Genomic DNA, 54,942 nt, shown 5'->3' on the forward strand with positions numbered 1-54,942 from the left:
TCTTCACATCTACGCCAGCACCGTAGCCCGATCCGTCCTCGCCCGGTAGCTTAGCGCCTCCGCGATATGGATTCGCCCCACATCCGCCTCGCCGTCGAGATCGGCGAGGGTGCGCGAGACGCGGAGCACGCGATGGAAGCCGCGGGCGGACAGGCGCATAGCTTCCGAGGCGTCGCGCAGCAGCTTCGTGGCGGCGACATCCGGCTTGGCGACCTCCTCGACGATCGAAACCGGCACGCTGGCATTGGTGGAGGCCTCGGAAAGGCCCAGGCGGTGATAGCGCTCGCCCGCCCGCTGGCGCGCCTCGGCAACGCGGGCTGCGACCTCGGCCGAGCCCTCGCTGGGCGGCGGCAGGATGAGGTCGGCGGCCGAAACGGCCGGCACCTCGATGACGATGTCGATGCGGTCCAGCAGCGGGCCGGAGATGCGAGCCTGGTAGTCGGCGGCGCAGCGCTCCACCGGTCCGCGCCGGCAGGCAAAGCCGGGATCGTTGGCCTTGCCGCATCGGCACGGGTTCATCGCCGCCACGAGCTGGATGCGCGCCGGATAGGTGACGCGGGCATTGGCCCTGGCGATCACCGCCTCGCCCGATTCCAGCGGCTGCCGGAGGGCGTCGAGCGTCGATGGCGTGAACTCCGGCATCTCATCGAGGAAGAGCACGCCATTATGCGCGAGCGAAACCTCGCCGGGCCGGGCGGCGCTGCCGCCGCCGATCAGCGCCGGCATCGAGGCGGAGTGGTGCGGAGCGCGGAAGGGCCGACGGCCGGTCAATTCACCACCGGCGAGCTGGCCCGCCACGGAATGGATGATCGAGACCTCCAGGAGTTCAGGCATTAGGTAGCAAACTCACCTAAGATCATATCGGCCTATCCTGCCTTCCTAGCTAGAATCTCCGCTTCCAATGAGCGGAGAGGCGACATGAACGAGTTCGTAATTAGCGGCCTGACAAAGCGCCGTGCCGAGCTAGCAGGGGCCGTAGAGCGCCTACATGAGGAATTGAGGAAGACAGTGAACGACCTTGAAGTACTGGACCAGACCATTCGCCAGTTCGTTCCCGACTATCAGGTAGAGACGATCAAGCCCAAGGCCTTTCGGCCTCCGTCCGACTGGTCGCGCCGTGGCGAGATGAGCCGCATTATCATGAGCATCTTGAGGCAGTCCTCAGAGCCCATGACGACGCGGGACATTGCCTTGCAGCTTCTTATTGAAAGAGCTCTGGACAAGAGCGACGTGCGCTTGCTTCGGCTTATGACGAAGCGGGTGGCTGTATCCCTCCGCGACTACCGAGACAAGGGCGTTGTGCGGGCTGCGGAAGGGCCGGGGCAGTACAATCTATGGGAAATCGCCCGTTAATCACATGTTATCCCTGTTCTCAATTTTTATTGTTAAGTAACAATCGCTAAATATCGCATCGAATAACCTCTTACCAGGAGAGAGTAGCGATGAACAAGCTCTATTTCGGCGACAACATTATTGTTTTGAGAGAACACATTAAGGATGAATCTGTTGACCTGATTTATCTCGATCCTCCTTTCAATTCGAATGCCACTTATAATGTTTTGTTCCGAGAGCATGGTACGATTTCTGAGGCGCAAGTGGAACCATTCAGAGATACATGGCAATGGTTTGAGGCTGCCTCTATTGCTATGGATGAGGTTATAAGGGATGGGAATAAAGAGATAAGAATTCTCATGCCTGCGCTATATTCATGGCTAGGTCGCTCTCCCATGATGGCATATCTGGTAATGATGGCAGCGCGCCTTATAGAGCTTCGGGCCAAGCTCAAAAATACGGGGTCTCTGTATCTCCACTGCGATCCGACGGCCAGTCATTACCTTAAGCTTATCCTAGACGCCATATTTGGTCAGAATAATTTTGTCGCAGAAATCATTTGGAAGAGAACTAATTCTCGTGGAACAAAGGGGAGGTGGCCGAGGATTCATGATGTAATACTTTGTTACTCCTCAAGTGAATCCTTCAAGTTTAATTCCTTAAAAATAAAGGCGGATAAATCCAAGCTTCCGCACACATTAATAACAGGCTCAGATGGGGAAAAATATCAGACATATGAATTGACTGGGCCGGGTATTACCAAAGATGGGGAAAGCGGACAGTCATGGCGCGGCCATAGCCCGTCCGCCATGGGGCGGCATTGGGCCAATAATTTAGCAGATCGCGAAGCTTGGGATTCCGCCGGACTAATCCATTGGCCAAAGAACAATGGTTTCCCGCGCCGCCGAGACAGCGTTCCATTTCAAGCAGAAGCTCGCGAAGTCGTGGTCGGGGACGTATGGACAGATATTGATCGCTTGAATCAGACTGCCAAAGAACGTTTGGGATATCCAACTCAAAAGCCGGTTGCTCTTTTAGAGCGGATTATCTTGGCATCTTCCCCCGAGGGAGGAGTAATGTTGGATCCCTTTTGTGGTTGCGGGACAAGCGTGGAAGCGGCAGAACGCTTGGGGCGTCAGTGGATTGGGATCGATGTCACCCATTACGCCGTCACTCTCATAGAAAAACGCCTAAGGGCTGCGCATCCGTCGGCGCGATATCTGGTCCATGGAAGACCGACGACGCTCGATGGAGCATATGCTCTCGCGAGGAGAGATAAACATCAGTTTCAATGGTGGGCATCATGGCTTTTGGGCGCGCAGCGTTACAGAGAAGCCCCAAAGGGTGCTGATGGCGGTGTTGACGCCGATCTCTTTTTCCGTAACGGCCCATATGGCTTTGGCCGAATAATCGTTTCGGTGAAGGGGGGCGAAAAGGTTCCCTCCACGGCCGTAAGAGAGCTTGCCGGCACTGTGGAACATGAAAAAGCAAATTTGGGTGTGCTTATCACCTTGGCAGAACCGACTAGCGTTATGCGATCAACGGCAGCAGGCTACGGAGCTGCCAGCCCATCGGCACATGGGCGCTTGCCAAAAATTCAAATTGTTACGGTGGGAGAACTCTTAGAGGGACGTATGCCCAAACTGCCGCCGCTTCCCCAGCCAAGCGTGGATGTTGCGGTCCCGCGCCGAAAGAAGGCCTCTTCGGATCAGCTAGAGTTGCTCCTTCCATTCACGACGGATGTTGTAGAGCCGGAGGTCGGGGTAATTGTTGATCCTCGCTTCCTCCAAATGCGGGGATAGTGATTAGTGACCTGCAACTCGTTGCCAATATCCCTTCCATTGCCGCGAAACGGGATGCTTGAGGGCAGCGTCAGCAGCCATGAGATATTGCTCGCCGTTCGACACGCGGCGGTTATCTTCGCGCCACGCCATCTCACGGGCATAGGCTGAGAGGTATGGCCCGGCGATATGGTGGTGCATGCCGATCTCGGCGCGACGCAGGCGAGAGAAATAGCTTTCGGCCATGTTCGTGCAGGCCTCGTCAGTCGAATAGGCCTCTTGGTGATTGATGCGCTTCGTCAGGTAACGAGCATGCAGGACATCCCACGCAGTTGATTCATCGGCGTAGATGATGCTGCCGGGCTGCACAGTGGCGGCGATCTTGGGAACGGACTGAGACTCGCTCTTGAACACGAAGGGGAGCGTCACACCGTTGCGCTCGCGCATGATGACAACAACTTGGCGCTTGCCGGTTTGGTTTTGGGCGAGGCGACGATCCCGACGATTTTCCTTCTCATTGGCAGGCTTCACGTAGCCGCCGAAATAGGCGCCGTCGATCTCGACTTCGCCGGCAACGGTGTCTGTATCAACTGGAGAGCCGATAGCTTCGCGTAGTTTGTGGCTCAGGACGAACGCCGTCTTGTACTGGACATCGAGGTCGCGGGAGAGCTGCAAGGCGCTATGGCCCTTCGCACCATTCACGAAGATGGCGATGGCGAGCAGGTAATCACGGATTGGCAGCTTGCGGCTGGCGAAGATCGTGCCAGAGGTGACGCTGAACTGGTGGCTGCAAGCTTTGCACTTGTAGAGCTTGCGACTGGTGAAGCTGTAGACGGCACCGCACTGGCAACGAGGACAAACAGGAGCGCCGTCAGTGGTGGACCAGCGGATGAGGCGGAAGGCGGTATGAGCCTCTTCGTCCGACATGCGTGCAACCTTCGCTAAACTTAGCGAGCGGGCTGCCGCAGAAAGGAGGAAGTGCTGTGCCATTCGGACGCCAACGATTTTCGTTGACGTCATTGATAAGTGTTAGAATTAGTGATGTCAACGGATTTCGTTGGCGTTGACAATTTTTATCGTCACCGCTATCTGTAAGCGATGACGCCTGAACAATCTCGTGCTGCTCGTGGATTTCTGGATTGGTCGCAAACCGATCTTGCCAGCGCTGCCAACGTTTCCCTTTCGACGATCCGGGATTTCGAGAAGGGACGGCGCGTTCCGATTGCGAATAATCTAGCGGCAGTCGAAGCTGCGCTGCGCGCGCAAGGGATTGGGTTTTCCTCTGAAAACGGCGCACAAGCGGTGACCTTCGCTAAGCTTGAGGCTTAATCGAACTGGACGAATATATCAGATTCCACTACGGTGCAGGTGGAGGCGGAGGGAGTTGAACCCTAGGGGGAGACGCTGCAAATCGTTCCCTAGCACCGGCTAATAACCGCCCCCACTGCTAAGCCGAGCATAAAGCCCGGCCTAGCGTCCGTGATGTTGGTGTTACGCTAATATCATGTGCCACCGCCCGGGACCGGCTTCACGGCCCTGCTCTGGGTTGTTGGGAAATGAGGCCTCAGACTGTTCCTTGGTCGGATCGGTGTCTGAGGCTTCATTATTTTCGGAGCTATCCGAAGTCATCCGGATCACTCGCATCTGGGATCGCTTGGCGGCGCGTCGGAAAAGTGTAGTTGCCATCACCATCTTTCACGACCTTGCCAGCGGTTGTTATATTCATGAGGGTCGCATGCAACTTTCGACCCGCGCTCTCGTCATCATCGAAATAACCTGCTGCCTCCGCCTTCTCACGAAGGTCGTCCTTATTCAGAGGTCCATCTGTGAAGATGGCCGTGATCAAAAATTCTCCCAAAGGCAGGCGGAAGCCTGTCGGGGGCGGTAGGGGTGGGAAAGGCAATTCAGTCTCGCCCCCTCCCCTAATGCTCTCGATATCAATGATCGCCAAAAGAGCGTTCCGTTCACGCTCGAAACTGGCTCGTTGTTGTTGAAACTCTATTTCGAGTTTCTGACGCTCGCGATTGTAGGTTTCCTCGTACCGACGGTATTTGGATTCCGCTACCTCCAGCCTTTCCTGCAAGTCCCTGCGAATGTCGCGCATGCCGATCTCCGTCATGGCGATATATGGCTGAGTCGTTCTCATTGGCAATTCCATTGGTGTTTCCCATTGGCTCCAATGGTGGAGAGCCTGTGGATAACTTTTCATTGGTGAGTTTGCTACCTAATGCCGAGGAGTTCGCTGGCCACCAGCGGCGGCAGGATCGAGGGCAGGCGCGCTGCCAGCATGGACTTGCCGGAGCCGGCCGGCCCGATCATCAGGAGATTGTGCCCGCCGGCGGCGGCGACCTCCAGCGCGCGCTTGGCGGTCTCCTGGCCCTTGATGTCCTTGAGGTCGGGCATGGCCTGCGGCGCCGCCGCGATGCGCGGTTGCGGGCGGGAGAGGAGCTGCGTGCCCTTGAAATGATTGACCAGCTGGATCAGCGAACGCGGCGCCAGGATCTCCATCTCGGCGGCGGCCCAGGCGGCCTCCGGCCCGCAGCCGGCGGGGCAAATCAAGCCAAGACTCCTGCCATTGGCCGCGACGGCGGCCGGCAGCACGCCCGCTACGGCAGTGATGGTGCCATCCAGCGCCAGTTCGCCGAGCACGCAATAGCCTTCCAGCGCATCATGAGGGATGGCGCCGATCGCCGCCATCACCCCGAGGGCGATTGGAAGATCGAAATGCGCACCTTCCTTTGGAAGGTCGGCCGGCGCCAGATTGACCGTGATGCGCTTGCCCGGGAGCGCCAGGCCCGAGGCCACCAGCGCCGATCGCACCCGCTCACGCGCCTCCGACACCGCCTTGTCAGGCAGGCCGACGATGGTGAAGGCGACCGAACCCTGCATGAGCTGCACCTGCACGTCGACCTTGCGGGCCTCCACGCCTTCGAACGCTACCGTAGAGACACGCGACACCATTGGCCTTCCCCTTGCACATGACGCAACGATAGCGAGGATGTGACGTGACGCCAAGGGGAGGAGAACAGAACGTGATTTTAGGGAGCGCGACTCGCCTCCCCCACGAAGCTGGGGGAGGTGGGCCGGCGAAGCCGGCTCGGAGGGGGTGTGGTCAGGAGGAAGCGCGGGAAGCGCAACATGAGCTAACGGTTCAGGTGCCTCACTCCGCCCACACCCCCTCCGTCATTGCTCCGCAATGACACCTCCCCCAGCTTCGTGGGGGAGGCTTTCACGTCGCGACTTCCAGGCTCGCTCCCCCTCTCTTCAAAGCCGGTCCATCGTAGTGTGCTCTTGGCCGGATGAGACCGCCGCGCTCCGTCTGCTCCAGCATATGGGCAATCCAGCCCACGGAGCGGGCGATGGCAAACAAGGCGAGTGGGGCGTTCGCGGGCAGGCGGCAGGCATCGGCCAGGGCGGCGAGGGCGAAGTCGACATTGGGCTCCTCGTCGCTGAGGGCGACCACCGCCTCTCGCAACTCGGCGAAGGCGGCGGGCAGTTCGAACTGCGCCAGCAGGGCCCGCGCCCGCGCGTCACCTTCCGGATAGAGCGGGTGACCGAAGGCGGGGAGGCGATGGCCGCGCGAGAGCCAGTCATGCACGGCGCGACGGGCGCCGATGCGGCGTGTGGTGTCGGCGAGGGCCTGCACGCCGAGCGCGGCGCCGCCATGGAGGGGTCCCGCTAGGGTAGAGAGCCCAGCCAGCAGGCCGGCGGCGAGGGGCGCGCCGGTGGATGCAGCGGTGCGCGCGGCAAAGGTGGAGGCGTTGAGCTCATGATCGGCGAGCAGCACCAGCACGCGGCGGACCAGGTCCGAGGCGCCGGGCGCCTGCCAGGCCTGCGCGGCGCGCTCATGGAGCGGCAAGCCAGCGTGGGCGGTGCCACCGAGCATGGCGGTGGCAAGCGTGCTGACGAGACCGGCCGCCTCGCGGCGGAGCATCGTGCGGGAGCGCCCTCCGGTCGGAAAATCATGACTGGCCCGCCGGGCCAGAGCAAGCAGACCCGCCTCGAAGGGATTGGAGGGGACCGGCGTGCCCCGGGCGGTGGGTGGCGCCTCGAAAGTGACCCGCCCGGCCTGCCAGAGCAAAGCGGCGACCGTTTCCAGCGTCGCTTCCTCGGCCATCTCGGCCGCATCCTCGCCGCGATACCAAAGGCGGCCCTCGGCGATGGTCGAGATACCGGACGCGAGCACCGGTTCGCCGAAGGAGATGGTGTGGGTCGCTACCTCGGCGACGCTGCGCCTGCCGGCATTGCGGCCCGCCAGGGCCTTGACGTCGTCGCCATGATAGAGGCTGCGACGCGTGTCCTCAGGGCTCGGCCGCGTACGGATCTTGCCGCGGCTGACATTGGCGTAGAGCGTCTGCGGCTGGACTTTCAGGATGGCGAGCGCCTGTTCGGAGGTGATCCAGCTCATGGCGATATATTGACGATTTCAATCAAGATTGACGTCAATATATCCCGGGAGAATGCTCCGGGCAATCTCACTTGGAGTTATTGCGATGAACAATGGATTGGATGATGTCGTTGCCACCGAAACCGTGATGTCCGATGTGGATGGCCTGGCCGGACGGCTGGTTATCCGCGGGCACTCCCTCGACGATCTCGCCGGACGCCATCGTTATGACGAGGTCGTCGCGCTTCTGCTCGCCGGCTTCTTCGAGGACCTGCCGGGGGAACAGGAACTCGCTCCGCGCCTCGGTGCTGCCCGAGCCGAAGTCTTCGATGCCCTGGTGCCTGCAAGTGCGGGGCTTGGCCAGCTCCCTGTTACCGAGGCCCTGCGCGCCGCGATGGCACCGCTCGCGGACGGCGAGGATCTTGCCACCGCCCTTCGCCTCATCGCGGCGCCGGCCGTGCTGGTGCCCGCCCTCATCCGCCAGCGCCGAGGACAGCAGCCCGTGGCGCCGGAGGCCGGCGCCGGCCATGCAGCCGACATCCTGCGCATGCTGCACGGCAAGGCCGCAGCGCACGAAGCAGCGGCGGCACTCGACACCTATCTGGTGACGGTCAGCGACCACGGCCTCAACGCCTCGACCTTCACGGCCCGCGTCGTCGCCTCCACCCATGCCGGGCTGGTATCTGCCATTCTCGCGGCGCTCAGTGCCCTCAAGGGCCCGCTGCATGGCGGCGCGCCCGGTCCGGTGCTCGACATGCTCGACGGCATCGGCGCGCCGGAGGAGGCGGAAGCCTGGCTGGAGGCGAGCCTCGACAAGGGCGAGCGGCTCATGGGCTTCGGCCATCGCATCTACCGCGTGCGCGACCCGAGAGCGGAAGCGCTGAAACGCTCGGTGCGCGCCCTCGTGGCCGGCGGCGAGCAGACCGAAGGCCGCCTCGCCTTGGCCGAGGCCGTGGAGGCCGCCGCCACTCGCATCCTCGCCCGCCGCAAGCCGGACCGGCCGCTGCAGATCAATGTCGAGTTCTACACCGCCCTGCTGCTGGAGGCCCTCGGCTTTCCGCGCGAGAGCTTTACCGGCGTCTTCGCCATGGGCCGGGTCGCAGGCTGGATCGGCCATGCCCGCGAGCAGACGCTCTATGGTCGCCTGATCCGCCCGCAATCGCGCTATGTCGGCCCGAGGCCGGAGCAGGCGGCGTAGGGACGTCCGCGCTCCCGGCGTTACACCGCCACCACCGCGGTCTGCTTCCGCACGCCCGCCAGGATGATCAGCGTCGCCACCAGAAGAACGATGCCAGCGGCCGCATAGACGCCTCGGGCCCCGCTGACGTCGAAGAAGACCCCGCCCGCCGAGGCGCCGATCGAGATGGCAAGCTGCACGGCGGCGACGATCAGGCCGCCGCCGCTCTCGGCTTCGTCCGGCACGGCGCGGGTGAGCCAGGTCGACCAGGCCACCGGCACGGCGCCGAAGGCGAGGCCCCAGAGCGCGATCATCACCGCATCGGCTAAAGGTGCGCTGCCGAGGGCGGCGAGCACCAGGCCGAGGACGCCCATCACCAGTGGCATCACGGTCAAGGTGAGGCGCATATCGCGCTCCAGCAGGAAGCCGCCGAGCAGCGTGCCGAGGAAATTGGCGATGCCGAAGCCGAGCAGGATGGCCGACATGCCGCCGACGCCCACCCCCGTCACTGTCTCCAGGAAGGGCCTGATATAGGTGAAGAGCGCGAAATGGCCGGTGAACACCAAGGTGACGGCGATCATGCCGAGACCTATCTGGGGCCGAGCCAGCACGTCGATCAAGGTGCGCAGGCGGGCATGGCCTTGCGGCGCCATGCTCGGCAGCGTGGCGAACTGTACGACGAGGGCGAGGGCACCGAGGCCGGCCGCCAGCAGGAATACCGTGCGCCAGCCCGCGATCTCGCCGACGAAGCTGCCGAAGGGCGCGGCGAAGATGGTGGCGGCGGAAACGCCGGTGAAAATGATCGAAAGGGCGCGCGGCACCTGCGCCTCCGGCACCAGCCGCATCGCGGTGGCAGCCGCCATGGTCCAGAAGCCGCCCAACCCGACGCCGAGCGCCACGCGCCCGAGCACCAGGGCTGTGAGGCTCGTGGCGCTCGCCACCAGCAGGTTGGAGGCGATCAGCAGCACGGAAAAGCCGAGCAGGAGATGGCGCCGGTCGACGCTGCGGCTCAGGCTCGCCACGAGCAGGCTGGTGATCAGGGCGACGCTGGCGGTCGCCGTCACCGCCTGCCCGGCCAGGCCTTCGGTGACGCGGAGGTCGCGGGCGATCGGCGTCAGCAGGCTGGCCGGCAGGAATTCCGCCGTCACCAGCCCGAAGACGCCGAGCAGCATCGAGATTACCGCGCCCCAGGCGGCTGTCTGGCGCGCCGGCGCCGGGGAGGCCCCCGAAGTTGAGTTGCTCATGTCATGCACCTTAGTGGTTTTGCAGTGCAGCAAACATAAGGTGGACATGTCGGACGATCTATGTCATGAAATCCAAAATGCTTGATCATTCGTCCAAATCTCTTGGGGCTCCTCGCCACACGTCCAGCGCGTCGGATCTGGTGAGCGAACTGCTGCTCGGCATGCGCCTTACGGGGGTGCAGTATCGGCGCATGGAGATGACGGCACCCTTCGGCATCCGCTTCGGCACCGTGGCCGGGCGGGCGCAATTCCATTTCGTGGCCGCCGGCACGGTGTTCCTGCGGGGGCTGGGGGAGACGGTGCATCGGCTGGAGGCGGGCGATGCCGTGCTGCTGCCGCGTGGCGGAGCACACGACCTCGTCTCGGCGCCGGATTTGCCGAGCCGCGACGTCGACAGCTTCGAGACCACCGAGCTCTGTCACTGCGTCTGCGCCATCGAGGCCTGCGCGGAGGCAAGCTGCCGCAGCAAGGATGCGTTGGTGTTCAGCGGCTGCATGGAATTCGACCTCGGCGGCATGCATCCCCTCATCGGCCTGATGCCGGAGGTGATGCTGGTCGGCACGCTATTGGCCCGCCAGCCCGAGATCGCGCCGATGCTCCAGGCCATGGAACGCGAGGTGCGCACGGAACGCGCTGGTTCTGCTGGCATATTGGCGCGGCTGGCGGATGTCGTGTCCGCTTCGATCGTGCGCGGCTGGGTGGAATGCGGCTGCGACGACGTTCGCGGCTGGCTCGAAGCGCTGCGCGACCCCAGACTTAGCCGCGCCATCGGCGCCCTGCACCGCGATCCTGGCCGCAACTGGACGGTGGAGGAACTCGCTAGCGAGACCGGCAGCTCCCGTTCGGCCTTCGCCGAACGCTTCCTCGCCGTGACCGGCCAGACGCCGCTGCGCTACGTGACGGAACTGCGCATGCGCCTCGCCGCCGAATGGATTGGCCGCGACCGCATGCCCATCGAAACCGCCGCCGAACGCCTGGGCTATGGCTCGCAAGCGGCGTTCAGCCGGGCCTTCAAGCGGGTGATGGGCCATCCGCCCGGTGCGGCGAGGTTTGTCAACGCCCCTCCTCCAGCATCTCCTTGAGATCCTCCAGCTCGCTGTGGTGGAGCAGCAGCACCCCCAGTTTTCGGGCCAGTTGTTCGGCGGCCTTGGTGAAGTCGCGGTTCGAAACCACTACGGCATAGTCGGAGTCGCTGAAGCCGGCGGCGGCGTGGGCCTCCTGGACGGCCTTGTTGCCGACGGGATTGCCGAAATAGAGCTTGCATTGCAGGGCGACGACCATGTCGTCCCTGCGCGCCAGGATGTCGACCCCCTGGTCGCCGGACTGGCCGGTAACCTCGGCCTCCCAGCCCGCCTTGCGCAGGAGGTCGGCGCAGAGGTGTTCGTAATCCTCGGGCGTGATCTCATCCATGGCCTCGGGGATACGGGTGTCGGGCTCGGCGGCGGCCCAGGCCTTCACCATGCGAGTGGCGAAGGCGTCGAAGCGCGGAATGGCCTCCTCGTCGAGGTTGAGCTTCACCGCTTCACGAAAGCGCACCAGCTCGTCATGCCATTTGTCGAATTCCTCGGCACCATAGGCGTTGACACGCACCAGCTGGCGGTAGCGCTTGGTGAGCGCCCTGCTGTGGCGGCGGATCAGGCGGCGCCATTCCGGCTTGTCGCCGCCGAGAGGCAGGATGCCGAGCCAGGTGAGCAGAATCACCAGCGCCAGCCCGACCGCGGCGATGGCTGCAGCCCGGCCCGTGAGGCGTTCGAGGCGCGCCAGATTCATCGCGACGATGAACACGATCGCGTATTTGGTCAGGCTGACCCATGTCGACGGCCTGAATATGCCGAATCCCCAAAGCATGGGCTGGTTCTAACCTGAAATTGTTGCCAAGAGGTGCAGCAGAACCTGATAGGAGGTCGGCATGACCGAGATCGAGAGCCTGAGCGCCCGCATCGATGCGCTCGAAATGCGACTGACCTTCCAGGATGAGACCATCGAGGATCTGAACAAGGCCATCATCGCGCAGTGGAAGCAGATCGACGGGCTGACGCGCCAGCTTGCTCAGATCGAGGATCGGGTGGCGGTGGGCGAGCAGCGCGCCGATCTCGCCGGCTTGCCCGAACCACCACCACCGCATTATTGAAAGAGCCTCACCCTGGAAGAGCCCGTGCCCGAATCTCCCACGCCCCCGCTGATCACCCTGGCCCAGGCTGCCCGTCGCCTGGAGACCGAGGCCAAGGCTCTCGGCAATGTCGCCCGCCAGCACGGCTTCTTCACGGCCGTGGGCCGAGACCTCTACTTCACCGAGGAACAGCTCAAGGCAGTGGATGCGCTGTTGAAGGACAGGGCGCGGGCCGAGAAGAAGGCAGCCTCGCGCAAGAAGAAGCCGCCCTCGACCTTCGGGATCCATGAGAGCGCGGAACTGCGCAAGCAAAGGCGGCGCGACAAGAAGCGGCAGGGCAAGAAGGAGGGGGACTGATCCCGGGTGCGCGGACATCGCGACATGCAAGCATGTCGCTGTGATGTCCGCGCACCCGGGAAAATCAGCCCAAATTCGACCGGCTCCCCTTCAGCACCTCTGGCATCAGCGGCCGGCTTACTCTCTCCCCGAAATGGCGACGCCTGCCCAGCACGAGCTCGACCAAGGCGCGCGTATAGAGTCCGGGGCCGCTCGAATAGATGCGCCAGCCGCCGTCCACCGCGATGGTCTGCGCCCGTACCCGGGTCCATTCGGCGCTGGCCGCATAGCGGTCGAGGAACGCGGCATCGGAAGAGGAGAAATAGGTGTTGCGCTGGCGCAGCGACGCATTGGGCAGGCGTCCGGTGACCGCGATCGGGTTGGCGAGCGCCAATTGCTCCCAGACCTTCTGCGCCTCGCCCTGCTTGGCCAGCGCCTCGCAATAGCGCAGATGCGCGTGCACATACATCAGGCCTATCTCTCGCCCGAAAAAGGAGGCGGATTCGGCGCGGCGGAACAGTTTCTCCGGGCCGCCGCTATAGGCCGCCGGGCGGTCCATCAGATGGGCGCCGTCCGGCAGCAGAAGATGCTCGCTGATCACGCCGAGGTGGTCGCGCGCCTGGTCCGATGTGAACAGTTCGCCGATGATCGGCTGCGTCATCGAGATCAGCGAGTAGGACAGGCCAGTGCGGGTGTCGGAGGGATGCAGCAGCAGCTCGACCCCATCATGGATAGACTCTCCATGTTGCGACGCATTTTCAGTGCCTGAAAATGCTTTGGGATCGAACAGGCCATAGCCCGCCACCACGCCGTCGCGGATGAGGTGGCGGTTGTAGTCGCTGCGCATCCTGGCCGCGAGGTCGGAAAGCTCGGCGCCGCGCGCCGCCTCGCCGCGGCGCTTGAGGATGGCGGAATAGCGTACGACCTGCTCGTAGAGCAGCGCCACCGTCCAGCTCGACACCATCCAGTCGCGCAAGTGCGGGTCGGCAGGCTGGAGGGAATCGTTCCAGTCGCCCTCGCCATAGCGCACCAGGCTGGTGTTCGGGATGAAGCTCGCCGTCACGGTTTCGAGCAGCTTCTCGACATGGGCGGCGAGCGTGGCCGTCTCGGCGGTGGGGGCGTTCTTGGCATCGCGCCAGGCGGCCGTCTCGTCGAGGATGGTGAGGTCGCCTGTGGCCTCGACATAGTCGCATAGCGCCTTGAGCGGCCAGACGATGACGTCGCCATGGCTGTCACCGGCGCGGATATAGGGGTAGGGGTCGAGCATGAACCACTGCGGCCAGTCGCCTTTGGCCTGCGACTGCTCGCCGAACAGGGTGAGCAGGATGTCCTTGACCTCGGCATCGTGCTCGAGCGCCAGCATCAGCTCGATCGGGCCCTGGCAGACGTCGCGCGTGCCCCAGGCGGCGCCGGTATATTGCTCGAGACCGTGTGGAACGGTGAGATGCATCATGGCGTCATGGGCGAGCCAGGGCAGCATCAGGTCCTGCGCCTCCACCACCGGGTCGGAGCCTTCCAGATGCAGGTCGCGGGTGAGATGGCTCCAGAACCGGCGGGCCGGCGCGAGCAGACTCTCGGCATCCGGGCCGGCGGCGAAACGTTGGGCGAGTGCCACGCCCTCTGCGGCGGATGTCATCGAGCCGGTGACGGCGAAGACGAGTTCCGTGGTCGGCGCCGTACGCAGGGCGATGAAGCCGCCGCCGTGGGCCGTGCCGTCCTCGTAGAGGAGTTCGTCGCCGCCGATGGCCTCCACGGCCGCTGGCGTCGAGGTGACGAGATGATAGGCCGCCTCGGGATAAGTCTGTCCCCACAGCCAGTCCCCGCCCGGGCGGAGCGTGATCTTCTTAGCCTCGGCGTCGATGTCGACCGTGCCGGTCTGCTCATAGTCGCGCTCACCCATCACGACATGGCCGAAGACGAGGAATCGGCAGGCGTGGCCTTCGACGCTGACGCGCCACTGCATGCCGGGCGCATCGCCGGCGGCGATGGCATGCACGGTGATGGTGCGGTCGGCGAGGCGGTAGATCCATTTCGCGTCATTGAGACCGATATCGAAAGCCGAGGGCACAGTCAGGAGCTGCCAGGGATGATCGCCGCCCTGGCCAAGGTCCACGAGCATGCGCAGCCCGCTCGCCTGGGTGAGGTTGTAGGGGTCGCGCGAGACCGAGAACAGCTTGTGGAAGGAGGTGTTGCCGATGGTGAGCTGGGCGGAGAACACGCCATGCATCCAGGCGGTGGAGCAGAGCGTGGACTCATCGAGTTTCATGCTCCCGCCGCTGCGCAACAGGGCGCCATGGCGGCGCGGCACCTGGCGTTCCTTGGCGGCGAGTACGATATGGCGGTTCTGCCCGCCCTCGGGCACGAAAAAGGAGAGCAGGGTTTCGCCCTGCCTTTCCTCGGCCTTGCGGGTTGGGTAGAGCCGACCGACCAGCGCTGCATCGAGCGCCTCGACGGCAAGAGGTTTTGCATCCTGCAGCAGGCTGCGCAAGGGCCTCGCGGCTGCCGGCAGCGAGACCGGCCCGATATCCTGGCGCAGAGAGGTAATATTACTTAGCCGGCTTAAGTCTGCGCCGCTCGATGCGTCGCGATGATCCGGTTCGAACCGCCCAAAGAAGATGATCTCGGCCGCACCCGACCCCGAGAGCGTCAGTGGCAGGGACTGGAGCCCGATGCAGCCGACCTCATGTTGCTGGCGGATATTGGGCAGATCCGTGCCGAATGCCTGCCGGATCGTGCCCGAGAAGCGGTAATCGGGGCCGAAGAGCTGCAGGGCGTCGGTGGCGAAACTCTTCACGCCCTGCAGGCAGCCATGCGCAACCCAGGGAAATTTACCTGCCTGGCCTAAATTTTGCCGGCTCATTATTACTGGACCGAACTGCCGATGATCTCCGATATGATGGTCGAGATATTGGGAGACATAGGCCTCGCTGTTCATCAGGAAGCCGCGCGGCCCAAGACCGATGTCCTGCACGAAGACGATATCGCAGGGCGTGTCGCCGTGGCCGGAAAGGGTGACATCCCAGAACCATGCGAGCTCGCTCGGGTGCAGGCAGAGGGTTACGCGGAAATCGATGCCGCCGGCCTGTCCCGCCCAGCCGGCGCTGCTCTCGCCTGCGACGAATTCCACCTTCGCCTCGGGCCCGACCAGCTCGGCCACGAAGGGTTTCTTGCCGCCGGCGCGCAGATAGATCCGCCCGATGCCGCCATGGATGGGCGAGCCGAGAACCTGGTTGATGGTCACCGGGGCCTTGGTGTCGCGATGCTCGATGGCGAAGACGGTGCCGTTGGCGGCAAAGCTCACCGTCAGCCCCGCCGTATTGGTGATCGACCGGAGCTTGAGATCCGCCTCGCGCGGGATGCTGAATTGACGCTTGCCGCCGTCGGCCATGTCTTCCTCCTTCGCGCCGGCGCCGTCGAATCGCGCCGGATGGTCCTGCCCCATTGGGTGCACACTCCGTTCGGAAAAAGCGTAACTGTCAATTGGCCTTGTCGACCGTCGGATCGGTTGTGGCCGGTTGCGGCCCGTCGCCGACGAAGGTCACCTGCACGCCCCGGCGCACCAGGGTGGCGAGGGTGAGCGCGTCCCAGTTGGTCAGGCGGATGCAGCCATGGGAGTAGCGCTTCGAAATGCGGCCGGGATCGGGCGTGCCGTGAATGCCGTAACCTTCGGCACTGAGGTCGATCCATGCCAACCCGACCGGATTGTTCGGCCCCGGCGCAATGGTGAAGGGATGTTTGGCCTTGACGCCCTTGAAGGCATATTTCGGATTGTAGGTGTAGTCCGGCCGAAGATTCACCCTTTCGATCTCAAGTGTGCCCGAGGGGGCCGGCTTGTCTTCGCTACCCACCGACGCAGGAAAGAAGTGGAGGAGCTTGCCGGTGGCGTCGAACGCCTTCAGCGTGAGCTTGTCCTTGTCGACCTCGAGCCGCGTCGCATCGCCCGGCTGCGGCGCGCGGCGGTTGGCCTTGACCCGGGCGAGGTCCGGCTGCACGACGGCGGCGACCGCAATGGTGTCGCCGGGCTTCTTGAAGCGCTCGCGCGGGTTCATCGCGCTGAGGAGTTCTGGGCTGATGTGGAATTTCTCGGCCAGTTCCTCCTGCACATTGCGATAGCCGAGCCGGCGCAGATGCGCCATGGCCTCGAACTTCACCGGGATACGCTTGGTGAAGGGACCGCGCAAATCCTGTCGGGTGACTTCGTAGTCCGTCACCACCGGCTCCTGCCCCGTGCCCGCCAGGCTGTCCCAACTCGCCTGGTCGAGTTCGCCCGTCGAGGGCAGGCCATGGTCCGCCTGGAAGGCAGCGAGCGCCTTGGCGAAATTGTCGCCGTGGCGGCCGTCGATCTCGCCAGGCGAATAGCCAGCACGGTCGAGCAGGATCTGCGCCTTGACGAGCGAGGCACGCGGGCCACGCGGCTTGCCGGCTAGATCGGCGGCGGAGAAGGTCGCGGCATTGATGCTCTGCGTATCGAGCTTGGCCGCAAGGGCGGATCCCGCGAGCAGGATCGGGATAAGGCTGGCGAAGATCGCAATCAGGCGCATGAACTGTCTCCCGGCGATTATGCCAAGACAAGTCGCTGACGGCCCGGGAGGTTCCCTGGTCCATGCGACCTGGCTCATTCACCGGACAAATCAGAACAGAACAGGACGGCCCAAGATGGCTGGAAATCGTGGTCGCCACGCTATAAGACCGCGCTGTTTCGAGAGAATGAAAGTTGCGCCATGACCGAATTGATTGACGGAAATGTCCACGCGGCCAATGTCCGCGCCCGCACCAAGGTTCGCGCGGAGGCGTTTGCCGCCGCCCATGGCCGCCAGCCGCGCCTCGATGTGGTGATCGTCGGCAACAACCCGGCCAGCCGCGCCTATGTGAACACCAAGGCCAAGATGGCGCATGAGACGGCCATCGACGGCCGCCTGATCGAACTGCCCGAGGCCATCGGCAAGGAAGAGCTGCTTGGCGTCATCAATGGCCTCAACGCCGATCCCGGTGTCGACGGCATCCTCGTGCAGCTCCCGCTGCCCGGCCATCTCGACGGCCAGATGATGATCGACGCCATCCATCCCGCCAAGGATGTCGACGGCTTCCACCCGATGAATGTCGGCAAGCTCTTCACATCGGCCAAGATCGATCCGGAGGCGATGCTGATCCCCTGCACGCCGCTGGGTTCCCTTATGATGCTGCTCGATACCGTGGGCAAGGCCGGCCTCTCCGGCAAGAACGCCGTGGTGGTCGGCCGCTCAAACATCGTCGGCAAGCCTATGGCCCAGCTCCTGCTCGCCAATGACTGCACGGTGACCATCGCACATTCGCGCACCAAGGACCTGCCGGCGGTATGCCGCGAGGCCGACATCCTCGTCGCCGCCGTGGGTCGTCCGGAGATGGTGAGGGGCGATTGGATCAAGGAAGGCGCCGTGGTCATCGATGTCGGCATCAACCGGGTGCCCACCGAGGACGGCAAGGGCCGCATCGTCGGCGACGTCGCCACCACGGAGGCGATGGGCAAGGCGTCCTACATTACCCCGGTGCCCGGAGGCGTGGGCAAGATGACTGTGGCCTGCCTGCTGCACAACACGGTCGTGGCCGCAGAGGCGCGGGCGAAGGGATAGGCGCGGCTCGGCCTTGCCATGCGGCGCCCAAAGTGAACCGAGGCAGAGCAATAGCTCTAAACCGGGAGAGCAGTCTCGGGCTCCTGTCATTCCCGGCCGAGCCGCTTTCGAGCAAGGCGAGAAAGGGCGAGGGGAAGGGAATCCAGGGGCACCCGTCGAGACCTTGGCCCCTGGATTCCCTTCCCGATGCCTTTGGCATCGCCGGGAATGACAGTGCCTCCTTCCTCCCGTGTTGAGCTTAAAGGATGACGCTGCGTTGCTTGCGGTCGACGCAGCGCCCGCCTACACTTCGATGATGTGAGCGGGGCGAAAGATCCGGCCTACCGAGGTCCCGGGATCAACCTAGCCCGAGAAGCTCGCGTCACGATGCGGGCCATCCTATGGTGTGTGCCGGTTGCGGTTTCGAACTCGCGCCAGGCTTTGCGTTCTGCCCGCGCTGCGGGCGGCGGCAGGCCAACGGCAGCGCCGTGCCGGAAGCCGCCGGTGCACCCCCCGATTCGACCGCTCCGCCGCACGAGGAGCGCGAGGCGGACCGGCGGCAGGTCACGGTGCTCTTCGCCGACGTCACCGGGTTCACCACCCTGGCCGAACGGGTCGATCCCGAGGAGCTGCGCGGCTTTCAGACCGCCTTGTTCGAGATCCTGGCGCAGGCGGTCGCGCGCCATGACGGCTTCGTCGAGAAATTCATCGGGGATGCCGTGCTGGCGGTGTTCGGCGCTCCCCTTGCCCATGAGGACGATCCCGAGCGTGCGCTCAACGCGGCACTGGACATGGTCGCTGCCCTCACGCGGCTCAATGAGCAATGGGCCGTCCGCCTCGGGCAGACGATAGGCCTTCATATCGGTGTCCATACCGGACCCGTGGTGGCCGGGCATCTCGGACGGACCTCCACGGCCGCCTATGCCGTGACCGGCGACACCGTGAATACCACCGCACGCCTGCTTGCCGAGGCCTCGGGCGTCATCCTCGTCTCCGAGGCGACGGGGGCCCTGACGCGACACCGCTTCACCTTCGGACCGGCGCGCGCGCTGTCGCTGAGGGGCAAGGTGGAACCCGTCCTGGCCTACCCCCTTACGGGCCTGCTGGCCGCTCCGGCCTCAGGCCGCGGACTGGCGGCCCATGGGCTCGCAAGCCCGATGACCGGGCGCGCCGGCGAGCTGGCGCAGCTGACGGCCGCCTTCGACCGGATGCGGACGGGCCGCTCCCAAGTCGTCGATCTCGCCGGCGAGGCGGGGTCGGGCAAATCACGCCTGATCGCGGAATTCCTGGCGGCGCTGGAGGCGCGGGGCGGGCTTGCCGGCGGCGCCGTCCGCCACGCTTCGTGCTCGTCGCGGGGTGAACCGACCTATGGCGTGTTCGGCACCTTGTTCCGGGAGGGCTATCAGGTGCGTCCCGATGACTCGCTTGAGGCGGCACGGACCAAGCTCGCTGTGGGGCTGCGGTCGCTTGGGGCGGAGGCCGAGACGGCGGACGCGATCGCGCCGATGCTTAGTTACATGCTGGGCTTGGAAGATTCCGAGCGGCCCGAACTCGCGCCCGAACAGCTTAAACGCCAGATCGCGCTCGCCGCACGCCTGCTGATCGAGCGACGGCTCGACCAGGGCCACCTCCTCTTCATCGTCGACGATATCCATTGGGCGGATGCAGCCTCGGTATCGCTCCTGTGCGATGTCGCCGACCAACTCTCCGATCGCTGCTTCATGCTGGTGCTGTCGCGTCGTCCCGAGGGACGTGTGCCGCCCGCTTTGCGTGCGGAACGGTCGACCATCCGCCTCGCACCCCTTTCACAGGAAGACACGCGGGCCATCGTCACCAGTTTGTTCGGCGAAGTCGCGGATGATGGCGGCCAAGCGATCGGACAAGCGAGGAGTCAAGACCTGGGGCAGGAGATCGGCAGCTTCATCGCCGCCCGGTCCGGAGGCAACCCGTTGTTCGTGGAGGAGATTGTCCGCAGTCTCGTGAGCCGGGGCGTGCTGGTGCGCCATGGCAATCGATGGATGCGCGCGGCGCCACTCGATGCACGGGAGGTTCCCGCTACCCTGCAAGGCCTGCTCCTGTCGCGGGTCGACGCGCTGCCCGCCGAGGTGCGGCGGCTGCTCCAGGAGGCGGCCGTGCTGGGCGTGACGGGAGGGCTCGCGCTCCTGCGTGATATCGCAACGGATGGGCGTGCCGTCGAGGGCAGGCTGCAACAGCTCATCGAGGCGGACCTTCTCCGCCCGGCCGATCCTGGCGAGGAAGATGATTGCTATCGCTTCCGGCATGCGCTCGTGCATGAGGCGGTCTATCAGAACCTGCTGCTTGCCCGCAGGACCGAACTGCATGAGCGGGCTGGCCGCGCGCTCGAACGCGCCGTGGGCGAACATCCCGAAAGGCTGAGCGATCTCGAAGCCCTGGGACACCATTGGAGCCTGAGCGCCGACAAGACGAGGGGCGCGCGCTACCTGATGGCGGCCGGCGATTGGGCTCGCGGGCTCTATGCCAATGAGGACGCCATCAGGCATTACGAGCGTGCCTTGAGCACCTTGCAGGGCAACCCGGCCTGCGAAGGCGACATCCGCTCCATCCGCGAGAGGATGGCCGATCTTCTGGCGCTGGCCGAACGGCGCACCGAGGCGGCGGTTCACTACGAGGCGGTACTGCGGGATTTCGAAGCCAGCATGGATCATGCCGGTGCTGCCCGCCTCTACCGCAAGAGCGGCTGTCTGCATTGGGAGTCGGGCGAGCGTGAAGAGGCTGCGGCCTGTTTCGCCCGGGGCCTCGCCCTGCTCGGAGATGAGGGCTACTGGCTGGAACGCGCGGAACTGCTCGAGGAAACCGGCCGGCTCGCCTTTCGCGCCGGTGACAATGCCGGAGCGATTGCCTGGGCGGAGCGGGCCCTGGCCGAGGCGGATCGCGACAACGGCACTGGCGCGGAGCCGGAGCGCCTTCGCGAACTCGCCGCCACGCGCGCCCATGCCTACAACACGATCGGCGTGGCGCTTGCCCGCAGCGGCCGGCCGTCCGACGCGGTCGACCATATCGAGCAGAGCGTCAGGCTGGCGGAGGAGCATGCCCTGCTGCAGGCCGCCTGCCGCGGCTATACGAATCTCGGTGTCCTCTACTCCTCGCTCAACCCGCAGCGGAGCATCGGCACCTGTCTGCGGGGGCTGGAGACGGCCAAGAAAGTGGGCGATCTCGGCTTCCAGTCCCGTATCTACGCCAATCTCGCCGTGTCCTACTGCGCTTTGACCGACCGTTGCGAAGACGAAGGCGTCGAGGCGGCGCAGAGAGCTGCCGATCTCGATCGTCGGCTTGGGCTCTTCGATCATCTGGCTGCCCCGCTCATCATACTCGGCCAGATCTATCAATGCCGGGGCGACCACGCGCTCGCTTTGGCGTCCTACGAGGAAGCGCTCCATCTGGCCGAGGAGATGGGCGAACCGCAATTCCTCTTTCCTTGCTATGACGGTCTCGGCACGCTTCATCTGGACGCTGGGAACCGGGCCTCGGCGGAGCTATACTTGGCCAAATCCGACGAGGTCTGCCAACGCGCCGGGCTCCAGCCCGATGCGCTGATGGTTCTGCCGTTTCTATGTTGACCCGGGGGCTACTTGAGCAAAAGAGCATTCGCGCAGGAGCGGATTTCCAGCTTGGCTCGTCGGTCCTTACTGAATTTTGCGTTTCTTGTTGGTCTGGTCTGAAAATGAAATGTTCCAGGAGGGTGCCGCATGAACGAGATGCCATTGCAATCACCAGTATCGTCGGGCGAACGCGCCCCGGATTTCAGGCTTCCCGTCCTTGACGGAAACGGGACCGTGTCGCTCTCCGACTATCGCGGCAGGAGTTCGCTGTTTCTGGCGCTGTTCGTGGGGCTGTGGTGCCCATTCTGCCGTCGGGCGCTGGCCCAATTGGCGACCGCCAGCCCCCAGCTCGAAGCGCTCGGGGTCGAGACGCTCGGCATCGTCGCCACCGAGCTCGAGAATGCCCGCCTCTATTTCAAGTTTCGCCCGAGCCGGTTTCGCATCGCCACCGATCCGGCGCTTTCCATCCATCGCGCCTATGGCGTACCCAAGCCGGTCCCGACGCCCGATCTGATGCAGGCTCTGTCGACGCTGCGCGTCAATCCGACCGGCGAACTGCCCGAACCCCTGCCAATCATGGAGGCCACCGCGACCCTCGCCAAGCTCGATGGCTATGTCGAGAACGAGACCGATCGCGGCGACGTCGAGCGCCAATGGCCTCAGCTCAAGGGACAGTTCCTGATCGACCGGGACGGCATCGTGCGCTGGACCCATATCGAATGCGAGGAAGGCTTGGATGGCATAGGTAAATTCCCGGCCGCCTCCGAGATCGTGGCCGCAATCCGGACAACGATCGGCGGCGAGGGTACACGGCTGCAATGATTGGCCGGCCCTTCGCCGAGCATAGTTGTCAGGACCGCGCGGTGATCGTCATCCCGGCTCTCCGGCCGGAATGATGCGCGTCGCGCCTCGATTGAAAACGGCCATCCCCCAAATTGCCGGCGCCGTCACGGCGCGCCCCTCGACAAAGCGCCCGCTTCCCGCTACCCGATTCCGGCTTTGCTTTTACCGAAATCGTTTCAGCGAGGGATTCCATGCATTTCGTGATCCAGTGTGAAGACATACCCAATGGGCTCGAACTGCGCATGGCGACGCGGCCGGCGCATATGGACTACCTGAAGGCCCAAGACGCCCATGTCCTTGCGGCCGGCCCCTTCCTCAACGACCAGGACCAGATGGTCGGCTCTCTCCTGATCGTCGACTTCCCTTCCGAGGCCGAGGCTCGGGTCTTTGCCGAAAACGATCCTTATGCGAAGGCCGGCCTGTTCGCCGCCGCCTCGGTCCGTCGCTGGCGCTGGGGCGTGAAGCCGCCGGCCGCCGTCTGACCCCAATTCCATAAGGAGAGGCCGCCATGCGCCACTGGCTGATCAAGTCCGAACCCGAGGTCTGGAGCTGGGACAGTCAGGTCGCGGCCGGCGCCAAGGGCACGCCCTGGGACGGGGTGCGCAACCATGCCGCCAAGCTCAACCTGATGGCGATGAAGAAGGGCGACCAAGCCTTCTTCTACCACTCCAATGAGGGCAAGGCGGTAGTGGGCGTGGCCGAGGTGGTGCGGGAGGCCTATCCCGACCCGGCCACCCCTGGCGAGCCCTGGGTGCTGGTCGACTTCAAGGCGGTGAAGCCATTCCCCAAGCCGGTGACCCTGGTCGCCATCAAGGCGGAGCCCAAGCTCGCCGAAATGGCGCTGGTGAAGCTCTCGAGGCTCTCGGTACAGCCCGTGACGGAGGCGGAGTGGACGCTGGTGTGCGAGATGGGCGGGTATAAGGGGTAGGAGAAAGCGCTAGAATCTCCCCTTGAAAATATTCCATATAAGGAATACTAATCCATAAATGGCATGGCCAGTCGAGTACACAGATGAGTTTGGAGAATGGTGGGATAACCTTACCAGCTCGGAACGGATCAGCGTTGTGGCCCATGTCGGCAAGTTGGAACAACGCGGACCCAATCTGCCATTTCCCTATTCGAGTGGCATCGAAAGTTCGCGTCATCCTCATATGCGGGAACTGCGTGTGCAGAGCAGTGGCAAACCGTTGCGTATCTTTTATGCCTTTGATCCGCGCCGTATGGCTATCTTGCTGATCGGAGGAGACAAAACCGGCGACAAGCGCTTTTACCCGCGTATGGTCTCAATCGCCGACGATCTTTACGACGAGCATCTGCGCGAACTCGAAAGGCAACATGAAGATGGCTGGTAGACATTCATTTGCAACACTGCGCGCCCGGATGTCGCCCGAAGCACAGGCCGAGGCCGAAGCGTTGGCCGCTCAGCTCGATGAGGAAATGGATCTTGCGGAAGTGCGGCGGGCGCTGAAGCTCTCGCAGGATGAAATCGCCCAGACGCTGCAGGTCGGGCAAGGCTCTATTGCCAAGTTGGAGAAGCGCACTGACATGTATGTCAGCACGTTGCGCCGCTTTATCGAAGCCATGGGTGGTGAGCTTGAGATCGTGGCTCGATTCCCTGATCATGCTGTGAAGATTACAAACTTCGCTGATCTCTCGGAAAGAGAGCGCGTGTAGCCTTCACGCCTGATTTCAGCCGATTATCAGTTTTCCTTCAGGACTTTGCATGTCACGTCGGTAATCCTGCAAGCGAGACCTTCTTCTTGCGTGGGGCGATAATGATGCGTGTTGCTTCGGCGGTACTGCTCATGGCGCTCGCCTTGCCTGCCACGCAGGCGGGCGAGGCACATCATCGCATCGGCGAGGTCGATGCCAGGCGCATGAGCGATGCCGAGTATGAAGCAATTCTCGAGACGGCCCGGCGCAATGGCTGGAGCTATCCGGCTGCGCAGGTTGAGAGCGGCCACAAGCGGCATTTCCAGGAATTCCGCATGCGCCTGATGAACCGCGGCTATGAGATCGTGTCGGATGGGACGGTGATTTGAGGACAGGCGAATGGGGGGCGGGTCTTCAGGCCCGGCTCTTGTTGGCGCTGGCCTCACCGAAAGAGCCGGGTCTGAAGACCCGCCCCCGCCTCACTGCACCACGGCCGTGCCGATATGTTTCAGTTTGTCGGGATTGCGCGTCACATAGATGCCCACGATCTCGCCATCCCGGATATCCAGCGCCGTGGTCTGCAGCGTGCCGTCCCGTTCCACCGTCACGAAGCCCGGCAGGCCGTTGATGAAGCCGTAGCGCACCAGCTTCGACATGCTTTCTGCGAAGAATCGGGAAAGGCCAGCCTGCAGCCTCATCACTTCCTGGATGCCTGTGATGATCTTCAGAGACGCCGGCTTCTTGCCGCCGCCGTCGGAATAGACGGCGACATCGGCCGCGAGCAGCGATTGCAGCCGGGTCATGTCGCCGCCACGCGAGGCGGCGAAGAAGGCGTGGGCGATTTCGAGGCCCTTTTCCCGGGGCATGTCGAAGCGCGGACGCGAGCCGCGCACATGGCTGCGGGCCCGGCTGGCGAGTTGCCGGCAGGTGGCGGGCTCGCGGCCGATGGTTTCGCCGATTTCCTCGAAGCCAAGGCCGAACACGTCATGAAGCAGGAAGGCGGCGCGCTCCAGCGGCGTGAGCCGTTCGAGCGCCAGCAGCAGGGGCAGTGTGACGTCCTCCACCTCGTCCTCGGTTTCGAGCACCGGTTCTGGCAGCCAGGGGCCGATATAGGTCTCGCGCCGGTGTCGGGCCGATTTGAGCTGGTCGAGACAGAGCCGCGTCACCACGCGAGTGAGGAAGGCCGCCGGCTCGCGCACTGCCTCGCGGTCGACGGCGAGCCAGCGCAGGAAAGCGTCCTGCACCACGTCCTCGGCATCCGCCACCGATCCGAGCATGCGATAGGCGATGCGGATGAGACGCGGCCGCACGGCATCGAAGCTTTCGGCCGCTCCGGTTGCGGGAGCGCTGGCCATCACGCGACAGCCTTGGTGTGCACGGAGTGCACGGTCTTGAAGCCGACATTGATGCGGTTCCAGCCATTGATCGCCACGATCAGCATGGTGAGCTTCACCAGTTCCTCCTCGCTGAATTCGGCCCTCGCTATCTCATAGGCCGCATCGGGTGCGCGGGTAGCGGCCACCAGCGTCAGGGCTTCGGTCCATTCGAGGGCGGCACGCTCGCGCTCACTATAGAGCGGTGATTCGCGCCAGGCATCGAGCAGATAGAGCCGCTGCTCGTTCTCGCCGTGCTTGCGGGCGCTGAGCGCGTGCATGTGCAGGCAATAGGCACAGCCATTGATCTGCGAGGCACGCATTTCGACGAGCTCCATCAGGCTGGATTCGAGGCCTTCGATACCTGTGGAGAAATCGAGCCACTGCTTCATCAGGGTGGGGGCGGCGGTGAAGGCGTTGAGGCGGGCTTTCATGGTGCGGTCCTTTCTCGCTTGGGGTTACGCAGCCATGACGAGAGGGGACACCACCGTGTGACATGGGGGCGAAGAATTTTTTGACGGCATGAGTGAACCGCCGGCGCGGCCAATCCCCAGCCTTCGTGCTGGACGATTTCATCCAAATCGCGCTAGCCTCGCCGCAGCCTGAATTTTTGAGCCGGAGACGCCATGGGGCCTGTGCCGCCCTTCGATCCCCTGAGGAAGGCGGCGACGCTGGCCTGCTGGCGCGGCAAGGTCGAGCCGCAGCCGCTCGGTGGGGGCATCACAAACACTAATTTCACCGTGATTGACGGCGCCGACAAATATGTCGTGCGTATCGGCGACGACATTCCCCTCCACCAGATCAGCCGCAGCAACGAGTTCGCTGCCAGCAAGGCCGCCTTCGCCGCTGGCATCTCGCCGGAGGTCGTGCACAGCCAGCCGGGCGCGCTGGTGCTGCGCTTCGTCGAGGGCCGCACCTTCACGCCCGAGGACATCCGGGACCCGCGCAACCACGCGGCCCTGATCGATCTCATCCGGCGCTGTCATACCGAGATGCCCCGCCACTTCCGCGGACCGGCGGCGATCTTCTGGGTGTTCCAGGTGGTGCGCGACTATGCCCATACGCTGCGGGAGGGCGCGAGCCGGCACCTGCCTATGCTGCCGCGCCTGCTGGCTGAAAGCGAGCAATTGGAAGCGGCCGTCTGCCCCGTCGATATCGTGTTTGGGCACAATGATCTGCTTGCCGCCAATTTCCTCGACGACGGCAAGAGGCTCTGGCTGGTGGACTGGGACTATGCCGGCTTCAACTCGCCTTTGTTCGATCTCGGCGGTCTTGCTTCCAATTCTGAAGTGGAGGCGCCAGCCCGGGAAAAGCTGGCGGAGGCCTATTTCGACCGGCCGATGACGGAGGAGCTGCGCCAGCGCCTCGCGGCCATGACGGCTGCCTCGCTGCTGCGCGAGACGACCTGGAGCATGGTGTCCGAGATCCATTCGACGCTTGATTTCGACTATGCCGGCTACACGGCCGAGAATCTGCGACGCTACGAGGCGGCGTATGCAGCGTGGCGTGGGCTGTGATGGCGTCCCTCGCCCCTCGCCGAGCAAGACGCGACTCGCCTTCCCCACGAAGCTGGGGAAGGTGGCCCGACGAAGTCGGGTCGGATGGGGTGCGGTCCGCTAGGATGACATGTCCGAACAAAGCGCCGCCGCTTTCTCGCAGCCTTGTCCTGCAACGCCGAGTTCGTCGGACCACACCCCCTCCGTCATTGCTTCGCAATGCCACCTCCCCCAGCTTCGTGGGGGAGGCGAGACGCGACACATCCATATAGGATCTCCCCATGTCCGACCTTCCATCCTCCGTCAAAATCCTGATCATCGGTGGCGGCATCGTCGGCTGCTCCACGGCCTATCACCTGGCCAAGATGGGCCTGTCGGACGTTCTTGTACTGGAACGCGGCAAGCTCACTTCGGGCTCCACCTGGCATGCCGCCGGACTGGTCGGGCAGCTCAGGACCAATGCCAACATCACCCAGCTTCTCGGCTATTCCGTTGCCCTCTATGACAGGCTTGAACAGGAGACCGGCCTTGCCACCGGCTGGAAACGCAATGGCGGCCTGCGCCTCGCCTGCAACCAGGAGCGCTGGACCGAGGTGAAGCGCCAGGCCACCACCGCCACCTCCTTCGGCCTTGAGATGCAACTCCTCACGCCGAAGGAGGCGCAGGACCTCTGGCCGCTGATGCAGGTGGACGATGTCGTCGGCGCCGCCTTCCTGCCGACGGACGGGCAGGCTTCGCCCTCCGACATCGCCCAGTCGCTGGCCAGGGGCGCACGCAATGGGGGTGTCACGTTCCGCGAGGGCGTTACGGTCACTGGCATCGAGGTCGAGGGTGGCGTTGCCAGTGCCGTGCTCACGGATCAGGGTCGCATCGAGGCCGGGAGGATCGTCATCTGCGCCGGGCAGTGGTCGCGCGAGATCGGGGCGATGGCTGGGGTCAACATCCCCCTCGTCTCGATGCAGCATCAATACCTGATCACCGAGCGTATCGAGGGCGTCTCCTCGAACCTGCCGACGCTTCGCGATCCCGACCGCCTGACCTACTGGAAGGAGGAGGTCGGCGGACTGGTGATGGGCGGCTACGAGCCCAATCCCAAGCCTTGGGCCCATGCGAAGGCAACGGAAGAATTCGAGTTCCAGCTGCTTGAGAACGATCTCGACCATTTCGAGCCTTTGATGGAACTCGCCATCGGCCGCGTGCCCGCAATGGAGAGCGCCGGCATCAAGCAGTTCATCAACGGCCCCGAAAGTTTCACGCCGGATGGCAATTTCATCCTCGGCGCCGCGCCGGAGGTGAAGGGCATCTATGTCGGTTGCGGCTTCAACGCCTTCGGCATCGCCTCGGGGGGCGGCGCCGGCATGGCGCTGGCCGAATGGGTGGCGAGGGGTGAACCGCCCTATGACCTTTGGGCCGTCGACATCCGCCGCTTCGGCAACAACACGCTCGACACTTCCTGGGTGCGTCAGCGCACGATGGAGGCCTACGCCAAACACTACACCATGGCCTGGCCCTTCGAGGAATATCTATCCGGCCGTCCCCTGCGCCGTTCGCCGCTCTATGACCGGCTGAAGGCGCAAGGCGCGGTGTTCGGCGACAAGCTCGGCTGGGAGCGGCCGAACTGGTTCGCCGGCCCCGGCGAGGAGGCGAAGGACATCTACAGCTATGGCCGCCAGAACTGGTTCGAGGCGGTGGGGCGCGAACACCGGGCCTGCCGCGAAGCTGCTGTCGTCTTCGACCAGACCTCCTTCGCGAAATTCTCGGTGACGGGCCGCGACGCCGAGGCCGCCCTCTCCTGGATCTGCGCCAATGACGTGGCCAAGCCGGTGGGCAGCCTGGTCTACACGCAGATGCTCAACCGCAGGGGTGGCATCGAAGCCGATCTCACCGTGGCTCGGGCCGGGCCGGATTATTATTATATCGTCACCGGTACGGGCTTTGCCACCCACGATCGCGATTGGATCGCGCGCAACATAGCTGAAGGGCTCGATGCGCGCCTTACCGACATGACGTCGAAAAACGCCGTGCTGGTGCTGATGGGGCCTGAAGCACGCGAGATCCTGGCGCGGCTGACGGAGGACGACATTTCGAACAGCGGCTTTCCGTTCGGCACCTGCCGCTTCATCGACATAGCCGGCGCCCGCGTCTTCGCCATGCGTGTGACCTATGTCGGCGAGCTCGGGTGGGAGTTGCATATTCCGGTGGAATTCGCCGCCACGGTCTACGACGCGCTGATGGGGGCGGGCGCGCCGCTCGGCCTGGTCAATGCCGGCTATCGCGCCATCGAGTCACTCCGCCTCGAAAAGGGCTACCGCGCCTGGGGCGGCGAGATCGGACCCGACCATTCGCCCCTTATGGCCGGGCTGGGCTGGGCGGCGAAATTGAAGAAGAATATTCCCTTCCTCGGCCGCGAGGCGCTGGTCGAGCAGGCCGGCAAGCCGCTGCCGCGCTTATTGGCCGGCTTCACGGTCGATGATCCCGCCGTGATCCTGCTCGGCCGCGAGACGATCTATCGCAATGGCAAGCGCTGTGGCTGGCTCGCCTCGGCGGGCTTCGGCTACACGGTCGGCAAGAACATCGGCTACGGCTATGTGCGCGATCCGGCGGGCGTCGACCGGGACTACGTGCTCTCCGGCAGCTACGAGCTGGAAGTGGCGACGGAGCGGGTGAAGGCGCAGGTGTTCCTGGAGGCGCTCTATGATCCCAGGATGGAGCGGATCAAGGCGTGAGCAGTCCCGACGCTCACATGCCGTTCGTGTTCAGGCCGTTCCGCGCACATAGACGGTATCGATGCCCTTTATCCGCGCTAGGTCGCTTGCTGCCTTCACGGCATCGCCAAGGACATGAAACGGCCCGAGCGGATCGGAGGGAAGGTTGTCGTCGGCATAGGCGGCGCTGTTGACCACCCAGACGGGGCCGTCTTCCTCGATCAGGAGCCAGCTGCCACGCGTAGGCGGATACTCGCCCTCATGAAGCTCTCGAACATCGGTCATCACTATCACTCCCGAAACGGCTTTTCTCGGGAGGGAACATTGTAGGGGCCGGTAAAGTTTCCTGCACAGGCTCCGTGTGTCCTGGGCGGAAGCATTGTGTCGAGGCGGTAGGCGATGAGCTCGATGTCCGACGAGAAGGCTCGATTCCCCATTGGAACGATTGTCGTTCTGGCGACCGGTTCCGAAGCAACCAAGCCCCCGTTCTTTCGGCCGGGCGATGATCTGATCATGGAATCCGCGACGAGCGGAAAGACCTCCTGCCGTATCACCACCATCTCGCCGGAGATGATCGAAGTCACGAGCGCGACGACGCGTTACAGCCTGACGCCGACAGCGGCGACACTGGCCGAGGGTGGCATCTCGACCTATGAGGGCGGCTGGATCGTGCGGTCGCTAGCGGAGTCTTAAGCATCCGCATCGTCAAAGGGGGGCTTCAGTCCCGGCTCTTCTCGGAGCGCGGCGTGACAGGCGGGTCTGAAGATCGCCCCGGCTCACACCGGCGGCGGATTCAATCGCGCGAAGGCTTCCTGGCGGCGATAGGGGAAATAGGGATAGGCCGCCTCCGTTGCGCTCGCCTTGTCGAGCCTTTCCATCTGGTCCCGCGAGAGCGACCACCCCACTGCACCCAGGTTCTGCCTGAGCTGTTCCTCGTTGCGGGCGCCGATGATCACCGAGGACACGGTGGGCCGCTGCAGCAGCCAGTTGATGGCGAGCTGGGGCACGCTGCGGCTCGTCTCGGTGGCGATGGCCTCGAGCGTGTCGATGACGCGGTAGAGCCGCTCCTCGTCGACCGGCGGGCCGAAATCGGCGGTCTGGTGCAGGCGGCTGCCTTCGGGCAGAGGCTGGCCGCGCTTGAGCTTGCCGGTGAGGCGGCCCCAGCCGAGCGGGCTCCAGACGAGGGCGCCCAGGCCCTGGTCGAGGCCGAGCGGCATCAGCTCCCACTCATAGTCGCGGCCGAGCAGGGAATAATAGGCCTGGTTGGCGACATAGCGCGGATAGCCTTGGCTTTCGGCGGCGGCCAGCGACTTCATGATTTGCCAGCCGGAGAAGTTGGAGACACCGACATAGCGCAGCTTTCCGTCGCGGATGAGGCCGTCGAGCGTCGCCAGCACCTCCTCCACCGGCGTGCCGGCGTCGAAGGCGTGCAGTTGCAGGAGGTCGATGTAATCAGTGCCGAGACGGCGCAAAGCCTCGTCCACCGCGCGCAACAGGCGTGAGCGCGAGGTGCCCCAATCGTCCGGACCGTCGCCCATCGGGAGGCCTGTCTTGGTGGAGATCAGCACCCGGTCACGCCGGCCCTTGATGGCCTCGCCCAGCACCTGTTCGGAGGCGCCGTTCGAATAGACATCGGCGGTGTCGAACAGGTTGAGTCCGGCGTCGAGGCAGATGTCGACAAGCCGGCGTGCCTCCCGGGCATCCGTGGTGCCCCAAGCCCCGAACAGGGGACCGGAGCCGCCGAAAGTGCCGGCTCCAAAGGAGAGGGCGGAGGCCTTGAGTCCGGAAAGGCCGATGCGGCGATATTCCATGGTGCGGGTCCTTGAAGTTATGGGAGTTACACTTGAGGAGAGGCTCGCGTCGCGCGTCTTGCTCTAAGCCGGATGCCCGGCCGGCACCGGGCGGCGGTCGAGGGCGCCACTCCACAGGGTCAGGCCAAGGGCGGCGCCAACCAGCACGGCGCCGACCAGCGGCGTCATGCCGAGACCAAGAGGCGAGGCCACCACCAGGCCACCGATCCAGGCGCCGAGTGCGATGCCGAGATTGAAGGCGGCGATGTTGAGGGCCGAGGCGACATCGACGGCGGCCGGGCGATGAAGCCTGGCGAGCTGGACCACGTAGAGCTGCAGGCCGGGCACGTTGGCGAAGGAAAGGAAGCCGAGCGCCGCCAGCGTCACCAGCGTCCATGCGGGCGAGACGGCCGTGACGGTGAAGACCGCCAGCACCAGGGCCTGCAGGGCGAAGAGCCCGGTCAACGCCTTCACCGGATTGCCATCGGCGATGCGCCCGCCGGCCAGGTTGCCCACCGCGATGGCGGCACCATAGAGTACCAGGATCAGGCTGACGCTGCCGGTCGCAAAGCCGGTGATCTCCTGCAGGATCGAGGCAAGATATGTGAAGGCCACGAAGGTGCCGCCATAGCCGAGTGCCGTCATGGCGAAGACGAGGAGCAGGCGGCCGCTGCCGAGTACGCGGACCTGCTCGACCAGGCGGGCCGGCGGCGCCTTGGGCAGATGTGTGGGCAGCAGCAAGGCGACGGCGGCGAAGGCAATCACGCCAAGGCTCGCGACGCCCCAGAAGGTGGCTCGCCAGCCGAAGCTCTGGCCTATGAAGGTGCCAAGCGGCACGCCAGTGACGATGGCGACGGTCAGGCCCATGAACATCAGGGCGATGGCCGAGGCCCGGCGATTGGGCGCCACCAGGTCGGCAGCGATGGTGGCGCCGACGGAGAAGAACACACCATGGGCAAAGGCCGAGAGCACACGCGCCACCAGCAACGTGCCATAGCTGGGGCTGAGCGCGGCTGCCGTATTGCCGACGATGAAGAGTGCCATCAGGCCGAGCAGCAGGCTCTTGCGGTCAAGTCGGCCGGTGAGTGCAGTAATCACCGGTGCGCCGAAGGTAACGCCGAGCGCATAGACGCTGACGATGAGGCCGGCGAGCGGCAGGGTGATCTGAAGATCATGGGCCACGGTCGGCAGGAGGCCGACGATGACGAATTCGGTGGTGCCGATCGCATAAGCGGCGATCGTGAGAGCGATGAGCGCAATGGGCATGGGAGGGATCCCGGCTTGTTTGAGACTGTCGGGAGCCAATATCGTCAGTCCGCATTCCCTTGATAATCGGGTATAATAGACGAATGGTTTTGAATTGAATTCAAGGATGGAGCGGCGATGGACAATCGGGTGGGCGAGATGGAGGTGTTCGTTGCCGCTGCCGAGCTGCGCAGCTTCTCCGCCGCGGGACGCAAGCTGCATCTTTCGCCCTCGGCGGTGAGCAAGCTCGTCACCCGCATCGAGGACAGGCTCGGCACCCGCCTGCTCGTGCGCACCACCCGCGCCTTGCAGCTCACGCCGGAGGGCGACACCTATCTTGCCCGGGCGCAGGCGATCCTCGCCGATATCGCCGAGACCGAGCGCATGATCTCCTCGGGCGGCGAAGTGGTGCCGACGGGACGGCTGCGAGTGAGCGCCTCGGTCGGCTTCGGCTCGCGCTGCGTCGTGCCACTGCTGCCCGATTTCCTCGCGCGCTATCCGAGGGTTCAGCTCGATTTTTCGCTGACGGACGAGGTGATCGATCTCGTTGAGCAGCGCGCCGACATCGCGCTGCGCTCAGGTCCCCTGCGTGATTCCAGCCTGAAGGCACGCAAGATCCTGGAGAGCCGGCGCGTAATCACCGCTTCGCCCGCCTATGTCGAGCGCCATGGCCTGCCCCGCACGCCCGAGGAGCTGGAGCGGCACAACTGCCTGCTCTTCAACTTCCGCCGCGGGTTGGACACCTGGCCTTTCCGCGATCCGCAGACAGGGGAGCTGCGGCGCATCGGCGTGAACGGCAACCTCCAGGCCAATAACGGCCCGACCATGCGCCAGCTCTGCCTCGACGGCCTCGGCCTGGTGCGCCTCGGTCGCTTTCACGTCCAGCCCGACCTCGACGCCGGCCGCATGGTGGCGCTGCTGGAGGACTACAATGCCAACGATATCGAGTTGATCCACGCGGTATTCGTCGGGCACGACCACCTGGCGGCGCGCATCAGGGCGTTCGTGGATTTCCTGGTGGAGAGGCTTGGGCGGGAGGCGGGGCGGTGAAGCTTGATGAACGGATGTGATCTACATAGGTTCATACCAACACACCGAGAGAAGCGGCTATGGCCGCCCCGATCGTGCACATTTCGGATGAAGCGGAGGACTGGCAACTCGTGGAGATCGAGGCGGCCCTTGCGGAAGCTGACCAGGCCGACTTTGCCAGCGAGGCCGAAATAGATGCCGTCATCGCCAGATATGTGCGGCCCGAGCAGGAATGATAGGCCGCCGTTCTATGCTGCCGTCGGGAGCGGTTTAATTGCTTCGAGCTCTTGTGCCAATGCCTCGCGTTGAACTTCCAGGTCGTATTTGGCTTGCATATTCAGGAACCAGCGCGGGTCGACATTGAACAGCTTGCCGAGGCGCAGGGCGATGCTGGTCGAAATGCCCTGCTTGCCGCGGCAGATATCGTTGATGCGGCTGCGGGGAACGTGGAGGGCTTTGGCAACGGCATAGATGGACAGACCCATCGGTTCCAGGAACTCCTCCTGGAGGATCGTGCCGGGATGCGGCATCGGGATCTCGCGGGCCATGGCTCTTTCCTCAGTGGTAATCGACGAACTCGACCTCATAGGCGTCACCGCCGCGCCAGACGAAGCAGATGCGCCATTGATCGTTCACTCGGATCGAATATTGGCCGGCACGGTCATGTTTCAACGCCTCCAAACGGTTGCCGGGCGGAACTTTCAGATCTTCAACCCGGGTCACGGTATCGATCAGGAAGAGCTTGCTGACAGCTCGTTTGGCGACATCCGCAGGAATTCCCTTTGGCACCTTGCCATAATGGAGAGCTTCGGTCTTGGCGTCCTTGAACGACCGGATCATCGCGAAAGCGTACTAGTCCATGGTACGAAATGCAAGTGGAAGCGTACAAGTATCTTATACGAAAATGGGTGATCCGGCGAGAGGCACGCGATAGCAGAATGGTCAAGCAGGATAAGGCGTCGCCCCCCCGCTGGGGAGGGAGGGCGTTCTATCCTACTGGGATGGCGCTCTATGCCACCCTGCTGGCCTGTACCGGCTCGGTCTGCAGGTAGCTCTCCAGGCTGTCATCCAGCGCATCGACCCATTTGGTGTGGTGCTCGGGCGCCATGGTGCCAGTCATCAGCGAGCGATAGCCATGGTCGCGGAAGCCCATGATGTTCTGCGACTTGTGGTGCTCCCACTCCATGAACGTCTTGTTGGTGGCCTCGATATCGAACTGCGGATAGTCCGTCTCGGCCAGCAGTTCCTTCACATAGTCGCCCTGGAACCAGATCATCTGCTCGGCGTCCTCGAGCGTCTCCTCGCGGGCGCGCCAGGCGTCGAAATTGGCCTTCAGCTCGGCTTCCGGCGGCAGCTTGATGCGGTCCATCATCACGTCGCGCGCCCACCAGGCCTGCACGTCGAACATGTTGAAGGTGTAGAACTGGTCCTGCATGCCGATATAGAAGAGCTGCGGATTCCTGTCGAAGATCACGCCCTTGTAGAGGCTGTCGGCCCACATGCGGTTGGCGGTCTTCAGGCGCAGCTCGTCCGGCAGGAAGGGGAAATGGTGCTGATAGCCGGTGCACAGGATCAGCGCATCGACTTCCTTGCTCGACCCGTCGGCGAAATAGGCCGTGTTCTTGTCGAGCCGCTGCAGGAGCGGGCGTTCCTCGAAATTGGCGGGCCAGTTGAAGCCCATCGGCTTGGAGCGGTAGCTCGTGGTCACCGACTTGGCGCCATATTTCCAGCATTGCGAACCGATGTCCTCGGCCGAATAGGAACGCCCGACGATGAGGATGTCCTTGCCCTTGAACTCCATCGCGTCGCGGAAGTCATGGGCATGCAGCACGCGGCCGTTGAAGGTCTTCACGCCCTCGAAATAGGGCACGTTGGGCGTGGAGAAGTGGCCTGACGCCACCACGACGTAGTCGAATTCCTCGTCATACATGCGGTCGTTCGGGCGGTCGTGCGCTGTGACCGTGAACTTTCTGGTCTTCTCGTCGAAGCGCACCATGCGCACCGGGGTGGAGAAGCGCACCCATTTGCGCACATCGGCCTTCTCGACGCGGCCCTTGATATAGTCCCACAGCACGGCGCGTGGCGGGTAGGAGGCGATCGGCTTGCCGAAATGCTCCTCGAAGGTGTAGTCGGCGAATTCCAGACACTCCTTGGGGCCATTCGACCAGAGATATCGATACATGCTGCCGTGAACGGGTTCGCCATATTCGTCGAGTCCCGTGCGCCAGGTGTAGTTCCACAGGCCGCCCCAGTCGGACTGCTTCTCGAAGCAGACCACTTCCGGGATCTCCGCGCCCTTCCTCGCGGCAGACTGGAACGCCCGAAGCTGGGCGAGACCCGAAGGTCCTGCACCGATCACGGCTACTCTCGTCATATGTTATTTCCCTCTGCCGACGGCATTCGAATGGATGGTCTGGTGTTTTTGCCGCGTCACTGGCATTGTGGGCTGCCCGTGGCGCGATCATGCCTGAAGATCGCCCCGGCTGTTACAAGGGCTTTCCTGCAGATAATATTTATTTCCTGACTATAATCGCGCTCGCGGCTATGGCAAGGCGGCTACGCGTTTTTTGGGCGGGGCTGCGTCAAGCCCGTAGGTTCAAGGCAGGGGCTGGCCGGGCGCAGCCTGCGCTACGGCGCTTGATCCACGCTGCCGATTTTGCGATTCTGCCGCCATGTCCGATCCTGACCCAGACAATCCACCCCATGCCGCACCGGGCAAAGTGCTCAGCGAGGCCGCCCGGCGCGCCCTGCTGGAGGCGGCGGAGCGCCGCAAGGCCGAAAAGCCCGAGGCGCGTCCGCGGGAAATCAACGGCCGCGACGGGCCGGAGCCCGTACGCTATGGCGACTGGGAAGTGAAGGGCATCGCCTCCGATTTCTGACGGCGGGATCGCCCCTTACCTGCCGGGGCGGATCTCCAGGCGGTAGCCCAGGAGCCGGGCCACAGGGGCCAGTACGGCGAATAGCGCCTTCTGCAGGCGTACGGGCCGTCCCGCGAGATAGAGATGGTCGCGATAGGTGTGCAGGACCAGCGCCATCAGCAGGAAATGCGGCTTGCCGCGGGTGGAGAACCACTGTCTGCGGCGCTCGGTCGTGGCAGCAAAATTGGCGAAGAAACGGCGCTGCTGCTGCGGCGGATCGAAGATCACCGAGAATTCCGTCTGCCGGTCGTGACCGTTGACGAAATAATGGGGTGCACCGCGCCGGATCGTGATGGATTCGCGCTCGTGCACGATGTGGGTCTCGCCATGGATCACCACCTTCAGGCAGCCCGAGCGGACGAGGAAAGTCTCGTCCGAACCTGGATGGACATGCTCCAGCCCGTCGGCCCCGCCGGAGCCGTTCCGGCCCAGCACCACGTCGAAGCAGACAGGGTCGAGATCGTCGAGATGGGTCGGGAAGATGAAGGCTTCCCGGTTGAAGGTGTTGTGCAGGACGACACTGTCGTCCGGCGCCAGCGTGTCCAGGGTATCGACAGGACAGGTCTGCATCAGAATGACCCTCCGTCCACGATATGGAGGCTACCCAGCGGCATAGGGCGAAAGGCCGGACGGACAGCGCGCGGCCGCCGCGCGAACAGCCGGTCCAGCCAGCGGTAGAAGCGGATGCCGGGCTGCAGGGCTTTGTAGAATTCGCTCATGATCTGGTCCTCTCGTCAGGCGTGAACGTCTCGCAATGAGGGGCATTGGCCGCAGCCTGCGTCGATCGAGCGTGACACGGCGGTGGTGTTTTTGGGTACTCAGCGCTGGATTTCAGACAAAAGGGCCGGATTTTCCCGCCGAATTATCCGGAAAGCATATTGTTTCCTAACACTTGAAGTATCTGTAACCTTGGATACAGCTTATCTTTGCCCAGGTGGCGGACGTGACATCTTCCCTAAGGGCAGTTACGCTGTCCTTGCGCGCCATGCTTGTTTGATTCCATCCGCAGGGGGACTTTCCAAACGACAACCATCAGGGTCGTTATTGGGTTCGAAACAGCGGGTGGAGGCACCCTCGCCTATCCCGGCTGCCTTGAGCAATATGATTGTAATTTCAGTTATCAAGACCTATATTACGCTAGATAGTTGAAACTACGGGATGGGCGGCCGCATATGATACAGTCAACCACAGCCGGAACCCGGCACCGCCGCAGCCGCTCAAGTTATTTTGGCGGCGAGGAGGCAGCGTCATCGCCCGCTCGTTCGCGCCGGCCCGAACCCGGCCCGAGCGATGACCTCGTACGGGCTTTCGTCTTGCGCACCAGCAGAGCGCTTGCCCATATTGCCGAGCGCATGCCGCGGGAGCGCCTGCTCGAAGCCGTCGGTGCAGCGACCGATACGGACGTGCTCTTCCGATCCCTCCGCGAAGCTGCGGCATTCGGTGCGGAGATCGAGCCAGAGAAGCCCGATCCTTTGACCGAGGCGCTCCTTCGAGGATCTGAAATGAAGCGGGATATGCTGAAGGCAGAAGGCGGTGCGCTCTCCGCCCAGGAGCTTGCTGGCCATCTGAGCATGACGCCGCAAGGCCTCGGCCGCAAGCGCGAGCGCAATCAGGTCTTCTGGCTCCATGCCGGCGACGGCTATGTCTATCCGGCCTTTCAGATTGGCAAAGATGGCGTGCTGGTGGGTATTCGCGAGGTCCTCGACGCCTTCACGGTCGAGGACCCATGGATGCGTGTCAACTTCATGCTCACCGGCGATATCAGGCTTAGGGGGTGTCGGCCGCTCGATCTTCTTCGCGAGGGGAGGATCGACGAGGTGGTGATGGCGGCAAGGGCGTATGGCGAGCATGGCGCCGGATAGCGTCCGTCAAGATGGTGTAATTTCGAGTGTGGAACCGGGCCGTCATGATCAGGCGGCTTTCGGTGTAATCTGAAGCGGTTTGTCCTCCTCGATTGGCTGCGGGTTGAGATCGGCCATGGCCTCGACCTGCATGTATCGGTGCTGAAGCTGCCATTCGTCGTTGGCTTCGAGCAGCACGGCTCCGATCAGGCGGACGATGCTGTCTTCGTTCGGAAAGATGCCGACGACATCGGCACGGCGCTTCACTTCCTTGTTCAGACGTTCAAGCGGATTCGTCGAATGCAATTTCGTCCGATGCTGGGAAGGAAAGGCCATGTAGGCGAGCACATCGGCTTCGGCGTCATCCATGAAGGTTCCCAGCTTCGGCCATCGGACGCGGAGCTGGTCGGCGACATGCCGCCAGGTTTGGACGGCATTGTCGTGGTCGGGCTGGATGAAGGCCTGGCGGATCGCGGCGGCGACCATGGTGTGCTGTCCCTTGGGAACGTAGGCGAGCGCATTGCGCATTGCATGAACGCGGCATCTCTGCCACGTCGCGCCGAGGACGCGGGTGATGGCGGCCTTCAATCCTTCATGAGCATCGGAGATGACGAGCTTGACGCCGGTAAGGCCCCGGCGCACCAGATCGCGCAGGAAGCCCGTCCAGAAGGGTTCGGCCTCTGAGGGACCAATGTGCAGGCCGACGATCTCTCTCTTTCCGTCCGTGTCGACCGCAACCGCAATTATCGCCGCCACGGAGACGATGCGCCCGCCCTCGCGCATCTTCAGATAGGTGGCGTCGAGCCACAGATAGGGCCAGTCCCCGGACAAAGGACGCTTGAGGAAGGCGTTCACCCGCTCGTCGATGTCCTTGCACAGCTTCGACACCGACGACTTCGATATGCCGGTCATACCCATGGCCTGCACAAGCTCATCGACCTTGCGTGTCGACACACCGTTGATCCAGGCTTCCTGAATGACCGCGACGAGCGCCTTCTCCACCGTCTTTCTCGGCTCCAGGAAGCCCGGAAAGTAGGCTCCCGTGCGCATCTTCGGTATCTTCAGGTTCAGCGTTCCAAGCCGGGTGTCCAGCGTGCGATCACGGTAGCCGTTGCGCCAGGTCTGGCGACTTTCGCCACGCTCGTAGCGGCCAGCGCCGATCAGGCCGTCGACGTCGGCCTCCATGATCAGTTGCAGCACGCTTTCGGCAATGGCGCGAAGAAAATCCGGATCGCCGCTCTTCGCGGCAAGCTCGGCAAGAGGTAATCTGTCGTCGGTCATCGGGTGCTCCGTTTCGGTCAGGTTGAAGTCTCGCAACTCCACCTTCTCTGACGGGCCCGGTGCCCACCTGACGTCTCGCGAAAACCGCAGCGTATTCTCCACCGCAATCCCCACTCAAAACGCCTCCGAAATTACACCACATGCGCGGACGCTATCGGATCAGCCGCTCGATGTCGAGACGGTGCGCGGCAAGTTCGCCGCGCTTGCCGCTAAACTCGGCGATGGCCGCAGTGCGGAAGATGTGGCTGACGGTTTCATCCGCATCGCCGTCGCCAATATGGTCGAGGCGATCAAGAAAATTTCAGTGCAGCGCGGCCACGACGTAACGCGCTATGCGCTCAACTGCTTCGGCGGCGCTGGCGGGCAGTATGCCTGCCTGGTCGCCGATGCGCTCGGTATGAAGAGCATCCTTCTCCATCCCATGTCCGGCCTTCTTTCGGCCTATGGCATGGGGCTCGCCGATATCAGGGCAACGCGCCAGAAGGCGCTCGGTGTCTTCCTTGATAAAGCGGCACCGGCCGCCATCGCAGCACTTGGCAGCGAATTGCGCGACGAATGCGTGCCCGAGCTGGCAGCGCAGGGCGTCGCCACCAACGAAATCAAGACCGTCCAGCGGGCCCATATCCGTTATGCCGGCACTGATACGCTATTGGCGGTCGAGACGACTTTCCCCGAAACCGGCGATCCCGCGCGGCTGCGCAGCCAGTTCGAGACGCTGCACAAGAGTCGCTTCGGCTTCGTCGCCGAAGATAAGTCTTTGGTCGTCGAAGCCCTGGAGATCGAAACGATCGGCGGCGCAGCGGCCGATATCGCGGTGGAACTTGAAGCGGCGGCCGAGGGTGAGGCGCAAGCCGCAAGGCGCACCTCATTCTACTCGGTCGGCGCGAGCCATGATGCAGCTGTCGTCCTGCGCCAGGCGATCAAGCCCGGCCAGACCGTTACCGGCCCGGCCATTATCATCGAACCGAACCAGACGATCGTGATCGAGGATGGCTGGCAGGCGCACTGACGCTCAAGGATCATATCGTTCTTAAGCGCATCAAGGCGCTGCCCGAACGCAATGCCATCGGCACCAAGGCCGATCCTGTCATGCTGGAGATCTTCAACAATCTCTTCATGTCCATCGCCGAGCAGATGGGCATGACGCTGCAGAACACCGCCTATTCGGTCAACATCAAGGAACGGCTGGACTTCTCCTGCGCCGTCTTTGATGCGGAGGGCAATCTGGTCGCCAACGCACCGCATATGCCGGTCCATCTGGGCTCCATGGATGCCTCCGTGGCAACGGCAATTCGAGAAAACGCCGTCATCCATCCGGGCGACGTTTTCCTGATCAATGCACCTTATAATGGCGGCACGCATCTGCCCGACCTTACCGTCTGCACCCCGGTCTTCGACGATGCCGGCACGAAGATCCGCTTCTGGGTCGCCAGCCGCGGCCATCATGCTGATATCGGCGGCATTTCGCCAGGATCGATGTCGCCGCTCGCTACCCATATCGAGGAAGAAGGCGTCTATATCGACAATTTCAAGCTGCTCGATCGTGGCCGCTTCTGTGAAGCGGAGCTTACCAAGCTGCTGACCGGCGCGCGCGCTCGCGCAGAACATCAACGATCTCAAGGCTCAGGTCGCCGCCAACGAAAAGGGTGTCGCCGAGCTGAAGAAGATGATTGCGCTCTTCGGCGAAGATGTCGTCGATGCCTATATGGGGCATGTTCAGGATAATGCGGCCGAAAGCGTGCGCCGCGTTCTCGAGCGTCTGTCGGATGGGGAGTTCAGCTATGAAATGGATCAAGGCTGTAAGATCGTCGTCAAGATTGCGATCGACAAGGACAAGCGTGAGGCGACCGTCGATTTCACCGGCACGTCCGCGCAACGCCCGGATAATTTCAATGCTCCGCGGCCGGTGACGCGGGCAGCCGTCCTCTATGTCTTCCGTGTGCTCGTCGAGGCCGATATCCCGATGAATGCAGGCTGCCTCAGGCCGATCCGGATCATCATTCCCGAAGGCACGATGCTGACGCCGAAATATCCGGCCGCCGTCGTTGCCGGCAATGTCGAGGTCAGCCAGGCCGTGACCAACTGCCTGTTCGGCGCGGTCGAGGCGCTCGCCGCCGCCCAAGGCACGATGAACAATCTGACCTTCGGCAACGATGCCTATCAGTATGACGAGACGATCTGCTCCGGCGCGCCGGCGGGGCCGGGCTTCAATGGCGCCGATGCCGTCCACACTCACATGACCAATTCGCGTCTCACCGATCCCGAAATCCTGGAGACGCGTTTCCCGGTCGTGCTGGAAGATTTTCATATTTGTCCGAATTCGGGCGGGCGCGGCAAATGGAATGCCGGCAATGGCACGCAACGCACCATCCGGACCCGCGAAAAGCTGGAATTCGCTATCCTGTCGGGCCATCGGCGCGTGGCGCCCTTCGGCGTCAAAGGCGGCGAAACCGGGCAGACCGGCCGCAACTATGTTCGTCGCAACGATGGTAAGATCGAAGAGCTGATCGGATCCGCCCATACGGTGCTCGAGCCGGGCGAGGCCTTTACGGTCGTAACCCCCACGGGCGGCGGCTACGGAAAGCGGGACGAATAGGAATGTAATGTTAGAGCCGAGCGGCAATTGGCCGCTCGGCCTGTCGAATCTGCAGGCTCGATCCGGTTCGAAGGAGATTTCAGGTGACCTCTGAGGAAAAGACCAAGCGACGCGAATTGATCGTATCGTCTGCGCATCTTGCCGGCGGCAGTTCGCCGGCTCTGTCAGAGCTGGAATACGGATCGATCCTCTTTTCCCATGCCTTCAATCGGTGGCTGGTACGCTGCATGGCGGCGGCCGGCGCGCCAGGCCTTTCGCCGGTCGAAATCCTGATCGTTCATTCCGTCCGGCATCGCGACCGGCCGAAGACGCTCGCCGATCTCTGCCTCGTCCTCGATATCGAAGACACGCATGTCGCCAACTACGCCATCAAGAAGCTGGAGGCGGCGGGGCTCGTCAAGAGCGGCAAGGCCGGCAAGGAAAAGACGATCCTGGTAACCGACAAGGGCCTGGACGCATTGAAGCGCTATAACGAAATTCGAGAGCGGCTATTGGTGGAGGCGACCAAGGTGTCCGGTCTGTCGCAGGACGGGCTTTCCGACATTGCTTCGCATCTCAGGGCATTGTCCGGCTATTACGAACAGGCCGCGCGGTCGGCCGCTACGCTGTAGGTCGGCGATAGGAACGCGTTCTGTTGCCGGTTGTGATCAATCGGAGTTCGCCTCCTTTCCGTGCCTTTAAGTGCTTAGGCCACTCCGTTGTGAGCGGCGTCAATTCTCTCCGACGGGGGTACCGCGCTCGGTTTCTGACCTTGCGCTGGCGAGCCCGCAAAGATACAGTCGAACACGCCCCGCGGTATCCTATGACGCGATCGTAAAGCGCCAGTCACAACCATAGCTCGGGGCGCGTCGTTCCGCTGAAGACCATTGCATTCAGGCGGTGCAGTTAAAACAGCCGAAAGATCGGTTCGATGGAATCGATGTCTTGGCCGCGCTCTTCGCGCTACCTTACAGTACTCGAACTCGCCGCAGGCTCGGAGATGACGCCGGTAGTCTCAATTATATCCGGATTCGCGAAATCCGTTCTCCCAAATCTGTGAGAGCGACGCCGAATGGCATAGCTGGTAGAACAGGATTTGCGCGGCGCTGCGGAAAGCCAGTGCTCGGCTCGTAGGTATCGGAGTGACCCACTTGTGTTTCCGCGTTCGCCGAAACACGGTCTAGTCATTGGTGTAGGCGGATTGCCCCAGACCGTCTCGACTGGCACGCACAGACGCCACCGATCACGCAGAAATTCGGCAAACAAAAGCCTTTTGGGGGCGCTACCCTGCGCATATTGTGCCTCTTTTGCACGATCTCAGCTCGGTTTGGGAACTATATTGACTTTGCGCGCGAGACCGCACCAAGCGCAAGCCGGTTCGATACCAACAGCTATCGCAAAATCCACAGGAACTCCTCTATGATTCAAACCCCGAATTTCCCTCCGCCGTTCCCTGCCGAAGAGTATCGCTCGCGCCTAACCGCGCTGAGGGGTATTATGGCGGAACGTCAAATTGATCTTCTAATTATCAATCAATTTGAACATATCAACTACTTCGGTGGATATTGGTCTACAGGGTCGATGTATCATGGCCTGCTGGTTCCACTTGACGGAGAACCAGTTGCTGTCTTTCGTGCTTTGGACGTTGGAGTTTTTAACGAATTGAGTTGGCTATCGCAGTGCGTTCCATTCGGTGATGACGAAAATCCTGTCAAAGTCATTGCAGATACGATCGTGGCGCGCGGATATGGATCTTCAGTTGTCGGCCTCGAACGAGACAGCAATTATCTTTCCGTGCTCCGGGCTCAGGAGCTGGAAGCCTTGCTGCCGGATGCCACAATGGCGGACTTTTCCGGTGTTATGTGGGAAATGCGGCAAGTCAAGTCGCATTTGGAAATAGACTATTTGAGGGTAGCGGCCCAAATCTGCGATCGCGCGACGGTAGCAGCTTTTGAGGCGGCCAAGCCGGGTGTAAACGAGCGCGAAGTCTTCGCGGCAATGACCAGCGAAGCTTGGCGGTGCGGTGCAGACAACGGGCTTGTCGCCGTCATGTCGGCAGGGCCTCGCTCTGGGATGTTGCACCAGCCTCTTGGTGACCGCAGATTGGCCGATGGTGATATTGTCCACGTTGAGCCAGTGCCGCAGTTTCGAGGCTATACCTCTCGGGCGCAACGCCCAAAATCGATCGGCGCCCCAACCGACGAGCAAATTCGGACGGCAGAAAAGCTGATTGAGATCCAAGACGAACAATACAGAGCCATGCGCCCGGGCGCTGAGGCAAAAGAAATCGACGCAATTGTGCGCGAGGGAGTACTTTCGGCAGGGTTGCGCGAAAGCTATGGAAACATAACGGGTTATACAGTTGGCTGCGTCGCTCCGCCTCGTCTTAGTGATTTCACTCGCGTCTTTCGCGCCGGCAGCAACTGGCGACTGCAGGAAAACCAGACGTTCCACATGTACACGTCGGCACGCGGAATGGCCTTCAGCGAGACGGTTGTCGTAACGCGTGATGGCGGTCGGCGCTTAACGGCATTGGAGCGAAAGCTATTCTACTGATCCCTGCGAGAACTCCGGCGAAGCTCACTTCGCCGATCGAATAGATCTACTAGTAGAGAGACTGTAACATGGCTACATTGGGAATTCTTTGTCTATCAAATCGCGGTGTGTATATTGGTGAAGATCCGGACTTTCATGGCGGTATCGCTGATCCTGCTCGTTACAATAGTCCGCCTCTGATACAGACTATTCCAGGAGCGTGGACAACCAATGTTGTGCCTGGCCATCCCGAAGGTGAAGCGGACTATGTCGCAGCCGCGCAGCAACTGGTTTTGGACGGCGCAGACGCAATCACATGCGACTGTGGTTTCACGCTGCGTTATCAACAAGCAATTGCCAGTGCTGTATCTGTACCTGTATCGACGTCAAGCCTCCTTCTCCTTCCAATGCTGCTCCGGAACAACCCCGCCAGCAAGAAGATAGCAGTATTGACGTATGATACGCGATATCTAACCCCCGACCTCTTAAAATTACTTGGTATCGATGACCTCTCACGACTGGTTATCGAAGGTTTGGAGCATACAAAGACTTACGATTACATGTGGGCAAAGGAAGCAAAGTTGCATGTATCAGATGCGCTTTCTGACACGGATGCCATTATCGAGCGGCTAAAGCGTCGCGGGGACATCGCGGCAGTGCTTTGTGAGTGCACGTTTTTTGCGCGAGTTTCCCGTCGAATTCGACGCGAAACCAATTTGCCGGTTTACGACGTAGCGATCAACGCAGCGCTCCTCATGGCAGCCGTTAGCTAGGACCTTTGGAGACGCCCGCCATATGAAAAGGTCGATGACAGAAATTGAATCGTGCCCATCCTTTGCGGAAGCCAACGCGGGCGTCCTCGAATTTGAAGGAGTAGAGTATCTCGATGGCCGCACCTCGGACCCACGTGAGCTGGGCTGGATGCTGGGTGCTCCACCAGCCCTGGATAAGCGAATTACGGTCGAAAGCGATACATACTTCGATTTTCCCCAGAACCGATGGTCCCTTTCGCACATCCGCGAGCTCCTACCGACTGTCAACGTATGGCGCGGGCAGAGTCCGTCATCGCGCTTGAAACGCAGCGATAGATCGAAGGAAATCGACGCGCTAACTTTTCGAGATGCACATGGGCGCAGCCGTCGATTTGAAGAAGCGCTATTCGATACCTACACTGACGGTATCGTCGTGCTTCATAATGGGACTATCGTGTACGAGCGGTATTTTGGTGCGCTCAAGGAACACCTGCCACATTCATGCTACTCCGTCACAAAGTCGTACGCCGGTACGCTAGCCGCAGCTCTCGTACACGAAGGTGTTCTGAATGGTTCTCGGCCGATAACGCACTACATTTCTGAGCTGCGTGGCACTGGATGGGAAGGGGCGACATTGCGGCAGGTGATGGACATGCACACCAGCTTGGCTCACACCGAAGAATATCTTCCTGGCGACCGCTCAAGCGTATGCGGCGTCTCCACCCCATTGATTTTGCGTTGCAACGGTCAGGTCTATCGCTTGCGGATGTCCCGTGAGCTCATCGAAGAGTCCCTGACGAGCTCACTATGAGGCGCTGGTCCGTTGCGCGTAGGCCCATGGCATGAGGGCGTCGATATCTTTCGCGAGATGACCATTGGCCAGGCTGATGAAGAGATCTCGCAGGTAGGCGTAGGGTTCGACGCCATTCATTTTGCAGCTGCCGATCAGGCTGGCAAAGCGGGCCCAATTTCGGCCACCCTCGTCATGGCCGGCAAACAGCGCGTTGCGGCGGTTCATGGCCGGGCTGCGTATGGCGTTTTCGACCAGGTTTGAATCGATGTCGACGCAGCCGTCATCGAGGAACAGCCGGAAGCCGTCTTGTCGTCTCAGCATATAGGCCATGGCCACGCCGAGGTCGGACTTGCGCGAGACGCGCGCGGCCTGCGCGGACAACCAGGTGAAGAACTCATCGACTAGCGGACGGGACAGGTTCTGGCGCACAGCCTGGCGGTGTCCGGGATCACGGCCTCGGATGCTGTCCTCGATTTTGTAGAGAGCGGCGATACGCAGCAACGCCTCGTCGACGATGGGCGAACCCTTCTTCGGCTTGGCCTTGATCAGTTTTCTGCGGCCATGCGCCCAGCTTGCGTCAGGCAAGCCCCGGAACGGGGGATGAATACGAAAGGAGGTGAGAGCCGAACAGAAACCGTTCGCAGCGATCCAGCGGGTTCAACGCCCGTCCGGCAAAGGCGCAGCCCGCCAGCCGGAAGCGAGTCTTGCATGGATGGCGGCAACGTCATTCGTGAAGCGTAGACAGCGGATGATGAAGCGGCGGGGTAAGCCCCGATATCATGGTTCGTGACGACGCCTTCGGAGTGTTGGGACCGGGGGCAGCACCCGACTTGCCGGTATTGGCGAGGCAGGCGGGGTCGTCCGGGGTCTTGGGCCACCGCAAAGTCATGGGATGGATCGCCGGGGAACCTGAGAGATCCCACTCACGCCCAAGGAGGCAATGCCGGAAACGGGGTGCCGGCTGACATAAAAGACTCCCGGCCCTACGACAGTCCTGCATGTCGGAGGGAGCGCCTTGGCGGACACAAATATGCAGGGCCGCATGGACCCGGAAGGCGAAGCAATAAGCCGATGGGTAAGCGTGAGCGGGAAGTCGTAGCACCCTCATAGTACCAATGAGCGCGGGGAACCGTGTCCGGCGGGACCCGAAGGAGGAAAGGGGGGTGTCACGGAACCAGAACCACTGACAGGAAACATCGGAGGGGACCCTGAGCCCTACAAACGTGTACACGAAACGGCAGTGGATAGCCGAACAGGCGAGGGAGCACCCGGAGCGGGTGTTCACATCCTTGCACCATCTGATTGATCTCGACTGGATGTTCGAGGCGTGGGCTCTGACGCGCAAGGATGGCGCGGCGGGCATCGACGGTCGCACGGCTGACGACTATGAGAAGGATCTCGGGGCGAATCTTGAAAGCCTCCGGATCCGGATGATGTCGGGCAGCTACCGCGCACCCCCGGTGCGGCGCCACTACATCCCCAAGGCCGATGGGTCCCGGCGACCTCTGGGCATCCCGACCGTCGAGGATAAGGTGGCGCAACGGGCAATCGTGATGCTGCTGGAACCGATCTACGAGGAGGACTTTCTGGACTGCTCGTTCGGGTTCCGGCCGGAACGGTCGGCGCATGACGCCATCCGCACATTGCGCGATGGCATCATGGACACCGGTCAGCGATGGGTGATCGACGCGGATATCTCGAAGTATTTCGACAGCATCGATCACGGGCATCTGCGCAGCTTCCTCGACCTGAGGATCAGAGACGGCGTCATCAGACGCATGATTGACAAGTGGTTGAACGCGGGGGTGCTGGACCAAGGCACCCTGAGCCGATCGGTAGCTGGAACTCCACAAGGCGGGGTGATCAGTCCACTTCTTGCGAACATCTTCCTGCACCATGTGCTGGACAGGTGGTTCGAGGAGGTGGCAAAGCCTCGCCTAAAGCGGAGGTGCCAGATGGTGCGGTACGCTGACGACTTCGTCATGAGCTTCGAGGATCACCTGGACGGTCGGCGCATGCTGGCCGTGCTGGGCAAGCGCTTCGAGCGGTATGGGCTTCGGCTCCATCCCGACAAGACGCGCTATGTGGACTTCCGTTTCCGGCGCCCTTATGGGCGGCATCCGGCAACGAGTGCCACCAGTTTCAACTTTCTTGGCTTCACCCATGTCTGGGGCCAGTCGAGGAAGGGGAAGCCGGTGGTGCGGCAGGTCACGGCCAAGGACCGGTTTGCGCGGGCCTTACGGGCAGCCAGGGAGTGGTGCATCAAGCACCTGCACCTGTCGCTCACGGTTCAGCACCGACACCTGACCCGGATGATGCAAGGCCACTACGCCTACTACGGGATCACGGGCAACGGACGGCGTCTGAGGTGGTATCACCATCAGGTCGAGCGCATCTGGAAAAGCGGGCTCTCGCGCCGCAGCCGATCCGGAAAGCCGAACTGGAACCGGATGGCGCAGGTCCTTGACCGGTTTCCCCTGCCTCCAACCCGGATCGTACATCAGTGGAGCCGTCCCTGAGCGAAACTGGGCTGTGAGGAACCGGATGCGGGAAATCTGCACGTCCGGATCTGTGAGGGGCGGGGCTCGGTAACGACCCCGCCTACTCGGCAGAAGGCCAGCTTCAACGGATCGCCGCCTGTGCGGTCCGGCGTGGCGAGGTGCGAGTAGCCACCATAGGCATCGACTTGGATCGTGCCGTCGAAGCCGTCGAGGATTTCTGCGGCATATTCGCCTTTACGCCCAGGCCGGTAGTGGAAGACCACACCAGTCGGCGCAGAGCCGTTCCAGCCGCGATCGTCGCGCAGAACCGCCCAGAGATAGCCAGTTTTGGTCTTGCCGCCTCCCGGATCCAACACCGGGGCCGTGGTCTCGTCGACATAGAGTCTTGAGCTGCCCTGTTTCAGGATCATGGCCATGTGGTCTACCACCGGCGCGATCGCAGCACCCGTCCTGCCCATCCAATCTGCCAGGACGGTGCGGTCGATCGGCACTCCGTGCCGGGCCATGACTGTCGCCTGACGGTTGAGCGGCATATGTTCGGAATGCTTCGACACGGCGACCTGGGCCAACAGGGCTTCGGTCGGCCAGCTACCTTCCAGCAAATGCGCCGGCGCTCTGGCCTGAACCACGCCCGTGCGGCCCTTGGGACAAGCGTATTTCGGGCGGATCGTGACGATCACCTGGTAGCACGCCGGAATTTGATCGAGCCGTTCCGTCCGATCTTCGCCGATCCGAACCATTTTGCCGCAACCACAGGGGCAAGCAATGCTGTCGGGCTCGATCACCCGCTCGACCCGCGGCAGGCCCTGCGGCAGCGCGCGCGTCTTACGCTGTTTGCGAGGGACGTCCTTGCCGATATCGGGTCCGCTCGCCGCGATCTTTTCCTCGACGACGGCGATCTTTGCCTGTGTTTCGGCAATGGCCGTCTCCAGGTCCTCCAGCGCCAGTTCCATCTGCGTCGGATCCAGCTTTTCCGATTTCGGCCCGAACTTCGTGCGGCGGTAGTCCTGAACCTGGCCCTCAAGCCTCTCGATCAGTTCCTTCAGCTCGGTGATGAAGGCGTCCTTTTCGGCCACCACCGCCTGCTCATGCTGACGTGCCGCACGCTCCACCGACAGCTCGAACTGCACCGCCGCAAAGGCGTTCAATACCTCGACGGGAAGGTCCGGGAACTGGCTGAGATCGATGGGCTGCGACATGCAGCTTCATAGCAAATCGAAGCAGAAAAGCCCAATAAAACAATGCCAAAACCGAACAGGTGAGTCATCCTGCCGCAGTCGGCGCTGTCACCCGCTGCGCCATAACCCGTCGCCAATCGAGCCCTTCGAACAACGCTTCGTATTGAGCCCGCGAAAGACGCATCGTTCCATCCTGCACCTTCGGCCATGCAAAGCTTCGCACCATTCCGGTGCCATCCCATACCAGGATTTTCAAACGATCCCCGCGCTTCGACCGGAAGACCACGGTGACCCCGGAATGCGGATCAAGCTTCAATTCGGTCTGCACCATCAATGCCAGCGCCTGATGGCCACAGCGGAAGTCCACCGGCCGCGTCGCGATCAGGATCGGTAAGCGTTGGCCCGCGACGATCATGCTGTCCCTCGCATCGCTCGCACCAAGGCCGCAACCCGATCAACCGGCACATCGCCGGGAACCCTCACCACCAGGTCGTCGCCTATTTCTACTATCATAATCCCTGAAGTGATCTCGACCAGCTCCGGAACCGGCGATGCATCGGCAGCCTCCTTCGGTTCCGTTGCGATCGCCAGCGGCACAAAGGCAGGTTCGATAGACCCGTCCTCAATGGCTGGCATTAGTTCGGCAGGCAGCGCCAGAAGACCCTGACGTGCTTGTCGTCGCCAGCAAGAAAGCTGATGCGCAACGAGAGCATGACGACGCGCAACGTCAGCGACCCGAACTCCAGGCTGAAGGCTCTCCGCAACAATCCGCGCCTTCACAGCATTGGGCCATCGCCGGTTTCCACGACGAGGCTCGACAATTTCACAGCGCCCAACAAATCCCTCACCATCTGCCATGCCAAATCTCCAGCTCTTGCCGAAAACCTTGTGGCAGATGCCTCAATGCTCAGAAACACACGGAATCAATGGGATGTAGGCGGCGCATACGCTCAAGCGACGCTTGGGCGTATAGAATAGCTAGCGGCCGACGGCCACGCCCCTTTGACTATAAGGGGCCGCGGACAGCGTATGACTATCTACAGACCGTTGGCAAGCAAGGCAAACACGGTGTGGAATTTGCTTATAAAAGCATCAATACAGATGTGATGGCGTGGGTAATGGCTCGCGTTACTGGCCACTCCTTTGCCCGACTGCTGCAAGAGCGCCTATGGGCGCCGCTCGGGTGCGAAGAGGATGGGTACGTTATCGTGGACCCAACTGGTACGCCTTTGGCTGGGGGTGGCCTGAGCGCAACCTTGCGCGACCTCGCCCGCTTCGGCGAACTGATCCGTCGTCAAGGCGATTGGAATGGAAAGCAGCTGATCCCCGCCTTTGCAGTGGATGACCTTTACAATTGCGACCATCCGGCGAAGCTCTCAGGTGGTTACACCTACCGGAGCATGTGGTGGATAACTCACAATGAATTAGGCGCAATCGAAGCAAGAGGTTTATACGGTCAGCGCATACATATCGCGCCGAAAGCTGACATGGTAGTCGCGCGATTCGCGTCGCATCCTTTGGCACCTGCCCGCTACAACGACGTCTTGAGCGTGCCACAGATGCTGGCACTGGGGCAAATGTTACGAGGGTAGCCAGTATTGCCGTTGCAGGAACCTCCGTCGGCCTCTGCGTGCTTTGCCTTGACAAGGCTAGAGCAGGTCCTTCGAAAACACAATTGGGAGGGATTGAGCCTGCGGGAATTGCGGTTGGCTTTGAGAGGAGCCTCCTGGCTGAAAGGATGAGGGTATTGCAAACCCATCCTCCAGACAGGAGGTCCAGATGGCCGAGGGACAACGCGTCAATTGCCCCATTATCGCTCTTTTCGCGCGGCCACACCGCGACTAACGGTCGAACTTTGCGGAAAACGCTCACAGAAATTTTGTAGGTTCGCCCCCAGCACCAAATCTCGAAAGGAAACGACATGGCGAATACAGCAAATCCAACCGTTACCACCAATCAGAGCAATAGGAAGTACGGCTTAGAAACGCTCTCGCTCAACGCGGGTCTAGAAATCGATCCCCACACTCGATCCATTGCGCCGAATATCTCCATGTCCGTAAATCATCTTGTGACCCCCGGCGAAGGTAACTTCTCCGCAAGCGCAAACGATGATCTGACCGCACTGCCATATTTGTACTCCCGCTGGACCAATCCGACGGTAAGACAACTTGAACAAAGAGTGGCAGCCCTTGAAGGAACAGACGATTCTGTTGCGACCGCGACCGGTATTGCAGCGATTGCGGCTACTTACTTCGGCTTGCTGAAAAGCGGCGACCATATCATTGTAAGCGATATAGAGCTGGCTCGGGAAATCTGCACAGCTAGGATAAGTGGAATTTCTGCCTGACTTCGGCTTAGATGCCGGGAACAGGAGAAACCATGACGAGACGACCGCGCCGGAACCATAGCCCGGCTTTCAAGGCAAAGGTGGCGCTCGCCGCCATCCGAGGCGAGCAGACGCTGGTGGAATTATCCCAGCAGTTTGACGTGCATGCCAACCAGATCAAACAATGGAAAGACCAGCTCCTTGAGGGGGCGACAGGCGTTTTCGGCGATGAAGGGAAGACGGAGCCGGCGGGGCCAACCGTCGATGTCAAAACGCTGCACGCCAAGATTGGGGAGCTGACGTTAGAGAATGATTTTTTATCCGGTGCGCTCGGCAAGGCCGGACTGCTGAGCGGAAAGAAATGATCAACCGCGAGCACAAGCTGTCCGTTGCCCGCCAGGCGAAGCTGCTCGGCTTCAGTCGTGGCAGCCTCTATTATTCGCCGCGTCCTGTGTCAGACGGCGATCTGGCCCTGATGCGCCGGATCGACGAACTGCATCTCGAATACCCGTTTGCCGGAAGCCGGATGTTGCAGGGGCTTTTGAGGGGAGAAGGGCTGGAGACTGGGCGGCTGCACGTCGCCACGCTGATGAAGAAGATGGGCATTGAGGCGATTTACCGTCGTCCCAACACGTCTAAACCGGCACCTGGTCACAAGGTCTATCCGTATCTGCTCAGGAAGCTGGCGGTCACAAGGCCCAACCAAGTCTGGGCCATGGACCTGACTTACATCCCGATGGCGCGTGGCTTTGTCTACCTCTGCGCCGTTGTCGACTGGTTCAGCCGAAGGGTTCTGTCGTGGCGGCTATCGATCACGATGGAGGCGGACTTCTGCATCGAAGCGGTGGAGGAGGCGCTTGCCCGTCATGGCAAGCCCGACATATTCAATACCGATCAAGGATCGCAGTTCACCTCCATCGACTTCACCACCGTGTTGAAGAAGGCTGAGATTGCCATATCGATGGACGGCAAGGGTGCGTGGCGGGACAACGTCTTCGTCGAGCGGCTCTGGAGGTCGATCAAATACGAAGAGGTCTACCTCCACGCCTATAAGACCGTGTCCGAGGCCCGTGTCGGCATTGGCCGATATCTGACTTTTTACAACAGCCGACGCCCACATTCATCCCTTGACCGGCAGACGCCGGATCAGGCCTACTTCAACGCGCTCGCACCAATGATGGTGGCGGCATAATCGAGGCGGAAATCCACTTAGAAAAACGCCCGGAACTGTTCAGACAAACCGAGCCACCTCTTTGATCCTCACCGAGAATCCTGCGAACCCAATCTTGCGCCTTACTGATCTCGCTGCTGTAGCGGAAATCGCTCGCAGCCGTGATATTATTTTGGTGGTCGACTCTACAATGGCTACGCCTGTCGCCACTCGTCCTATTCTACTCGGCGCCGACCTCGTAGTGCACTCGCTGACAAAGTACATGAATGGCCACGGTGATGCACTTGGTGGCAGCGTCTCTGGGAGCAAAAACTTGATCGAGGAGATCCGTAAACAAGGTGGCGTTTATTTGGGAGCGGCTATGTCGGCGACCAATGCATGGCTCATCATGCGCGGTATCGATACCTTGTTTCCCCGCGTGAATGCTATGTCGCGCACGGCGCTCGAAGTAGCGAATTTCCTTTCGCAGCACCCAAAGGTGACTAAGGTCGTCTATCCAGGCCTGGAGTCTCATCCACAACACGAACTTGCCAAACGGCAGATGGATGTTTTTGGGGGAATGATCACATTTCAAACTGATGAGCCAGAGAACATGTGCTCACAATTAGCGAAGCGGTTGCAAGTCGTCCACTACGCGGTATCGCTAGGCCACCAGCGCAGCATCGTCTGCATGCTGAGCACGGATGAGCTCAACAACTCAACGTGGGGTCTGCAGGGCGAAAAACTGGAAGAATACAAAAAATGGGCGGGTGAGGGTTTATTCAGATTGTCGATTGGACTGGAGTCCTCGGCCGATATTATCTCTGATTTGGACCAAGCTTTGCGTGGCTAACAGTCCGAGCGGCTATCTGAAACAGGCGCGTCCATTGCTAGGATATCGGCAGGGTTCGGTAACGGCACGGCGTTGTGGATTGTCGCGATCATTATAGAAGACCTAGCGCCCGGAATTTCGGAGCAGGCTTGCGAGCGTTTGCCACCGTATCCAACCAACGCCGGAGCTGAGCATTGAGGTCGTTGAGCGTGCCCTTGACCGAGAGGTGGTCGGCAGACAGAAGTTCTTCACTAGAGCAGATCCTGTGATCGATGAATCGATTGTGATGTGACGGGGCTAGCTGAAGCTGATTCAACATCCACAACGAAGAGGTGGATGTTGGCACGGGCACTGAGCGATGATCTTCGATGACGCGTATTGAAAGCGTCTGCGAAGGGCATGTCTGCACGGCAGGCATCAGCGCGTTTCGGGGTTGGAATTTCGACGGCCATCCGGTGGATCGCAAGGGCGAAAAACGGCGAGCCGACGTCCCGGCCGCCGCAAGGTTGGAGACGGCCGTCGGTGCATTGGCTCCGCAAGGCCGATGACGGGGAACGTGCGCTCGATCTTGATGCTGTGCGTCCAGCCGT

General features: G+C 62.3%; 51 protein-coding genes and 6 pseudogenes. 33 read left to right on the forward strand and 24 right to left on the reverse strand.

All coding sequences use genetic code 11. The annotated features are described in order from the left end of the window. Nucleotides 1–9 precede the first annotated feature (9 nt). A pseudogene (locus tag ACMDCR_RS00275) lies at nt 10–828 on the reverse strand (ATP-binding protein); the annotation flags it as partial. A gap of 90 nt (nt 829–918) precedes the next feature. Here ACMDCR_RS00275 and ACMDCR_RS00280 point away from each other — a divergent pair. After that, nucleotides 919–1,353 (forward strand): hypothetical protein, encoded by a 435-nt coding sequence (locus ACMDCR_RS00280; protein WP_413990632.1) that lies wholly within the window; start codon nt 919–921, stop codon nt 1,351–1,353. Nucleotides 1,354–1,442: 89 nt separating this feature from the next. After that, complete coding sequence (locus tag ACMDCR_RS00285) at nt 1,443–3,134, forward strand: DNA methyltransferase (protein WP_413990633.1); 1,692 nt, start codon at nt 1,443–1,445, stop codon at nt 3,132–3,134. Between the two features lie 3 nt (nt 3,135–3,137). Here ACMDCR_RS00285 and ACMDCR_RS00290 read toward each other — a convergent pair whose 3' ends face one another. After that, nucleotides 3,138–4,103, reverse strand: a complete 966-nt coding sequence (locus ACMDCR_RS00290; protein ID WP_413990634.1) for an IS1595 family transposase — start codon at nt 4,101–4,103, stop codon at nt 3,138–3,140. Nucleotides 4,104–4,211: 108 nt separating this feature from the next. On the opposite strand from ACMDCR_RS00290, the gene ACMDCR_RS00295 reads away from it, so the two are divergent. After that, on the forward strand, nt 4,212–4,442 hold the full coding sequence (locus ACMDCR_RS00295; RefSeq protein ID WP_413990635.1) for a helix-turn-helix domain-containing protein: 231 nt from the start codon (nt 4,212–4,214) through the stop codon (nt 4,440–4,442). A 286-nt stretch (nt 4,443–4,728) separates the two neighbouring features. On the opposite strand, the gene ACMDCR_RS00300 is transcribed toward ACMDCR_RS00295, so the two are convergent. From ACMDCR_RS00300 to ACMDCR_RS00310, 3 genes and pseudogenes are all read right to left on the reverse strand, one after another. Further along, nucleotides 4,729–5,271, reverse strand: coding sequence for a hypothetical protein (locus ACMDCR_RS00300; RefSeq protein WP_413990636.1), 543 nt, complete (start codon nt 5,269–5,271; stop codon nt 4,729–4,731). 68 nt (nt 5,272–5,339) lie between these two features. Continuing rightward, nucleotides 5,340–6,074: pseudogene (locus tag ACMDCR_RS00305) on the reverse strand (magnesium chelatase domain-containing protein); the annotation flags it as partial. 268 nt (nt 6,075–6,342) lie between these two features. After that, complete coding sequence (locus ACMDCR_RS00310; RefSeq protein WP_413990637.1) at nt 6,343–7,521, reverse strand: citrate synthase; 1,179 nt, start codon at nt 7,519–7,521, stop codon at nt 6,343–6,345. Nucleotides 7,522–7,606: 85 nt separating this feature from the next. On the opposite strand from ACMDCR_RS00310, the gene ACMDCR_RS00315 reads away from it, so the two are divergent. Further along, nucleotides 7,607–8,698, forward strand: coding sequence for a citrate synthase/methylcitrate synthase (locus ACMDCR_RS00315; RefSeq protein WP_413990638.1), 1,092 nt, complete (start codon nt 7,607–7,609; stop codon nt 8,696–8,698). 20 nt (nt 8,699–8,718) lie between these two features. Here the strand turns inward: ACMDCR_RS00315 and ACMDCR_RS00320 are convergent, their stop codons facing one another. After that, nucleotides 8,719–9,921 carry an MFS transporter gene (locus tag ACMDCR_RS00320; protein WP_413990639.1) on the reverse strand — a complete coding sequence of 401 codons (1,203 nt, stop codon included), beginning with the start codon at nt 9,919–9,921 and terminating at the stop codon, nt 8,719–8,721. A gap of 77 nt (nt 9,922–9,998) precedes the next feature. Between ACMDCR_RS00320 and ACMDCR_RS00325 the strand changes: the two genes are divergently transcribed. Further along, a complete protein-coding gene (locus ACMDCR_RS00325) occupies nt 9,999–11,003 on the forward strand; it encodes an AraC family transcriptional regulator (protein ID WP_413990640.1) in 1,005 nt (334 codons plus the stop codon). Here the strand turns inward: ACMDCR_RS00325 and ACMDCR_RS00330 are convergent. After that, on the reverse strand, nt 10,975–11,769 hold the full coding sequence (locus tag ACMDCR_RS00330; protein ID WP_413990641.1) for a restriction endonuclease: 795 nt from the start codon (nt 11,767–11,769) through the stop codon (nt 10,975–10,977). The two genes, ACMDCR_RS00325 and ACMDCR_RS00330, sit on opposite strands and share 29 nt — an antisense overlap. A 61-nt stretch (nt 11,770–11,830) precedes the next feature. Between ACMDCR_RS00330 and ACMDCR_RS00335 the strand changes: the two genes are divergently transcribed. After that, nucleotides 11,831–12,052 (forward strand): SlyX family protein, encoded by a 222-nt coding sequence (locus ACMDCR_RS00335; RefSeq protein WP_413990642.1) that lies wholly within the window; start codon nt 11,831–11,833, stop codon nt 12,050–12,052. Between the two features lie 24 nt (nt 12,053–12,076). After that, nucleotides 12,077–12,388, forward strand: coding sequence for a hypothetical protein (locus tag ACMDCR_RS00340; RefSeq protein WP_413990643.1), 312 nt, complete (start codon nt 12,077–12,079; stop codon nt 12,386–12,388). Nucleotides 12,389–12,452: 64 nt separating this feature from the next. Here the strand turns inward: ACMDCR_RS00340 and ACMDCR_RS00345 are convergent, their stop codons facing one another. Beyond that, nucleotides 12,453–15,755: a GH36-type glycosyl hydrolase domain-containing protein gene (locus ACMDCR_RS00345; protein ID WP_413993788.1), complete on the reverse strand. Its 3,303-nt coding sequence runs from the start codon at nt 15,753–15,755 to the stop codon at nt 12,453–12,455. Nucleotides 15,756–15,843: 88 nt separating this feature from the next. Beyond that, on the reverse strand, nt 15,844–16,908 hold the full coding sequence (locus ACMDCR_RS00350) for a L,D-transpeptidase family protein (protein ID WP_413990644.1): 1,065 nt from the start codon (nt 16,906–16,908) through the stop codon (nt 15,844–15,846). A 180-nt stretch (nt 16,909–17,088) separates the two neighbouring features. Here ACMDCR_RS00350 and ACMDCR_RS00355 point away from each other — a divergent pair, with 180 nt between their 5' ends. From ACMDCR_RS00355 to ACMDCR_RS00390, 8 genes are all read left to right on the forward strand, one after another. After that, the gene (locus ACMDCR_RS00355) at nt 17,089–17,976 is read left to right on the forward strand and encodes a bifunctional 5,10-methylenetetrahydrofolate dehydrogenase/5,10-methenyltetrahydrofolate cyclohydrolase (protein ID WP_413990645.1); all 888 of its coding nucleotides are present in this window, start codon (nt 17,089–17,091) and stop codon (nt 17,974–17,976) included. A 380-nt stretch (nt 17,977–18,356) separates the two neighbouring features. Then, nucleotides 18,357–21,554, forward strand: a complete 3,198-nt coding sequence (locus ACMDCR_RS00360; protein WP_413990646.1) for an adenylate/guanylate cyclase domain-containing protein — start codon at nt 18,357–18,359, stop codon at nt 21,552–21,554. Between the two features lie 129 nt (nt 21,555–21,683). Continuing rightward, on the forward strand, nt 21,684–22,358 hold the full coding sequence (locus ACMDCR_RS00365) for a peroxiredoxin-like family protein (protein WP_413990647.1): 675 nt from the start codon (nt 21,684–21,686) through the stop codon (nt 22,356–22,358). Nucleotides 22,359–22,570: 212 nt separating this feature from the next. After that, on the forward strand, nt 22,571–22,861 hold the full coding sequence (locus tag ACMDCR_RS00370; RefSeq protein ID WP_413990648.1) for a YciI family protein: 291 nt from the start codon (nt 22,571–22,573) through the stop codon (nt 22,859–22,861). A 26-nt stretch (nt 22,862–22,887) separates the two neighbouring features. Further along, the gene (locus tag ACMDCR_RS00375) at nt 22,888–23,307 is read left to right on the forward strand and encodes an EVE domain-containing protein (protein WP_413990649.1); all 420 of its coding nucleotides are present in this window, start codon (nt 22,888–22,890) and stop codon (nt 23,305–23,307) included. A gap of 58 nt (nt 23,308–23,365) precedes the next feature. Further along, the gene (locus ACMDCR_RS00380; RefSeq protein ID WP_413990650.1) at nt 23,366–23,731 is read left to right on the forward strand and encodes a type II toxin-antitoxin system RelE/ParE family toxin; all 366 of its coding nucleotides are present in this window, start codon (nt 23,366–23,368) and stop codon (nt 23,729–23,731) included. After that, on the forward strand, nt 23,715–24,053 hold the full coding sequence (locus ACMDCR_RS00385) for an XRE family transcriptional regulator (protein ID WP_413990651.1): 339 nt from the start codon (nt 23,715–23,717) through the stop codon (nt 24,051–24,053). Before ACMDCR_RS00380 ends, ACMDCR_RS00385 begins: the two co-directional genes overlap by 17 nt. A 101-nt stretch (nt 24,054–24,154) precedes the next feature. Beyond that, entirely contained in the window at nt 24,155–24,421 is a 267-nt protein-coding gene (locus ACMDCR_RS00390; protein ID WP_413990652.1) for a hypothetical protein, read from the forward strand. Nucleotides 24,422–24,511: 90 nt separating this feature from the next. Here ACMDCR_RS00390 and ACMDCR_RS00395 read toward each other — a convergent pair whose 3' ends face one another. Both ACMDCR_RS00395 and ACMDCR_RS00400 read right to left on the reverse strand, forming a co-directional pair. Next, nucleotides 24,512–25,387: a sigma-70 family RNA polymerase sigma factor gene (locus tag ACMDCR_RS00395; protein ID WP_413990653.1), complete on the reverse strand. Its 876-nt coding sequence runs from the start codon at nt 25,385–25,387 to the stop codon at nt 24,512–24,514. Further along, entirely contained in the window at nt 25,387–25,839 is a 453-nt protein-coding gene (locus ACMDCR_RS00400; protein WP_413990654.1) for a carboxymuconolactone decarboxylase family protein, read from the reverse strand. The genes ACMDCR_RS00395 and ACMDCR_RS00400 overlap by 1 nt, the downstream gene beginning before the upstream one ends. A 192-nt stretch (nt 25,840–26,031) precedes the next feature. Between ACMDCR_RS00400 and ACMDCR_RS00405 the strand changes: the two genes are divergently transcribed. Beyond that, the gene (locus ACMDCR_RS00405) at nt 26,032–26,922 is read left to right on the forward strand and encodes a phosphotransferase (protein ID WP_413990655.1); all 891 of its coding nucleotides are present in this window, start codon (nt 26,032–26,034) and stop codon (nt 26,920–26,922) included. Nucleotides 26,923–27,182: 260 nt separating this feature from the next. Then, nucleotides 27,183–29,627 carry a GcvT family protein gene (locus tag ACMDCR_RS00410; RefSeq protein WP_413990656.1) on the forward strand — a complete coding sequence of 815 codons (2,445 nt, stop codon included), beginning with the start codon at nt 27,183–27,185 and terminating at the stop codon, nt 29,625–29,627. 30 nt (nt 29,628–29,657) lie between these two features. On the opposite strand, the gene ACMDCR_RS00415 is transcribed toward ACMDCR_RS00410, so the two are convergent. After that, on the reverse strand, nt 29,658–29,891 hold the full coding sequence (locus ACMDCR_RS00415) for a hypothetical protein (protein WP_413990657.1): 234 nt from the start codon (nt 29,889–29,891) through the stop codon (nt 29,658–29,660). Between the two features lie 114 nt (nt 29,892–30,005). On the opposite strand from ACMDCR_RS00415, the gene ACMDCR_RS00420 reads away from it, so the two are divergent. After that, complete coding sequence (locus ACMDCR_RS00420) at nt 30,006–30,299, forward strand: hypothetical protein (protein WP_413990658.1); 294 nt, start codon at nt 30,006–30,008, stop codon at nt 30,297–30,299. An 83-nt stretch (nt 30,300–30,382) separates the two neighbouring features. On the opposite strand, the gene ACMDCR_RS00425 is transcribed toward ACMDCR_RS00420, so the two are convergent. Both ACMDCR_RS00425 and ACMDCR_RS00430 read right to left on the reverse strand, forming a co-directional pair. Continuing rightward, a complete protein-coding gene (locus tag ACMDCR_RS00425) occupies nt 30,383–31,417 on the reverse strand; it encodes an aldo/keto reductase (protein WP_413990659.1) in 1,035 nt (344 codons plus the stop codon). Nucleotides 31,418–31,480: 63 nt separating this feature from the next. Then, complete coding sequence (locus tag ACMDCR_RS00430) at nt 31,481–32,662, reverse strand: MFS transporter (RefSeq protein WP_413990660.1); 1,182 nt, start codon at nt 32,660–32,662, stop codon at nt 31,481–31,483. A 117-nt stretch (nt 32,663–32,779) separates the two neighbouring features. Between ACMDCR_RS00430 and ACMDCR_RS00435 the strand changes: the two genes are divergently transcribed. Both ACMDCR_RS00435 and ACMDCR_RS00440 read left to right on the forward strand, forming a co-directional pair. Continuing rightward, nucleotides 32,780–33,691, forward strand: coding sequence for a LysR family transcriptional regulator (locus tag ACMDCR_RS00435; protein WP_413990661.1), 912 nt, complete (start codon nt 32,780–32,782; stop codon nt 33,689–33,691). A 59-nt stretch (nt 33,692–33,750) separates the two neighbouring features. Further along, nucleotides 33,751–33,906 (forward strand): hypothetical protein, encoded by a 156-nt coding sequence (locus tag ACMDCR_RS00440; RefSeq protein WP_413990662.1) that lies wholly within the window; start codon nt 33,751–33,753, stop codon nt 33,904–33,906. Nucleotides 33,907–33,918: 12 nt separating this feature from the next. Here ACMDCR_RS00440 and ACMDCR_RS00445 read toward each other — a convergent pair whose 3' ends face one another. The 3 genes from ACMDCR_RS00445 to ACMDCR_RS00455 all read right to left on the reverse strand — a co-directional run bounded on the left by ACMDCR_RS00445 (nt 33,919) and on the right by ACMDCR_RS00455 (nt 36,044). Beyond that, entirely contained in the window at nt 33,919–34,218 is a 300-nt protein-coding gene (locus ACMDCR_RS00445) for a HigA family addiction module antitoxin (RefSeq protein WP_413990663.1), read from the reverse strand. A 10-nt stretch (nt 34,219–34,228) separates the two neighbouring features. After that, nucleotides 34,229–34,510, reverse strand: a complete 282-nt coding sequence (locus ACMDCR_RS00450; RefSeq protein WP_413990664.1) for a type II toxin-antitoxin system RelE/ParE family toxin — start codon at nt 34,508–34,510, stop codon at nt 34,229–34,231. Between the two features lie 169 nt (nt 34,511–34,679). Continuing rightward, nucleotides 34,680–36,044, reverse strand: coding sequence for an NAD(P)-binding domain-containing protein (locus tag ACMDCR_RS00455; protein WP_413990665.1), 1,365 nt, complete (start codon nt 36,042–36,044; stop codon nt 34,680–34,682). Nucleotides 36,045–36,342: 298 nt separating this feature from the next. On the opposite strand from ACMDCR_RS00455, the gene ACMDCR_RS00460 reads away from it, so the two are divergent. After that, nucleotides 36,343–36,549 (forward strand): DUF1674 domain-containing protein, encoded by a 207-nt coding sequence (locus tag ACMDCR_RS00460; RefSeq protein ID WP_413990666.1) that lies wholly within the window; start codon nt 36,343–36,345, stop codon nt 36,547–36,549. Between the two features lie 15 nt (nt 36,550–36,564). On the opposite strand, the gene ACMDCR_RS00465 is transcribed toward ACMDCR_RS00460, so the two are convergent. Continuing rightward, the gene (locus ACMDCR_RS00465) at nt 36,565–37,158 is read right to left on the reverse strand and encodes a cupin domain-containing protein (RefSeq protein ID WP_413990667.1); all 594 of its coding nucleotides are present in this window, start codon (nt 37,156–37,158) and stop codon (nt 36,565–36,567) included. Next, a complete protein-coding gene (locus ACMDCR_RS00470) occupies nt 37,158–37,307 on the reverse strand; it encodes a hypothetical protein (RefSeq protein ID WP_413990668.1) in 150 nt (49 codons plus the stop codon). The genes ACMDCR_RS00465 and ACMDCR_RS00470 overlap by 1 nt, the downstream gene beginning before the upstream one ends. A 453-nt stretch (nt 37,308–37,760) precedes the next feature. Here ACMDCR_RS00470 and ACMDCR_RS00475 point away from each other — a divergent pair, with 453 nt between their 5' ends. Next, nucleotides 37,761–38,450, forward strand: a complete 690-nt coding sequence (locus ACMDCR_RS00475; RefSeq protein ID WP_413990669.1) for a hypothetical protein — start codon at nt 37,761–37,763, stop codon at nt 38,448–38,450. A 48-nt stretch (nt 38,451–38,498) separates the two neighbouring features. Here the strand turns inward: ACMDCR_RS00475 and ACMDCR_RS00480 are convergent, their stop codons facing one another. Beyond that, a complete protein-coding gene (locus ACMDCR_RS00480; protein WP_413989139.1) occupies nt 38,499–39,710 on the reverse strand; it encodes an IS256 family transposase in 1,212 nt (403 codons plus the stop codon). Nucleotides 39,711–39,873: 163 nt separating this feature from the next. Here ACMDCR_RS00480 and ACMDCR_RS00485 point away from each other — a divergent pair. The 5 genes and pseudogenes from ACMDCR_RS00485 to ACMDCR_RS00505 all read left to right on the forward strand — a co-directional run. Beyond that, nucleotides 39,874–42,306 (forward strand): annotated as a pseudogene (locus tag ACMDCR_RS00485) (hydantoinase B/oxoprolinase family protein); the annotation flags it as partial. A gap of 83 nt (nt 42,307–42,389) precedes the next feature. Further along, nucleotides 42,390–42,917: a winged helix DNA-binding protein gene (locus ACMDCR_RS00490; RefSeq protein WP_413990670.1), complete on the forward strand. Its 528-nt coding sequence runs from the start codon at nt 42,390–42,392 to the stop codon at nt 42,915–42,917. Between the two features lie 787 nt (nt 42,918–43,704). Further along, entirely contained in the window at nt 43,705–44,841 is a 1,137-nt protein-coding gene (locus ACMDCR_RS00495) for a M24 family metallopeptidase (protein ID WP_413990671.1), read from the forward strand. Between the two features lie 68 nt (nt 44,842–44,909). Then, complete coding sequence (locus ACMDCR_RS00500; RefSeq protein WP_413990672.1) at nt 44,910–45,593, forward strand: hypothetical protein; 684 nt, start codon at nt 44,910–44,912, stop codon at nt 45,591–45,593. A 34-nt stretch (nt 45,594–45,627) separates the two neighbouring features. Then, nucleotides 45,628–46,383 carry a serine hydrolase gene (locus ACMDCR_RS00505; protein ID WP_413990673.1) on the forward strand — a complete coding sequence of 252 codons (756 nt, stop codon included), beginning with the start codon at nt 45,628–45,630 and terminating at the stop codon, nt 46,381–46,383. Here ACMDCR_RS00505 and ACMDCR_RS00510 read toward each other — a convergent pair. Continuing rightward, a pseudogene (locus ACMDCR_RS00510) lies at nt 46,378–46,935 on the reverse strand (IS66 family transposase); the annotation flags it as partial. The gene ACMDCR_RS00505 and the pseudogene ACMDCR_RS00510 overlap by 6 nt on opposite strands. Nucleotides 46,936–47,654: 719 nt before the next feature. On the opposite strand from ACMDCR_RS00510, the gene ltrA reads away from it, so the two are divergent. Continuing rightward, nucleotides 47,655–48,884, forward strand: a complete 1,230-nt coding sequence (gene ltrA, locus ACMDCR_RS00515) for a group II intron reverse transcriptase/maturase (RefSeq protein ID WP_413990674.1) — start codon at nt 47,655–47,657, stop codon at nt 48,882–48,884. A 77-nt stretch (nt 48,885–48,961) separates the two neighbouring features. On the opposite strand, the pseudogene tnpC reads toward ltrA, so the two are convergent. The 3 genes and pseudogenes from tnpC to tnpA form a co-directional block, all read right to left on the reverse strand. Then, nucleotides 48,962–50,065 (reverse strand): annotated as a pseudogene (gene tnpC, locus ACMDCR_RS00520) (IS66 family transposase); the annotation flags it as partial. Between the two features lie 64 nt (nt 50,066–50,129). Next, nucleotides 50,130–50,459: an IS66 family insertion sequence element accessory protein TnpB gene (tnpB, locus tag ACMDCR_RS00525; RefSeq protein ID WP_413990675.1), complete on the reverse strand. Its 330-nt coding sequence runs from the start codon at nt 50,457–50,459 to the stop codon at nt 50,130–50,132. Then, entirely contained in the window at nt 50,456–50,902 is a 447-nt protein-coding gene (gene tnpA, locus ACMDCR_RS00530) for an IS66-like element accessory protein TnpA (RefSeq protein ID WP_413990676.1), read from the reverse strand. The genes tnpB and tnpA overlap by 4 nt, the downstream gene beginning before the upstream one ends. Before the next feature lie 68 nt (nt 50,903–50,970). Between tnpA and ACMDCR_RS00535 the strand changes: the two genes are divergently transcribed. The 5 genes and pseudogenes from ACMDCR_RS00535 to ACMDCR_RS00555 all read left to right on the forward strand — a co-directional run. Continuing rightward, nucleotides 50,971–51,636, forward strand: a complete 666-nt coding sequence (locus ACMDCR_RS00535; RefSeq protein WP_413990677.1) for a serine hydrolase domain-containing protein — start codon at nt 50,971–50,973, stop codon at nt 51,634–51,636. A gap of 329 nt (nt 51,637–51,965) precedes the next feature. Continuing rightward, nucleotides 51,966–52,391, forward strand: a complete 426-nt coding sequence (locus ACMDCR_RS00540) for a PLP-dependent transferase (protein ID WP_413990678.1) — start codon at nt 51,966–51,968, stop codon at nt 52,389–52,391. A 32-nt stretch (nt 52,392–52,423) separates the two neighbouring features. Further along, a protein-coding gene (locus ACMDCR_RS00545; RefSeq protein WP_413990679.1) for an IS3 family transposase occupies nt 52,424–53,562 on the forward strand; the annotation gives its coding sequence in 2 pieces (ribosomal slippage) (nt 52,424–52,682 and nt 52,682–53,562; 1,140 coding nt in all). 61 nt (nt 53,563–53,623) lie between these two features. Next, nucleotides 53,624–54,373: a trans-sulfuration enzyme family protein gene (locus ACMDCR_RS00550; protein WP_413990680.1), complete on the forward strand. Its 750-nt coding sequence runs from the start codon at nt 53,624–53,626 to the stop codon at nt 54,371–54,373. A 378-nt stretch (nt 54,374–54,751) separates the two neighbouring features. Further along, a pseudogene (locus ACMDCR_RS00555) lies at nt 54,752–54,874 on the forward strand (IS630 family transposase); the annotation flags it as partial. Between the last annotated feature and the right edge of the window lie 68 nt (nt 54,875–54,942).

Origin of the sequence: Labrys okinawensis (genome assembly GCF_047345005.1) — a bacterium.
Lineage (GTDB): Bacteria > Pseudomonadota > Alphaproteobacteria > Rhizobiales > Labraceae > Labrys > Labrys okinawensis.

What these genes read in the sequence shown, in the direction of transcription:
- ACMDCR_RS00365 (WP_413990647.1), top strand. Translation starts at nt 21,684, where the DNA reads ATGAACGAGATGCCATTGCAATCACCAGTATCGTCGGGCGAACGCGCC.
- ACMDCR_RS00470 (WP_413990668.1), bottom strand. Translation starts at nt 37,307, where the DNA reads ATGAGCGAATTCTACAAAGCCCTGCAGCCCGGCATCCGCTTCTACCGC.
- ACMDCR_RS00500 (WP_413990672.1), top strand. Translation starts at nt 44,910, where the DNA reads ATGGCTACATTGGGAATTCTTTGTCTATCAAATCGCGGTGTGTATATT.
- ACMDCR_RS00405 (WP_413990655.1), top strand. Translation starts at nt 26,032, where the DNA reads ATGGGGCCTGTGCCGCCCTTCGATCCCCTGAGGAAGGCGGCGACGCTG.
- tnpB (WP_413990675.1), bottom strand. Translation starts at nt 50,459, where the DNA reads ATGATCGTCGCGGGCCAACGCTTACCGATCCTGATCGCGACGCGGCCG.
- ACMDCR_RS00335 (WP_413990642.1), top strand. Translation starts at nt 11,831, where the DNA reads ATGACCGAGATCGAGAGCCTGAGCGCCCGCATCGATGCGCTCGAAATG.
- ACMDCR_RS00495 (WP_413990671.1), top strand. Translation starts at nt 43,705, where the DNA reads ATGATTCAAACCCCGAATTTCCCTCCGCCGTTCCCTGCCGAAGAGTAT.
- ACMDCR_RS00440 (WP_413990662.1), top strand. Translation starts at nt 33,751, where the DNA reads ATGGCCGCCCCGATCGTGCACATTTCGGATGAAGCGGAGGACTGGCAA.
- ACMDCR_RS00445 (WP_413990663.1), bottom strand. Translation starts at nt 34,218, where the DNA reads ATGGCCCGCGAGATCCCGATGCCGCATCCCGGCACGATCCTCCAGGAG.
- ACMDCR_RS00435 (WP_413990661.1), top strand. Translation starts at nt 32,780, where the DNA reads ATGGACAATCGGGTGGGCGAGATGGAGGTGTTCGTTGCCGCTGCCGAG.
- ACMDCR_RS00430 (WP_413990660.1), bottom strand. Translation starts at nt 32,662, where the DNA reads ATGCCCATTGCGCTCATCGCTCTCACGATCGCCGCTTATGCGATCGGC.
- ACMDCR_RS00280 (WP_413990632.1), top strand. Translation starts at nt 919, where the DNA reads ATGAACGAGTTCGTAATTAGCGGCCTGACAAAGCGCCGTGCCGAGCTA.
- ACMDCR_RS00415 (WP_413990657.1), bottom strand. Translation starts at nt 29,891, where the DNA reads ATGACCGATGTTCGAGAGCTTCATGAGGGCGAGTATCCGCCTACGCGT.
- ACMDCR_RS00395 (WP_413990653.1), bottom strand. Translation starts at nt 25,387, where the DNA reads ATGGCCAGCGCTCCCGCAACCGGAGCGGCCGAAAGCTTCGATGCCGTG.
- ACMDCR_RS00410 (WP_413990656.1), top strand. Translation starts at nt 27,183, where the DNA reads ATGTCCGACCTTCCATCCTCCGTCAAAATCCTGATCATCGGTGGCGGC.
- ACMDCR_RS00480 (WP_413989139.1), bottom strand. Translation starts at nt 39,710, where the DNA reads ATGACCGACGACAGATTACCTCTTGCCGAGCTTGCCGCGAAGAGCGGC.
- tnpA (WP_413990676.1), bottom strand. Translation starts at nt 50,902, where the DNA reads ATGGCAGATGGTGAGGGATTTGTTGGGCGCTGTGAAATTGTCGAGCCT.
- ACMDCR_RS00295 (WP_413990635.1), top strand. Translation starts at nt 4,212, where the DNA reads ATGACGCCTGAACAATCTCGTGCTGCTCGTGGATTTCTGGATTGGTCG.
- ACMDCR_RS00380 (WP_413990650.1), top strand. Translation starts at nt 23,366, where the DNA reads ATGGCATGGCCAGTCGAGTACACAGATGAGTTTGGAGAATGGTGGGAT.
- ACMDCR_RS00420 (WP_413990658.1), top strand. Translation starts at nt 30,006, where the DNA reads ATGAGCTCGATGTCCGACGAGAAGGCTCGATTCCCCATTGGAACGATT.
- ACMDCR_RS00360 (WP_413990646.1), top strand. Translation starts at nt 18,357, where the DNA reads ATGGTGTGTGCCGGTTGCGGTTTCGAACTCGCGCCAGGCTTTGCGTTC.
- ACMDCR_RS00535 (WP_413990677.1), top strand. Translation starts at nt 50,971, where the DNA reads ATGGGATGTAGGCGGCGCATACGCTCAAGCGACGCTTGGGCGTATAGA.
- ACMDCR_RS00375 (WP_413990649.1), top strand. Translation starts at nt 22,888, where the DNA reads ATGCGCCACTGGCTGATCAAGTCCGAACCCGAGGTCTGGAGCTGGGAC.
- ACMDCR_RS00370 (WP_413990648.1), top strand. Translation starts at nt 22,571, where the DNA reads ATGCATTTCGTGATCCAGTGTGAAGACATACCCAATGGGCTCGAACTG.
- ACMDCR_RS00315 (WP_413990638.1), top strand. Translation starts at nt 7,607, where the DNA reads ATGAACAATGGATTGGATGATGTCGTTGCCACCGAAACCGTGATGTCC.
- ACMDCR_RS00290 (WP_413990634.1), bottom strand. Translation starts at nt 4,103, where the DNA reads ATGGCACAGCACTTCCTCCTTTCTGCGGCAGCCCGCTCGCTAAGTTTA.
- ACMDCR_RS00540 (WP_413990678.1), top strand. Translation starts at nt 51,966, where the DNA reads ATGGCGAATACAGCAAATCCAACCGTTACCACCAATCAGAGCAATAGG.
- ACMDCR_RS00320 (WP_413990639.1), bottom strand. Translation starts at nt 9,921, where the DNA reads ATGAGCAACTCAACTTCGGGGGCCTCCCCGGCGCCGGCGCGCCAGACA.
- ACMDCR_RS00425 (WP_413990659.1), bottom strand. Translation starts at nt 31,417, where the DNA reads ATGGAATATCGCCGCATCGGCCTTTCCGGACTCAAGGCCTCCGCCCTC.
- ACMDCR_RS00355 (WP_413990645.1), top strand. Translation starts at nt 17,089, where the DNA reads ATGACCGAATTGATTGACGGAAATGTCCACGCGGCCAATGTCCGCGCC.
- ACMDCR_RS00465 (WP_413990667.1), bottom strand. Translation starts at nt 37,158, where the DNA reads ATGCAGACCTGTCCTGTCGATACCCTGGACACGCTGGCGCCGGACGAC.
- ACMDCR_RS00325 (WP_413990640.1), top strand. Translation starts at nt 9,999, where the DNA reads ATGCTTGATCATTCGTCCAAATCTCTTGGGGCTCCTCGCCACACGTCC.
- ACMDCR_RS00285 (WP_413990633.1), top strand. Translation starts at nt 1,443, where the DNA reads ATGAACAAGCTCTATTTCGGCGACAACATTATTGTTTTGAGAGAACAC.
- ACMDCR_RS00300 (WP_413990636.1), bottom strand. Translation starts at nt 5,271, where the DNA reads ATGGAATTGCCAATGAGAACGACTCAGCCATATATCGCCATGACGGAG.
- ACMDCR_RS00460 (WP_413990666.1), top strand. Translation starts at nt 36,343, where the DNA reads ATGTCCGATCCTGACCCAGACAATCCACCCCATGCCGCACCGGGCAAA.
- ACMDCR_RS00310 (WP_413990637.1), bottom strand. Translation starts at nt 7,521, where the DNA reads ATGAGCTGGATCACCTCCGAACAGGCGCTCGCCATCCTGAAAGTCCAG.
- ACMDCR_RS00330 (WP_413990641.1), bottom strand. Translation starts at nt 11,769, where the DNA reads ATGCTTTGGGGATTCGGCATATTCAGGCCGTCGACATGGGTCAGCCTG.
- ACMDCR_RS00400 (WP_413990654.1), bottom strand. Translation starts at nt 25,839, where the DNA reads ATGAAAGCCCGCCTCAACGCCTTCACCGCCGCCCCCACCCTGATGAAG.
- ACMDCR_RS00390 (WP_413990652.1), top strand. Translation starts at nt 24,155, where the DNA reads ATGATGCGTGTTGCTTCGGCGGTACTGCTCATGGCGCTCGCCTTGCCT.
- ACMDCR_RS00385 (WP_413990651.1), top strand. Translation starts at nt 23,715, where the DNA reads ATGAAGATGGCTGGTAGACATTCATTTGCAACACTGCGCGCCCGGATG.
- ACMDCR_RS00475 (WP_413990669.1), top strand. Translation starts at nt 37,761, where the DNA reads ATGATACAGTCAACCACAGCCGGAACCCGGCACCGCCGCAGCCGCTCA.
- ACMDCR_RS00505 (WP_413990673.1), top strand. Translation starts at nt 45,628, where the DNA reads ATGACAGAAATTGAATCGTGCCCATCCTTTGCGGAAGCCAACGCGGGC.
- ACMDCR_RS00455 (WP_413990665.1), bottom strand. Translation starts at nt 36,044, where the DNA reads ATGACGAGAGTAGCCGTGATCGGTGCAGGACCTTCGGGTCTCGCCCAG.
- ACMDCR_RS00450 (WP_413990664.1), bottom strand. Translation starts at nt 34,510, where the DNA reads ATGATCCGGTCGTTCAAGGACGCCAAGACCGAAGCTCTCCATTATGGC.
- ACMDCR_RS00345 (WP_413993788.1), bottom strand. Translation starts at nt 15,755, where the DNA reads ATGGCCGACGGCGGCAAGCGTCAATTCAGCATCCCGCGCGAGGCGGAT.
- ACMDCR_RS00350 (WP_413990644.1), bottom strand. Translation starts at nt 16,908, where the DNA reads ATGCGCCTGATTGCGATCTTCGCCAGCCTTATCCCGATCCTGCTCGCG.